This is a genomic window from Nostoc flagelliforme FACHB-838, assembly GCF_014698065.1.
Lineage (GTDB): Bacteria > Cyanobacteriota > Cyanobacteriia > Cyanobacteriales > Nostocaceae > Nostoc > Nostoc flagelliforme_B.
Window position 1 is genome coordinate 1 of the sequence record NZ_JACJSI010000051.1, and the last position, 48,881, is coordinate 48,881.

General features: G+C 40.2%; 36 protein-coding genes and 1 pseudogene. 16 read left to right on the plus strand and 21 right to left on the minus strand.

The features are described from left to right. Positions 1–326 precede the first annotated feature (326 nt). From rfbC to H6G97_RS22185, 13 genes are all read right to left on the minus strand, one after another. The gene (gene rfbC / locus H6G97_RS22125; RefSeq protein WP_190942824.1) at positions 327–896 is read right to left on the minus strand and encodes a dTDP-4-dehydrorhamnose 3,5-epimerase; all 570 of its coding nucleotides are present in this window, start codon (positions 894–896) and stop codon (positions 327–329) included. Positions 897–935: 39 nt separating this feature from the next. Beyond that, a complete protein-coding gene (locus tag H6G97_RS22130) occupies positions 936–1,589 on the minus strand; it encodes a PIG-L deacetylase family protein (RefSeq protein ID WP_190942825.1) in 654 nt (217 codons plus the stop codon). Further along, positions 1,586–2,383 (minus strand): sugar phosphate nucleotidyltransferase, encoded by a 798-nt coding sequence (locus H6G97_RS22135; RefSeq protein WP_190942826.1) that lies wholly within the window; start codon positions 2,381–2,383, stop codon positions 1,586–1,588. Before H6G97_RS22135 ends, H6G97_RS22130 begins: the two co-directional genes overlap by 4 nt. A 38-nt stretch (positions 2,384–2,421) precedes the next feature. Continuing rightward, complete coding sequence (locus H6G97_RS22140; protein ID WP_190942827.1) at positions 2,422–3,687, minus strand: class I SAM-dependent methyltransferase; 1,266 nt, start codon at positions 3,685–3,687, stop codon at positions 2,422–2,424. A gap of 35 nt (positions 3,688–3,722) precedes the next feature. Then, positions 3,723–4,751 carry an NAD-dependent epimerase/dehydratase family protein gene (locus H6G97_RS22145; protein ID WP_190942828.1) on the minus strand — a complete coding sequence of 343 codons (1,029 nt, stop codon included), beginning with the start codon at positions 4,749–4,751 and terminating at the stop codon, positions 3,723–3,725. 11 nt (positions 4,752–4,762) lie between these two features. Next, complete coding sequence (locus tag H6G97_RS22150; RefSeq protein WP_242055091.1) at positions 4,763–6,214, minus strand: glycosyltransferase family 2 protein; 1,452 nt, start codon at positions 6,212–6,214, stop codon at positions 4,763–4,765. Next, the gene (locus H6G97_RS22155; RefSeq protein ID WP_190942830.1) at positions 6,177–8,177 is read right to left on the minus strand and encodes a tetratricopeptide repeat protein; all 2,001 of its coding nucleotides are present in this window, start codon (positions 8,175–8,177) and stop codon (positions 6,177–6,179) included. Before H6G97_RS22155 ends, H6G97_RS22150 begins: the two co-directional genes overlap by 38 nt. A 529-nt stretch (positions 8,178–8,706) precedes the next feature. Then, positions 8,707–9,954: a calcium-binding protein gene (locus H6G97_RS22160; protein ID WP_190942831.1), complete on the minus strand. Its 1,248-nt coding sequence runs from the start codon at positions 9,952–9,954 to the stop codon at positions 8,707–8,709. A 515-nt stretch (positions 9,955–10,469) separates the two neighbouring features. Then, on the minus strand, positions 10,470–13,577 hold the full coding sequence (locus H6G97_RS22165; RefSeq protein ID WP_190942832.1) for a tetratricopeptide repeat protein: 3,108 nt from the start codon (positions 13,575–13,577) through the stop codon (positions 10,470–10,472). An 840-nt stretch (positions 13,578–14,417) separates the two neighbouring features. Then, positions 14,418–14,660 (minus strand): hypothetical protein, encoded by a 243-nt coding sequence (locus tag H6G97_RS22170; protein ID WP_190942833.1) that lies wholly within the window; start codon positions 14,658–14,660, stop codon positions 14,418–14,420. A gap of 433 nt (positions 14,661–15,093) precedes the next feature. Continuing rightward, a complete protein-coding gene (locus tag H6G97_RS22175; RefSeq protein WP_190942834.1) occupies positions 15,094–15,882 on the minus strand; it encodes a peptidylprolyl isomerase in 789 nt (262 codons plus the stop codon). A 93-nt stretch (positions 15,883–15,975) separates the two neighbouring features. Then, positions 15,976–17,523: a beta-barrel domain-containing protein gene (locus H6G97_RS22180; RefSeq protein WP_190942835.1), complete on the minus strand. Its 1,548-nt coding sequence runs from the start codon at positions 17,521–17,523 to the stop codon at positions 15,976–15,978. Between the two features lie 96 nt (positions 17,524–17,619). Further along, entirely contained in the window at positions 17,620–20,703 is a 3,084-nt protein-coding gene (locus H6G97_RS22185) for a peptidase domain-containing ABC transporter (RefSeq protein WP_190942836.1), read from the minus strand. Positions 20,704–21,118: 415 nt separating this feature from the next. Here H6G97_RS22185 and H6G97_RS54835 point away from each other — a divergent pair, with 415 nt between their 5' ends. Both H6G97_RS54835 and H6G97_RS22190 read left to right on the plus strand, forming a co-directional pair. Next, the gene (locus H6G97_RS54835) at positions 21,119–21,250 is read left to right on the plus strand and encodes a hypothetical protein (RefSeq protein ID WP_277883316.1); all 132 of its coding nucleotides are present in this window, start codon (positions 21,119–21,121) and stop codon (positions 21,248–21,250) included. Positions 21,251–22,893: 1,643 nt separating this feature from the next. After that, on the plus strand, positions 22,894–24,093 hold the full coding sequence (locus H6G97_RS22190; RefSeq protein ID WP_190942837.1) for an acyl-CoA dehydrogenase family protein: 1,200 nt from the start codon (positions 22,894–22,896) through the stop codon (positions 24,091–24,093). A gap of 200 nt (positions 24,094–24,293) precedes the next feature. Here the strand turns inward: H6G97_RS22190 and H6G97_RS52785 are convergent, their stop codons facing one another. Beyond that, positions 24,294–25,070 (minus strand): ABC transporter permease, encoded by a 777-nt coding sequence (locus H6G97_RS52785; RefSeq protein ID WP_242055089.1) that lies wholly within the window; start codon positions 25,068–25,070, stop codon positions 24,294–24,296. Positions 25,071–25,237: 167 nt separating this feature from the next. Then, positions 25,238–26,386, minus strand: a complete 1,149-nt coding sequence (ssuD, locus tag H6G97_RS22200; RefSeq protein WP_190942838.1) for an FMNH2-dependent alkanesulfonate monooxygenase — start codon at positions 26,384–26,386, stop codon at positions 25,238–25,240. 836 nt (positions 26,387–27,222) lie between these two features. Between ssuD and H6G97_RS22205 the strand changes: the two genes are divergently transcribed. The 5 genes from H6G97_RS22205 to H6G97_RS22225 all read left to right on the plus strand — a co-directional run bounded on the left by H6G97_RS22205 (position 27,223) and on the right by H6G97_RS22225 (position 32,904). Next, positions 27,223–28,791 (plus strand): glycosyltransferase family protein, encoded by a 1,569-nt coding sequence (locus H6G97_RS22205; protein WP_190942839.1) that lies wholly within the window; start codon positions 27,223–27,225, stop codon positions 28,789–28,791. Positions 28,792–29,017: 226 nt separating this feature from the next. After that, entirely contained in the window at positions 29,018–29,722 is a 705-nt protein-coding gene (locus H6G97_RS22210; RefSeq protein WP_190942840.1) for a VTT domain-containing protein, read from the plus strand. 78 nt (positions 29,723–29,800) lie between these two features. Next, positions 29,801–30,787, plus strand: a complete 987-nt coding sequence (locus H6G97_RS22215) for a glycosyltransferase family 2 protein (protein WP_190942841.1) — start codon at positions 29,801–29,803, stop codon at positions 30,785–30,787. 285 nt (positions 30,788–31,072) lie between these two features. After that, complete coding sequence (locus tag H6G97_RS22220) at positions 31,073–31,783, plus strand: VTT domain-containing protein (protein WP_190942842.1); 711 nt, start codon at positions 31,073–31,075, stop codon at positions 31,781–31,783. A 107-nt stretch (positions 31,784–31,890) separates the two neighbouring features. After that, on the plus strand, positions 31,891–32,904 hold the full coding sequence (locus tag H6G97_RS22225) for a glycosyltransferase family 2 protein (protein WP_190942843.1): 1,014 nt from the start codon (positions 31,891–31,893) through the stop codon (positions 32,902–32,904). Positions 32,905–32,939: 35 nt separating this feature from the next. Here H6G97_RS22225 and H6G97_RS22230 read toward each other — a convergent pair whose 3' ends face one another. Beyond that, positions 32,940–33,200: a carbohydrate porin gene (locus H6G97_RS22230; RefSeq protein ID WP_338421826.1), complete on the minus strand. Its 261-nt coding sequence runs from the start codon at positions 33,198–33,200 to the stop codon at positions 32,940–32,942. 44 nt (positions 33,201–33,244) lie between these two features. On the opposite strand from H6G97_RS22230, the pseudogene H6G97_RS22235 reads away from it, so the two are divergent. The 4 genes and pseudogenes from H6G97_RS22235 to H6G97_RS22245 form a co-directional block, all read left to right on the plus strand. After that, positions 33,245–33,950: pseudogene (locus tag H6G97_RS22235) on the plus strand (pyridine nucleotide-disulfide oxidoreductase); the annotation flags it as partial. A gap of 179 nt (positions 33,951–34,129) precedes the next feature. After that, positions 34,130–34,363, plus strand: a complete 234-nt coding sequence (locus tag H6G97_RS56035; protein WP_422394212.1) for a hypothetical protein — start codon at positions 34,130–34,132, stop codon at positions 34,361–34,363. Positions 34,364–34,379: 16 nt separating this feature from the next. Beyond that, complete coding sequence (locus H6G97_RS56040; protein WP_422394213.1) at positions 34,380–34,553, plus strand: hypothetical protein; 174 nt, start codon at positions 34,380–34,382, stop codon at positions 34,551–34,553. Beyond that, positions 34,523–34,849, plus strand: a complete 327-nt coding sequence (locus H6G97_RS22245; RefSeq protein ID WP_190942853.1) for a 4Fe-4S binding protein — start codon at positions 34,523–34,525, stop codon at positions 34,847–34,849. The genes H6G97_RS56040 and H6G97_RS22245 overlap by 31 nt, the downstream gene beginning before the upstream one ends. A gap of 22 nt (positions 34,850–34,871) precedes the next feature. Here H6G97_RS22245 and H6G97_RS22250 read toward each other — a convergent pair whose 3' ends face one another. Next, entirely contained in the window at positions 34,872–35,117 is a 246-nt protein-coding gene (locus H6G97_RS22250) for a hypothetical protein (RefSeq protein WP_190942844.1), read from the minus strand. 27 nt (positions 35,118–35,144) lie between these two features. Further along, on the minus strand, positions 35,145–38,987 hold the full coding sequence (locus H6G97_RS22255) for a hybrid sensor histidine kinase/response regulator (RefSeq protein WP_190942845.1): 3,843 nt from the start codon (positions 38,985–38,987) through the stop codon (positions 35,145–35,147). A 411-nt stretch (positions 38,988–39,398) separates the two neighbouring features. Here H6G97_RS22255 and H6G97_RS22260 point away from each other — a divergent pair, with 411 nt between their 5' ends. From H6G97_RS22260 to H6G97_RS22270, 3 genes are all read left to right on the plus strand, one after another. Beyond that, a complete protein-coding gene (locus H6G97_RS22260; RefSeq protein WP_190942846.1) occupies positions 39,399–39,683 on the plus strand; it encodes a hypothetical protein in 285 nt (94 codons plus the stop codon). Between the two features lie 249 nt (positions 39,684–39,932). Next, positions 39,933–42,131 (plus strand): CHASE2 domain-containing protein, encoded by a 2,199-nt coding sequence (locus tag H6G97_RS22265; RefSeq protein ID WP_190942847.1) that lies wholly within the window; start codon positions 39,933–39,935, stop codon positions 42,129–42,131. A gap of 307 nt (positions 42,132–42,438) precedes the next feature. Further along, complete coding sequence (locus H6G97_RS22270; protein ID WP_190942848.1) at positions 42,439–42,591, plus strand: hypothetical protein; 153 nt, start codon at positions 42,439–42,441, stop codon at positions 42,589–42,591. Between the two features lie 191 nt (positions 42,592–42,782). Here H6G97_RS22270 and H6G97_RS22275 read toward each other — a convergent pair whose 3' ends face one another. Continuing rightward, positions 42,783–43,766 (minus strand): RNA polymerase sigma factor, RpoD/SigA family, encoded by a 984-nt coding sequence (locus H6G97_RS22275; protein ID WP_190942849.1) that lies wholly within the window; start codon positions 43,764–43,766, stop codon positions 42,783–42,785. 479 nt (positions 43,767–44,245) lie between these two features. Here H6G97_RS22275 and H6G97_RS51805 point away from each other — a divergent pair, with 479 nt between their 5' ends. Continuing rightward, the gene (locus H6G97_RS51805; RefSeq protein WP_206759124.1) at positions 44,246–44,434 is read left to right on the plus strand and encodes a hypothetical protein; all 189 of its coding nucleotides are present in this window, start codon (positions 44,246–44,248) and stop codon (positions 44,432–44,434) included. 4 nt (positions 44,435–44,438) lie between these two features. Here the strand turns inward: H6G97_RS51805 and H6G97_RS22280 are convergent, their stop codons facing one another. After that, the gene (locus H6G97_RS22280) at positions 44,439–46,169 is read right to left on the minus strand and encodes a helicase HerA domain-containing protein (RefSeq protein WP_190942854.1); all 1,731 of its coding nucleotides are present in this window, start codon (positions 46,167–46,169) and stop codon (positions 44,439–44,441) included. Between the two features lie 109 nt (positions 46,170–46,278). Further along, a complete protein-coding gene (locus H6G97_RS22285; protein ID WP_190942850.1) occupies positions 46,279–47,073 on the minus strand; it encodes a glutathione S-transferase family protein in 795 nt (264 codons plus the stop codon). A gap of 753 nt (positions 47,074–47,826) precedes the next feature. Here H6G97_RS22285 and H6G97_RS22290 point away from each other — a divergent pair. Further along, entirely contained in the window at positions 47,827–48,660 is an 834-nt protein-coding gene (locus tag H6G97_RS22290) for a fasciclin domain-containing protein (RefSeq protein WP_190942851.1), read from the plus strand. Positions 48,661–48,881: the final 221 nt, after the last annotated feature.

The window sequence follows — 48,881 nt, forward strand, 5'->3', positions numbered from 1 at the left end:
GTCAGTATTTTGTATCTCAGGAGACACCAATGAAAAATCCCTCAGATGCACGACACTTAATTTCCATTCTTCGGAACAATGCCTAATTTACATGACTTTGAGCCTTAACTGAACCGTATTGACCCCCAAACCTCCTCCCCATTCTTCGAGTTACAGTGTATGCACAACTCGAAAAAAGCTTGATTTTCCATTTCTCTCGTTTCTCTAGTTCCCAGTCTCTGACCGGGAACTAGTCAAATTTTATCAAGCTAGATTTTTAGAGTTTGTGTGTACACCGTAGGCTCTTTGAGAGGGAACTATGATCTACCTTTTATGATTAGGAAACGCTATAAAAGCTTTACGTCATCCCAGGCGTTACAATTTTTTTTCGATTCAAATAAACTCCAAGCTCTATCTTTTTCCGAAATTTCAGTCACAGGTAGAGGCCATTCAATCCCAAAAGCTGGGTCATCATAGCGATAGCCATTGGCATATTCTGGGGCGTATAAGTCACCCATTTGATAATTCACTTCGGTTTCGTCGGTGAGCGTTTGGAACCCATGAGCACACGTCTCAGGGATATAGAGAGCAAGGCGATTTTCAGCAGTCAACTCTATACCAATATGAGATAAATAGCTAGAAGATTCTGGACGCAAATCGATTATTACATCATAAATACTCCCTCTAATACAACGCACCAATTTTGTTTCCTGAGAAGGAGGTGTTTGATAATGCATACCCCGCAACGTTCCTTTTTTATAGTTAAAAGATAAATTGGTTTGGGCAATAGTAGGTTTTAAACCACGATCTTTAAATTCCTGAATACAGAAACTCCGAGCAAAAAAGCCTCGGCTATCTCGCTGCAACTCTAAATCAACAATAAATGCCCCTTTTATTTTAGTTTCGGTAAATATCATGAATTTGCAAATTTGGGATAAAATTAAAAATCTGTTTTTTTAGAAGAATATTTTTCGACAGTAAAATGCCTCAGCATATTTACTCGCTGAATTAGATTCAATTCCGCGAATTCGGAGAATCGAGCGAAAAGTATCTTCTGTAAACCACTGCTTATGATTTTGGGTGGGAAATGCCTCTATAATATATTGAATTTTTCGGCGGCAAAATTCCTCATCTAAATGCACAAAGAAATTAGGAATACCCAAATCACCATCATATTTTGGTATCTCATATTCCAAAATTAAATGGTTTCTAAAGGTGTTCCAAGTCAAATCAGAAATTAAGCGGTGATCTTGGTGGCGATCGTCTCGATGATGAGTAAATATTATATCTGGTGAAAATTCCTGCTTCAACTGCTCAAAGCATTCCTTCACTTTTATCCCTTCAAAAGGTAAAAAGCCATCTCGAAAATTTTTAATGATAATTTTCTTGACCGGAATTTCTTTTAAAAAAAGATTGGCACTTGTAGTTGCTTCCTGCGCTCTTTGTTCGTTGGAACTAAAGACAACCCAATAGATAACAACATGTTGGTAATTCTCTATCAGTTTTAAGATTGTGCCCCCACAACCAATTTCTATATCATCGCAATGAGAACCTAAACAAAGGATTCTATACTCAGATTCTTCTGTTTTGTTGAAGCTAAGTTGGATCATACATCCGTTACTTCTAGTTGTTTATCTCTCCATACTTCCCAAGGTCTTTCGCCTTGAGCATACATATCATCCAACTGTTGCTTCTCTTTAAACGTATCCATTACCCCAAAAAAGCCAGTGTATCTATACGCAAAAAGTTCTTTTTTAGCAATCAGTCTTTGAAAAGGCTCAAGAACAAGTTCTTCGCCACGATTAATATAGTTAAAAATCTCTTTTTTAAAGATAAAATACCCTCCATTAATCCAAATATCACGTTGTTTGACATCTTGGATATCCTTCACCAAACCATCCTCATGCATATCAACTAGATGAAAACTTTGGCTTGGTCTGACGCACAAGAAACTACCAATTTTATCACGCTGATAAAAATGATTAATGTATGTTGGTAGATCCAAGTCTGTCAAACCATCGCTGTAGTTAGCTAAAAATACTTCTTCTCCTTCTAAATACTTTTGTACTGCCTTAAATCTTTGTCCAATATTGGCAGTTAAACCTGTATCTACAAATGTGATATTCCAATCTTGAATATCCCGATTAAACAACTCAATTTTGCTTCCATTGGAAAGGCTAAAATTATTAGAAAGCCATTCATTGTAATTCAAAAAATAGCTTTTAATTAGGTCAGCCTTGTAACCAAGACATAAGATAAAATCTTTATGCCCATAGTGAGCATAGTATTTCATTACGTGCCATAATATAGGTCTATAACCAATATTCACCATTGGCTTAGGAATACTTTCTGAATACTCCCTCATTCTGGCTCCTAAACCGCCACAAAATAAAACTACTTTCATTTCACTTTCCCTTTTTAATGATAAAAAATATCAAATTTTTAAGAGTAGACATTAACTTCAGGAATTGGAACAACAAATTGACCGCCCCAATCCCGAATGTAAGCTATTTGTTCCATAATTTCATTTTTTAAATTCCAGGGCAAAATTAGTACATAGTCAGGCTTTGTCTCTACAATTTTGTCTGGATGAAAAATCGGAATATGAGTACCTGGTAAAAATTGACCTTGTTTGTAAGGGTTACGGTCTACTGTATAATCAATAAAATCTGTTCGAATACCACAATAGTTTAAGAGAGTGTTTCCCTTACCCGGAGCGCCATACCCAACAATCATTTTTCCCTCTCGTTTAAGTTTGATTAAGAAATCTAATAACTTGCGTTTGGTTTCCTTGACTTGTTCACCAAATGAAAAATAGTATTCTAATTCCGTAAAGCCAGCCGCTTCTTCTCTATATTTAAGTTCTGATACTTGGTGGCTAACAGGTTTAGAAGAGTCTTCGTTGTGGCAAGCATAAATTCTTAAAGAACCACCATGAGTAGCTAATTCTTCTACATCAAAAATTGTCAAACCATGAGCAGCAAAAATCTTTTCTACGGTGATAAATGAAAAATAAGAGAAATGCTCATGGTAAATAGTATCAAACTGATTTTCCTCAATTAACTGCATCAGGTGGGGAAATTCCATAGTAATTACACCATGCGGCTTGAGGATAATTTTCATCCCTTTGATAAAATCATTGAGATAGGGTGTGTGGGCAAGGACATTATTTCCTAGTAATAAATCTGCTTGTTTGCCCTGAGCAACCTGTTCTTTGGCTGTCTCCTGTCCAAAAAATTTGACAACTGTAGGAACACCTTTGTTTATTGCTACCTCAGCAACATTTGCTGCTGGTTCTATTCCCAGCGCCGGGATGTCTTTAGCAACAAAGTATTGTAGTAAGTAGCCATCATTGCTGGCAATTTCTATTACCTGACTTTTGGAGTTTAATTGGAAGCGTTCTATTACTAAATCTACGTACTTCCTGGCGTGTTGCAACCAGCTATCAGAGTAAGAAGAGAAATAGGCGTAGTTACTAAAAATATTTTCTGGGCTAATATATTCTTGCAGTTGAACTAAAAAACACTCCTCGCAAACATATACATGTAGAGGATAAAAAGGCTCTACTTCATTAAGTTGTTTCAGGCTTCGATAGCTTTCACAGGGAGGAGACATACCTAAATCTACAAATGTATGCTGCAATCCTGTCCCACAGAACATACAGTTACCAGTTATTGGTTGATTATTTGTTAGTTTTAGTAAATTCATATTTTATGTTTTTTTGCCAAATGCAGGTTTTTAATTTAAACAATCCGCCAGAAGAAATCTTGATCGATTTGCTGAGTGCGAATAAGATATTCCAGTTGTTTCAGGCGAGTAAAGCGTCTAGATTCAAATGTTTCTCTGTCCATATCAATTTGCTGGAAGACATTATAAAGTTGTTGGGCACCGCTTTGGACATCCCACTCACATTTGAATTCTGGTAAATTTTGGTTAATTTTATCAAATGAAACCTGATAGCTGCGGTTATCAGGATCATGTTTACCAAAGCTTAATTGACAACCTGTAAAGACATCTGCAACTATTTGAGCAATTTGCTTGACTTGATAGTTGCTATTTGTATCACCCACATTAAAAATTTGGTTGTGAATTACATCACGCGGAGCTTCTAAGGTACAGATAATTGCTTTGCAGATATCTAACAGATGCACTAGAGGCCGCCAAGGTGTACCATCGCTGTTCATCTTGATTTCTTTAATTGTCCATGCCCAACCTGCTAGATTATTTAAGACAATATCAAAGCGCATTCTCGGCGAGGCTCCATAGGCTGTGGCATTTCGCAAAAAGGTGGGAGAAAAGCCATCATCAGCAAGGAGTTTCACATCCTGTTCGACAAGTGCTTTGCATTTGGCATAAGCTGTTTGGGGATTGATGGTAGACTCTTCGTGAACATAATCCTCACTGGCAAAACCATAGACACTGCATGATGAAGTATACACAAAGCGCTGGATTCCAGCTGCTTTGGCCAGCTTTGCCAAATGTACTGAACCTTTGTGGTTGATATCATAAGTGATATTAGGCGCTAACTGACCTAGAGGATCGTTGGAAAGTTCTGCCATGTGAACTACTGCTTCCACGCCTTCCAGGTCTTCTGTTGTGATGTGACGGATGTCTTTGTTGAGGGTTTTGGCAGTTACCTTAGTGCCGTTATATAGCCAACCTACTTTATAAAAGCCAGTATCCAAACCAATTACTTCATGACCTTGTTGGATCATCAGGGGAGCCAATAAGGAGCCGATATAACCTTCAGTTCCAGTTACAAGTACTTTCATATCCGATTATTTTATGGTGCGATCGCAGTTTGTGGGGGTTGTAATTCAGTCGGAATATTGTCTACAGGTACTGATAGCAACTTAGCAATAATTTCTTCTCTTACGGGAGCAACTTCATCTTGAGTCAACCAAGCGAATAACTTTGCTAACGCTTGCGGAGAGCGATCGAGTTTGAGAATTTCTTGGAGCATACGCAAAGCCCCTGCAACATTGCCACTTTTCAGAGGAATTGCCGCTCGTGTCAGACAATAATTGAAGTTATAGCTGCAAGCTTGGATTGTAATGTCTGCGCGATGTTCAACAGGAAGATAACTTTTAGAAATTTCTATACCCTGGCGGATGGATGTCGCCAGAATCCCAGATGATAAGTCATCATCTGTCAGTCTGTGGGAATGTATACGGTAACGAGCAAAACTTTCCGGTTCGTACCACCAATTATAAGAAACAGCAATGCGTTTGTAGAGTTCCCATTCAGAAGCGCAAACTAAATGCGGATAATAACCTCCTAGTTGTTCATGAGTAACGCGACGAATGACAACCGCAGGCACCTGTAATGGGCATGTCACACCAATCGCCTGCAAAAAATTCTGAGGGATACCTTTATCGTCTCCAAACCAAGAAATCACTTCCCCTTTTTCAACTACTGTTCCTTTTTCATTGAAATATTCAAAATTTCCGAAAGCGGCTCCTATGGAATCTGGACACCCTTGAAGACTTTGCTGGAGTCGGTTATAAAAACCTGGAAGCACACAGTCGTCATCATGCAGGATATGAATCCACTGACCGCGACTGAGGGAAATGCCTACATTGTGATTTGGCAGTACTCCAATATTTTCCTGATTGCGGTAGTAGCGGATTACTCCTCGTCCAATACTATTCACTAAATCGAATAACGGTGGTGTACTGGCATTATCTATCACCAAAATTTCCATCTGCTCTGCCCCAGGCCATTGCACCAAGACGCTAGCCAGACATTCAAGGAGATAATTGGTGCGGTTATATACCGGAATCACTACAGTCCAAAATGGTCGGGGTTTTTCTGATTCTGTTACGGGTGGAATTGCTGGAAACTCATAGTCGCCAACAGTAACCTCACCTTGGGGAATGGGGGGAGTAACGAGCATTTCTTGGGTGATGGCAGCGTTCTGGTAAGCGGCCACCGCTTTGGCGTAGTGGGGATTGAGTAAGGTCAACCCCTGACGATATACCGAAATCGTTTCTGTAATCTGGTTTTGAGCTTGGTAAACCTGACCTAAACGGTTGTAGATTTCCCAATTTTGGGGATTGAGTTTTAAGGCTTGGTAATAGGATGCGATCGCTTCTTCCCAATGACCTTCTTCTTGCAGGATGTTGCCTTCAACCTGATTAATTGCCATAGTTTTCAGTCCAAAACTAGAAAATTTTTGCTTTTTGCTAAATGAGCCTTCATAAAGGAAGTAAGATAAATCTTGAGGCAATTTCATCACGCAGAGGAGCTGCTTCTTCTCGTGTTAACCAACTAAATAACTTTGCCACTGCTTCAGGGCTACGATCTATTGTTAGAGCCTCTTCCAAGGCTTGCCAAACTCCTGTCAGATTCCTAGCCTGTAGAGGAATTAGAATCAATTCTAGACAATAAAGAAAATAATAACTCCGGGATTGGGCTGTAATTTGTGCCGAGTGTTCAGCAGGAAAATAACTCTCTGATATTTCAATTGCACGGCGGATGGATATCATCTGCTTCCCAGAGAGTAAAAGTTCGGTGGTAACATTGTTAGCATGTTGGCGGTAACGAGCTAAAATTTCTGGTTCATACCACCAATCGTAAACAGAGGCAATGCGTTTATAAATTTCCCAATCACTTGTATAAGTCAATTCAGGATGGTATACGCCCAACTTTTCGTGTGCTTCTCGACGAATCACCACCGCAGGCATATTCAATGAGTTACTAAGTCCAATATGTTGCAACCAATTTTGGACAATCCCTCGCTCTGGATAGATTTGTTGGCGGAAAATTACTTCTCCTTTCTCGTTAATATTTTGATAACCCGTAGAAGCTGCTCCTACAAAATCGGAACACCCTTCTAGACTTTCTTGTAGCCGGGAATAAAAACCAGGGAGAATATAATCATCGTCGTGCAGTAAATGAACCCAATGACCGCGAGTTAGAGCAACTCCGGCATTCCAATTTCCTGGCAGACCGAGATTTTGCGGATTACGATAGTAGTGGATTATTCCTTGTCCAATACTATTCACCACTTCAAATACTGGCGTTTTACTAGCATCGTCCATGACGATGATTTCCATCTGCTCTTCTCCTTGCCATTGTGCCAACACGCTTGCAAGGCACTCGAGGAGATAGTCTGTGCGGTTATATACAGTTATCACCACACTCCAAAAAGGCCGCTTACCTATATCATCTGCTACGGTCGGAATAGTCGGAAAGCTATATTGCCCTACAATTACCTCCCCTTGAGGAATTGAAGGTGTGACTGGTACTTGTTGAGGAATTTCAGCATCTTTACCAGCCGCTAATGCTTTGGCATAGTGGGGATTAATCAGCTTTAACCCTTGTTGATAGGCAGAAACTGCTTTTTGGAATTGGTTTTGCTGTTGGTAAACTTTGCCTATGTTGAGGTAAATTTTCCCATCGTTAGGATTAAGTTCCAAGAGTTTTTGATAGCATATTATCGCCTCTTCAAACTTACCTTGTTCTTGCAGCGCCAACCCCAGGTTATAATGAGCTTCTAGTAAATCTGGCTGTAGTGCGATCGCTTGCTTGTAACAAGTAACAGCATTTTTCAAATCCCCTGCTTTTTTCCGGGCAACACCCAATTTATTATTTAATTGTGCATAGTGTATTTGTTGATTGCTAGAGAGCTTACCTTGAGCGTGTAGTACATCGCCCAAATTAGTCTCTGCTTCTATAAAGTCTGGCTTTAACTCTAGAGCTTTTTGATAGTAGTTAATTGCTTCTTCAAATAATCCTTGTTGTTGCAGAGCATAGCCCAAGTTGTTGTAAATGGGCAGTGAGTTAGGTAATAAAACTAGAGCTTGGCGATAAGCTTTCTCTGCTTCCGAAAACTGTTCCTGAACTAAACGCAAATTACCTAAACTGAACCAAATCTTAACAGAATTTGCTTGAATTTGCGAAGCCGCACTTAGCCACTGTTCAGCAATTTCGGGTTGCCCCATCTGCTGCGCCAACATCCCTAAACTATATAAAGCTTCTGGGTGGTCAGGCTGTTTTTCCAGAACTTGAATATATAGCAGTTCTGCTTCCACTAAATGATTGCTTCGTTGCTGTTGAACCGCTAGTTCGAGAATTCCAGCTACTTCTGTTTTATCTAGCAATTCCGCTTCATACTTTTGACCGGACTGATGCTTCTGCACCGCAATTTGAATAAGAGATTTAACTTTAAATTCTGAAATACTTGTAGTATTCATAACTATGTATTATCCATAACTATATCTAAGTTGATATTAGATTGTTGCTGATTAGTATAGCTTCAAAAGATATATGATAACTATCAATAAAAAAATATTTTTATCTGTTTTTACCTGTTAAAAAACAGGTCTATTTCATTTGACAGGGGAGAGATTTTGTCAACAGTATGGGCAAGAAATAAGCGTTAAGTTATACCAAATTGGAAAAAGAATGCGACAGATAGGTAGGGGCATAACATTGTTGTGCCCTTACGAATAATTGATTTGTCGCAAACATTATTTGAATTAGTATTAGTAATCGAAAAATTACCAACTCAACGAGTAAATTTCAATGCGTACACCATAGGGGTTGCCGTTGGTAAAACCTCTCCCAAAAAAGGCATCAACATTTTCTTGTCTAATCAGATTTTTTACTCACCTGATTGTTTTGACTAAGATGCTTGTAAATCAGAGTCTTTTAGGGAATGAAACATCTCTGCTTTTTAAGGTGCGAATCATCCCGAATCAGAGTAGTAATGAAATCGGCTTGCTAGAATATTGATTTTAAGCTGATCTGACTGCTATCCAAGCCTGCAAATAGTATTGTTTGTGGATTAGAGGAAGAAAGAAGATTTGAATTTAAGGTGAGGAGAGCGCCATCGTTGGTATCTGTTATACTACCTTGGGTTCCCCAGCCGTTTAATACAATTTTATCAATACCAACCTGGAAATCTTGAATGACATCAAAGTCATTTTTCAACAAGACATCGCTACGTTGGAAAGTAAATCTGTCCTTACCATCGCCACCAACCAAGACATCATTACCACTACCACCAACCAAGACATCATTGCCTAAACCGCCATAGAGTGTATCATTGCCATCCCCACCATCTAGCGTATCATTACCTTGGCCTGCGTCGAGGACATCATTACCTTTCTTTCCAGATAGCTTATCATTCCCCAAGCTGGCATAAAGTTTGTCCGCCCCGTTGGTTCCTGTCAGATTATCCTTCCGAATCGTGCCATAGATAACATCTTTACCCAGGTTGCCGATTAAAGTATCTCCTGCCAATTCAGCAGAACTAGTATTAATTTCAACTATAGTTAAGTTGGTATTGCGATTAAAATTCCGCTGATAAGTCCCAACAGCACCACCATTCAAGAAGTCACTGCCATTGTCGCCATCAATATCAGAAGTTTTATTACGACTATCAATCTTCACATTGCTACTACTGCCAAAGGTTAAATTCCCAATTTGCCTAGAGGAGATTAATTTACCCTGAACACCAAAATAATCTATAACTTTGGCCTTGTTGGGATTTGTGGTATCTAACACTAAAAAAGTGCTTGTAGACTGAGCCTTGTTATATTCAACGTCAGAATTTTCAATTTCTTTAGCTTTCAGTGCTAAATCTGCTGAAAAATTAAAAGAGAAGTTTTCATTAGGGTCAACCGCAAAACTAGCAAGTACCTTTGCTTCGCTGTTGGAAGTACCTAGAAACTCACCTTCTAATCCAATGACAGCAGCCTGAGTGAAAAGTGATGAAAAAGTTGAGTCAAAACTTGCTTCAGCCTCAGCAATAGCAGCAATCACGCCACCTTTAACTAATGTGTCCGTCTGGGCAGCAGTTAAAACTTCTGAAGCACCTTGACTATAGTTGGAAAAAATAGTATCCCCTTGAGCGGTAGCAAAATTAGGACTAGGATCGGGCTTAGGCTCGGGCTTGTTATTGAGATTAGCTCTACCATTGAATTTAAGTAAGTCTGAAGCTGTAAGTTTTAGTGATACTTTTGCCATAAAAACCTCTGTTGATTTTGTTAGTTAACAAATTTGCGCGTAAATATTTGGGGAGTAATTCTCTCCTAATTTACGAACTAAGTCTCTCGATATCCCTATGAACCTGTCAGCTTTTATCCAGCACTTGCTCTTAACAGAACTTTTAAATAGCCTAATTGACTATTTCAAGCTGAATGTGGAAGCAGAGGGATTTTATCTCATTAATTGAGATGCTGATGACTCAATGTCAGTTTTTTCTCTGAAATTATGGTAATTTATGAATTTTTACCATAATTTATTATCTCATGAAAGAGTAATAAAATTCTGGTTTTTGCTGCCAACTTTCTAAGTAATGAACCTTATCAGCAAGGAAAATGTAATCGGTTGTTTGCTGGCAATAAAGTATCTATCAGATAGACAATTAGCTGAAAGCGATTGTATTTTTTTAATTTAGATTGATGGCAGTTGGTGATCGCATGAGATAACCGATTTAGGCAGAAATTTTTAGTGAGTCAAATTTGTGTAACTTCTTGGTACTAGGTTTGGTAAATCTTTTCTAATTTCATGTTGGCTTCTTGGTGTTGGGCATTGAATCCTAAAACTTTTTGATAGCAAGCAATCGCATGTTCTAACTCCCCTTGTTCTTGCAATATCACCCCCAAGTTATAATGAGCTTCTACCAAATCAGGCTGTAGTGCGATCGCAGCTCGATAGTAAATAACAGCAGTTTGCCAATCAGCTGCTTGTTGGCGGGCAATGCCCAGCTGATAATTCAATTCAGCATAATAGGCTTTTTTCTCTCTTGAGAGCTTCCCTTGGGCAAAAAGTGCATTCCCTAAATTGACTTCCGCTTCTATGCAGTTGGGCTGAAATTCCAGAGCTTTTTGATAGGATGCGATCGCTTCCTCCCATTTACCTTGTTGTTGCAAGGTGTAGCCCAAATTGTTGTAAATTGTCCCTGCATCTGGTCGCAAAGCAATAGCTCTTTGGTAAGCGTCTTCAGCCTCTGGTAACTGTCCTTGGGTTTGAAGCAAATTGCCTAAACTAAACCAAATTTTCACAGAGTTAGGCTGAACTTGCGAAGCTGCACTCAAATACTTCTGAGCTTTTGGCAACGCACCTTTCTGTTGTGCCAGCATCCCTAAATTGTATAATGCTTCTGAATAGCCTGGTTGTTCTTCTATCACCTGACGATATAGCTGTTCGGCTTCGTCTAGGCGATTAGCTCGATGATGTTGAACTGCAAGTTGAAAGAGTTCAGCAACTTCTTGGACGTTAAATTGTCTTGGTTTATTAACCAGCTGCAAAATAAAATCTTCCAGCGCTCTGACTGGCTTTAAATCGCCATATAATTTATGTTTATTTTCTGCAACTTGCTGGGAAATATGTTGCCGATATTTAGCATCTTTCCCCAGACGAATGGCGATTTGTACGTATTCTGATTTATTTGAAGCGATTGTCTCTTCCATACCCATCATCTTCAAAATTGCCAGAGAATGCCGTCCCCGCATCAGTTTTCCTGGTAAAGTGACAACCGGAATATTATGAGCAATAGATTCGAGGGTAGAGTTACATCCAGACCAACCAATACTATCTAAGAAAACATCTGCTAAGGCTGTAGTGCCAGCAAACTTCATGTGATTGAGGGAAGATAAAAATAAACAGTGATTTTGATAATCTAGCCCTAATGCTGCAAAAGCATGGTTTAAGCGCTGGCGAAATATTTCTGTAATCTCTTCACTTTCATTTTTAATAAATACAAATTTAGAGTTTCCTAACTCTTTAGCAATAGATGGAAAAACATCGTCATGATTGGGCAAATATTTATATAATGATTGACAACACCAGAAGAAAATATCATCCTCTTTTAAACCTATGTCTGGTTTTTTAATTTCTTCGGGTTTAATTGCTAAAGGTATGTAATGAATAGATAGATTGGGTAATCTAACTAATTTTTCTGTATAATGTTCTTGAGCATTTTCTGGTTCCATTAAGTCACTGCTCAAGTAATAGTCAATTGTTGGTAATCCACTAGTCTCAGGATGTCCCCAAGATGTCATTTGAATTGGTGCTAATCTCAGGCAACCCAGTTGGACTGTTATTGGATCCATCCCAAACTCAGGAAAAATCAAGATATGTAATTTATCTTTTGTTATTATTTCACACCATTGTTCAATTGAGTTAACACCTTGAACAAATTTATCACAAGCTTTGCTCGCACTAGTTGTTGAAGAATCTTTTTGAGTTCCAGTGTAATAACCAAATATTTCAAACTCACTTCGATCTATATTTTCTACCCAACCTTTAATAGGAATTTTCCAATTAGAATGAATAGAGAAAAATCCAGAGACAATACCGATACGAACCTTTTGAGTTTTATCTAAATTTGGCAGAACAAGCGGCTGGCTATATTGGGGATAGCGACTCGATATAATCTGGAAAATCATTTCCCCATAAATTCGCTGCAAATCTCGGTCATTTAAGCCTTGATACGCTAGATAGAAAGGCTGAAATATTCCCACAGCCTCAGATGCTTTTGCCCGTTCTTCTTGATTAGTTAATTCATAATATTTAGCTAAATTTTGCAAATGCTGTTGATATTGATTTCGTCTGAACGCTATTTCATCAACACTAGAATAGATAATTGGCAGTTGGCTGATACAAACACCAAATTTAGCCACATCATAGTTTGGTGTAATTTTGACCGCTTGTTCAAATGCCTGGACTGCTGCTTCTATTTTGTTATCATCTCTAAATGCTACTGCTAAGTTGCAATAGATATAATCAATATCAGGTTCAATTTTAATAGCTCGTTGATAATATTCTCTGGCGGCATCAAGTCTATTTTGTGCCTTGAAAATATTTCCTAAGTTGTTATAGGTAAGTGCAAAATTTGGTTGAATGCTTAAAGCTTTTTCGTAAGCTTCTATTGCTTCCTTAAATTGTTTTTTTTCCTCAAAAACACATCCTAAGTTGTGGTAGGCGTAATGAGAATCTGGTTTAATTTTTATTGCTTGTTGGTAAGAATTGATGGCATCATTTAATCGCCCTTGGTTTAGGAGTAGCTCTCCTAAATTATAATGAGATAATACCAAATCTGGCTGCAATGCAATAGCTTGGCGATAATATAACTCTGCCATATTTAAATCGCCTGCCTGTTGCCTACCTAAAGCAAACTGCTGATTCAATTCTGCGTAATAGACTTGTTCTTCTGGTGAGAGCTTTCCTTGAATGTAGAGAATATGACTGATATTAATTTGCACCTCTATGCAGTCAGGGAGAATTTTTAGCGCTTTTTCATAACAGGCGATCGCTTCTTCTAGTTTACCCTGTTGTTGCAGAGTAAACCCCAAGCTGTTGTGTATTGCCGCAGCTTCTGGCTGCAATTGCAGGGCTGCTTGAAAAAATTGTTCTGCATTTTGATATTGTTCCCGCTGCTGCGCCAGCAGACCTAATCCATATAATGCCTCTAACTGGTTGGAATCTACGTCTATAATTTGACGATAAATCTCTTCGGCTTGGGTGAAGCGCTTGGCTTGGTGATATTGACCTGCGAGTTGGAGAGCATCAGGAATTGTGGTCACGTCGGTTTGCTCCAAATTCAAAATTAACAATCCCCATACTTCGACAAGCTCAGTAACCATAAATAAACTTAGGAGCTTGTATCCTTTGATTTATGGGTCATAATTTATCCAACAGAATTCTGTACGGCTGGCGGATAGCGTAGCGTAAGAGGTTCTTTGAAAAATCCTCTTGTTGGTAGCAAAACGTTCTAGATCCCCCTAAATCCCCCGATAAATTGGGGGACTTTGACTCCGGTTCCCCCCTTTTGAAGGGGGGTTAGGGGGGATCTAAGAGTGCCTAAAGTCAAAGCGAAATACTTTTCAAACAACCTGTAAAGCCTTTTCTACGAGACGCTGCGCGAAATTTATGAATTCTTCTTCAAACAATCATTTTTATTAGACATCTCCAGAAATTAAATATGCGTTAACTAGAACCCTTGTAGAGACGTAGCAGTGCTACGTCTCTACATTCTTTTTTGGAGATGTCTGATATATCTTTTGTTCCTATATCTGCAAGGAACTTAAGCTTTTGAAACTTATAACTGAATTTGCTGAAAATCGATTGACATCATGTCTGCTTGATTACTTAACCAAACTTAATTAAAAAGAATTCTGCCCTTCTCTACCTTTCGGGGGCTTACGAGAGGATTAAGGCTACGGTAAAGCGCTTCACTTATAATTATTAGCCCAGAGTTTTAATTCAGGGCGGGCAAACAGCAAAGACTTTAAACTAGCTTGAGCAATAAACTTTGTAAAAATTTATTGCGAAAACAGTTATTTGGGATCAAAGAATGTATTTTGGGTAAAAGCCGAAGGCTCAAATGAGCAAAGAACCTTCGGCAATTTATCAATATACTAGGCTTTCGAGCCTAACTCTACTTGCAAAAGTTAGTACTTTTTGTGAGTAGAGTTTAATTATTACTAGTTACTAGAGCTAGATTGGGATGCTGAAGCAGATTCAGCAAAACCTTCTCCGGTAGCGGTGGCAGTAGCGGTTAGAGCTTCAGTCTTTAGTCCTAATGCACTAGCGAGTGCTTGTGCTGATGCAAAGGATTTAAATTTTACAGTCTTAGGCGCATTGTTTGGTTTTGCTGGTGTATTACCACCACCAACAATAATTTCTTCAGAGGTATTTTCTAAGTAGTTAAGATCAGAAATAATCATTTGAGTTCTCCTAAAGTTTGTAACTGTTGTTGGGGATTTTTGGTGTAACCAACTTGTTTTCGTCGGCTATATACTTAATATACTTTATTGCTCAGAAAAGTCAATGCTTTTTTTACTATTTTCTGATTAAAAAAACTGATGTATTTAAGTTTGTATTTATCATACTATAGCCTTAATTTAAGTTAAATAAAATTATGTTGCAAAATAAAGCAATAACTTTAATTATTACTGCCTAGCAAGAGTTTTAGCGATTTAGTTTAATTTTTTATAACGCCAAAATAGCATTTTGTAGATATATTCACAAAACACTAAAAAAGAAAGACTATTAAATTTTTAAGTAAAAAATCTCCATCTAAAACATTTTTCAATGCTAGAGATATCTACCCTAAGCCAGGGAGGGTAGTTAGCGAAAAAACACTTCAAATTTCATAAATTATTTAGTCTTGGGCAATAAGATATCTAGTAATTCCTCCTGCGCTTCGTCTGAGTCTAGTTGAACAACTATTTTCATCGTGTTGATTTCTTGCTTTAACCAATCAGAAAAGGATTCTGTAATGATTTTTTGGCGCAACTGTTCATCTAATTGGGGTTGAATGACTTCTTCCACCCAAATTAAATGCACTCCCTTGGGAGTCGTAATCGGTTTGAGAGCTTGTGGTGGTGCAGCAGCAAATACAGCAGCGGCAATCTCTGGACGAAAATCTTTGCGGTATCGAAGTCCTTGGTATCCATAAGCGCGTCTGGCTTCTGGTTCTGAAATATACAGACGAGCAATGTCTGGAAAATTGATTTCGCCTTCTTCTAGGGCATAAAAAAACTCTAAAGCCAAGTCTCGCTCCTCGAAGATGACTTCGTAGGTAACAGCAGCGACATAATGTAGCTGGTGTTCATAAAAGTGTTTTTCGAGTTGATTGGAAAACAGATGATTGGCTAACTTCCGCGCAAGGATGTTGTTGTAAGCTAATTCTTCAAACTGATCCACAGACAAATGGTGTTTTTCTAGCCATGCCCAGGTGTCTTTAGCTTTAACAAGCTTCTTGGCAAACCGTAAGTCATCTCCTTCTTGCTGTAGTTCTTCTGGTGTGACTGTAATTCCTGCCGCTTTAGCTGCTTCGGTAATAATGCTTTGCGATGCGATCGCTTTGACCACATCAGGTATCTGACAGGAGAGTTTAAGACTGTGAATGATATCTGAAGTGGAAATGGTCAGATTATGGGGCATAACACGATATCTCCAATAATTAAGGGAATTGGGAATTGGGTATAGGGCATTGATTATTCCTCTTCTCTTCCTTGTTTTATTTCCTCGCTTTCACTACATCTCTAAACCGCCTTTTTGCAGTTTCTTAAACGGATCTAAAACAAAGTCAATTACCCGCCGTTGACGAATGATGACTTCAGCATTTGCTGTCTGTCCGGCACCTAATAAAATACGTTTGTTGCCACTTTGCACATACTGCTGGTCTAAGGTGATTTCTAATTCATAGTTTTCGATGTTGCCTTGGGATGTTTGGGTAATTTTCGAGTCAGGAGAGATCCAAGCAACTTTACCTTGCACAATGCCATACTCTTGGAAAGGATAGGCATCAAACTTGACTTTTACTGGCATTCCTACCTTCAAGAAACCGCTATCTTGATTAGGCATATTTGCTCTAAGTACAAACTCTGCTTGCTTCGGTGCGATTTGGGCAATCCTTTGACCGACTTGTACCACTGCTCCTGGCTTAGTGGTGGGTAATTCAAAAATCACTCCATTAATTGGCGATCGCACCACTCGTTGCTGAATTTGCAACCTTGTAGATATAAGCTGGCTTTTAGTCTGAGCGATTTCTGATTGTGTTGCTGTTATTTGTGCCTGTATGTCTTTTAGCTGCTCCTGATTTTTCATGACACCCAGTTTTCCGGCTTGCATGACACTTTTATAGCTACTTTGTTCTTCTTGGAGTCGGAGTTTTGCTTGTTTGATATCAGACTCCAACGTTTTGATAGTTACTTGGTAACGATTTATCTCTTCCGCCAAGCGCAATTGAGCTTGTTTAATATCTGATACAGACTTGTTATAGAGTCGTTTGCTTTCTTGCTCTTCTTTTTTGAGTTGATCAACTTGGGTTGCAGAAACCGCGCCATCGTTAACCAGCTTGCTAAAGCGTTCAACTTGCTTAGAATCTATACTCAAACGGGCTTTAGCCGATTCCTGATCTTCACGACTGGTGTCAATCTGCTGCTCTGCTTGCTTAACTAATGATTGCTTTTCTAACTTTTGGAGGTTATAGCTACTCAGTTTCGCATCCAGGTCTTGCTGCACCTGGTTAACTTGAGCCATTTTTTCTAATTCTTGGGATTTATTTTGTTGCTCTAACAAGCTAGTTGACATTAAGAGTTGATTTTTCAGCAATTCCAGTTGAGATTGCCGATTTTGTAGCCCTTGCAATTTGCTCTGGACTTGTTGCAATTCCGTTTGCAGCAGTTCAGAATCCAGTTCCAGTAAAACTTGGCCGGCTCTAACTGTATCTCCTTCTCTGACCGTAACTGCTTTGACACTCCCACCAGCTTGAGCGTCTAATTTTTGAGTTGCACCTTTAGGTTCTATACGTCCTCTGGCGCTACCAGTTTCATCTACTTTCGAGAGTGTTGCCCAAGGCAAGAATAGACCAGTAAAGCCAATGAGCACATACAACAAACCACGAGTCCAAATTTGAGGTAAGGCATTGAGCAATCCTTCTGTACCGTAGTACAAATCTTGACTGTCATTTTCTGCCTCTGTCTGCTCGTCAAATTCTACTGATTCCTCTTGCTGTGTGTAACCTTGATACTTATCTTGCTCATCTTGGGGAAGTGGCGATGATCTATTGGGATTTGGCATGGTTTTATTTCCGATAATCACTGGGGACTGGGAACTGGGGAATGGGGGCTGAAGATAAGGGAGAAATAATCAATGCCCAATGCCCCATGCCCAACCTCAACTAACTTGAGCCAGTTGTTGTTGATTCAGATAGTAATAATGACCTTTTTTAGCGATTAATTCGTCATGAGTACCGCTTTCTACTAAAACGCCTTGGTCTAAAACCAGGATTAAGTCAGCGTTGCGGACTGTAGAGAGGCGATGGGCAATAATTACACTTGTGCGTCCTTTAAGAATTGTTTTGAGGTTGTTTTGAATAATTCGTTCTGATTCCGAATCTAGGTGACTAGTGGCTTCATCAAACAGTAATAACCGAGGATTTCCGAGCAAAGCACGAGCAATAGCTAGGCGTTGGCGTTGTCCACCAGAGAGCATACCACCGCTTTCACCAATTTCGGATTCGTAACCCATCGGTAGTTTTTGAATAAATTCATCGGCTCCAGCATATTTTGCTGCTTGGATAATTTCTTCTGAAGAAGCATTTGGATAAGCGATCGTAATGTTTTCCCGAATAGTCCCACCAAACAGAAAAGTATCTTGGTCGACAACGCCGACTTGAGAACGGAGCGATCGCAAGGAAAGAGTAGTTATATCAGAACTATCAATAAGTACTTTGCCATCTGTCGGCGGGTATAAACCCAAAATCAACTTACTCAGGGTTGTTTTTCCAGAACCGCTGCGCCCCACCACTGCAACCATCTGTTCTGGCTTAATTTCAAAGTTGAGATTTTCTAATACGTTAGTCTCACTTTCTGAGTGATAACGAAAGGTAACATTCTGGAAACAAATGTTACCGCGAAGCTTACCCAACGGCTTGCGAGGTTTAGTTTCTAGGTCTTCTTCTGGTTTTGCTTCCAACACATCATTAATGCGTTCGGTAGAAATCACAATTTCCTGTAATTCATTCCACAGCAGAGCCAGTCGCTGAAAAGGATCTAAGACGTTACCCACCAACATATTGAAAGCAACTAATTGTCCAATAGTCAGTTCGCCATTAATTACCTGGGTTGCTCCATACCACAGCAATGAAGTATTCACAAAAGTTTGGATGACACCACTGATAATTTGCAGGCGGTTGCCAATTATTTGAGCATTAAATTCTTTTTTGATTACATCATTCAGCAGTTCCTCCCAATGCCAACGCACTGTCTGTTCAATTGCTAATGAGCGGACAGTACGAATTCCATTTAAGGATTCTATGAGATAGCTATTTTCTTTAGCACCTGCATTAAAAATCTCTCTAGAGATACGGCGCAAAATACTTGTGCTAGCCAGCGCCAAGATAAAAAATGGCGGTACAGTACACAGCACGAATAATGCCATCCGCCAGCTATAGGAGAACATCAAGGCTAGATAAACTACTAATGTCAGCATATCCAACACTATGGATAGTGTTTGACCAGTAAGGAATTGTTGAATTTTCTGGTTTTCTTGGATGCGAGAGACTATATCCCCAACGTAACGCGACTCAAAATAAGCAAGGGGTAAACGGAAGGTATGTTTGATAAAGCCTACGAGTAAGGCAATGCTAATGCGGTTAGCAGTATGAAATAATAGATATTGCCTTACACCATTTACAGCAACACCAAACAACCCAAAAACAATCATTCCCAAACCAATAGCGTTTAAGGTTGGAACACTACGTTGCACAAGTACTCTGTCGAGCAACAACTGGGTAAATATTGGCGTTACCAGCCCAAATAATTGAATTACCACCGAAGCTATAAAAATTTCTAGCAGTGTTCGATAGTGAGGTTTGATTAACTCAAAAAATTTCCAAAAGCTTCTACTTTCGTCTTTAGCATTTTTGAGTAGGGCTGTAGGTTCCAGTAACAATGCATAACCACTCCAACCGGCTTGAAATTCAGCTCTTGTCAGGTTGCGTTGGCCAATCTCTGGGTCACATACAATCACCCGCTTTTTGGTGATTTCATAGACAACAATAAAATGTTTACCATCCCAGTGGACAATTGCAGGTAAAGGTTGTTCTGCTAATTTATCAAGACTGGCTTTCACTGGACGGCTGGCAAAACCCAGGTTTTCTGCTGTTGCTGCCATCGCCTTCAGAGATGCACCGTTGCGGCTGACATTGGTCATATCCCGCAGGCGATTGATATTAAAATGTTTGCCCCAATAGTTACCAATCATCACCAAGCAAGCAGAGCCACAATCGGCTGTACTTTGTTGGGCATAGAAGGGATAGGTTTTGGTGATGCGTTTCCACCAATGCCCTATTTGAACTTTCGGGCTGGGAAAGTACAAACGCGACTTTTTTGGCTGTTGTTGTGACTGCTTCTCTCTTTGCGGAAAAGGAATAATTTTAGATTTTGGAGATGGGAAAGTTTTTTCTCTAGTCCCCACTCCCCAGTCCTCAGTCTCTAATCCCGTTTCGCTGACGTTCATGGCCAAAGCCCACTCCCCCAATTCTGGGAAGTATTCTAGTGCTGTTTGCATCTGATCGTTTTTCAGAATGTAAGCAATCGTTGGTTGTGTTGCTTGCCAATCTCCTTGTTTTGGTTGGGCAAAAATTGTGCCTGTTGTCAAAGAATGGCCTTGAGAATGCCGCAGATGTCCTTTGTACAATAGCCATAATTGTGAATCTTGAGATATTTTTGGACTTACAGAGCCAGTGTCTAACTCGTGTCGCTCAAACAGAGATAAAGCTTTGAGCATTCCTGGAACTTGTGATGTGTGGCACGGAAATTGTGAGATTTGGCGACATAACAACAACAAATCCCAAAGTTCTGCACGGGCAAAAAGGCGATCGCGAATGTTAGGATACTTGTCTATCAACGTCTGCAATGCTTCTTGCCTGAAATAGCCAAGTTTTAAGCTTGTCGAAGCTCTGACTACATAAGGACTAAAGTTAGCTTCGGGAAACAGAGTCAATTCGCCGAAAAAAGACCATGCACCAAAGGTAGTAATTAAATTTTCAGAGCTATCCAACAGTCGGACTTTACCTGTAAGAATAATATAGATACCAGGACTAGTCTGTGCAGATTGCCAGAACTCCTTTGCTACTGGTGGCTCTACAATCTCCATTTGTGCCAAAAAGTTTTGTAATTCTTTTTCTGAAAGCTTTACACCTAAGGTGTACAACAGTCTTTCACTTACATTTCGTTCAAAAAGCACTGGTGGCATTTTCTCAGCTCCACAACAAAATTTAGTTATTAGCCTGAATCAGATTCAAAAATTAATTAAAAATATTATTGAATACCGTATTTTCACCGGAGAAACTATAAACTTCTTTGAAGTATTGTTGTGAGGAAAGAACATTGTAGTTACTATCTCTCTTTTACATACAAGGTATTTTTTATTTGGTGGACAGCCCTACTAGTTCTACCAAGTTTTTGATTGTGACAATCACTAATGTGAATGTCAAGATATTGAGCTAGACCTTTGCTTGGCTAGAATTTAAGTTAAACATCAACTAATTACATCAACAGACTCGGCACGAATATGTATGGCTGGCACATTTCGATAATCAGCAGTGTCCGTAATTGATGATTAAGAAAAATTATTATCAAATCCAAATTGTCTAGGTGCAGTAATAGTTATGGGAATTATTTGGGTTGTCAATCACCAACTATTGAAAATTTTTCCAGAATTATTGATTCGGAAAGAATATATCCTAGCTGAAAATTGGCTTTCAGATTTTAAAGAAGACCTGACTTGGAAAAAAACATAATAGAATGATTTAATACATTCAAAACTTTATTAATAGCCTTGTCTTCACTAAAATGGTGTGACATAATTGTATAAATTGCATTGAGTTGTAAATGATGATTAAACGCAGTCTATTGTAGTTGTGTGACCAAAGCCTGACAGCAAAAAGAACATAACTACACTTATGATTAACCTTGTTGGTTAATCATAGACTTACACAATGTGCAATTAACGCCCGGTGTTATTCCCCTAGGGTTTTGCGAGTCTAGGGGAGAGTTGCCGGGATAGCCTCAGTCGCAAGAAAAGCAACCTCTATCACTAAAAACCTAGCTTTGGTTAGGCTACAGGAAGGATAGGGCTATAAAAACTATAAAAGCACATCATAATTTTTGGATATTTTGCTAATAAAGCAAAATTTTACTTAGACAAAGACTGCCTAAGAGGAGTTGGAAGATTCGAGAGCGAATCCTTCCCAGTGGTGTGTATCCATTATTTTTAATGGAACATCTAGCAACTCATTTAACGTTTGTATTATACCTCCTATCGTGTAATAAATGCAAGTGATTAAAATAGGCTCGACTAACAGCATATTTACCTCATTAGGTTACAATTAGCTTACACTGCTTAAGTCGAAATTTGAAGAATTTAGGACTTTCTTAATGTAAATTGTTTAAAAAATCGCCTACTAGATAACTTTTAACAAAAAAATATATTTAAACCCCATTTATACATTAAATCTTTAAACAGCTAGGCGACATACCATGATGGTAATTATGAAGACGCACATTGTTTCTTTAAGCAGTATACTAAGTTATTTGAATTAGCAGTGACATCAAACACGTTAACACTGTGATCGACAACACATCTGATTAAATTACCGCAACCATAGGATTTTCACCATGCAAGGGTATGGCAACGATACGTATTACAGCTTGGTTAAGTTGAGAAATATTCGTCGTGCTCAAATGAGTCTCTAGTTCAAAAATGACAATAAATTGCAAGTTAGTCTTTGAAAACTTTAAAATTGCGATGCTATTAAGTAAAATATTAAATGTATAAATTTAGTAATGATTCTAGAGCCATTGCCCTGACCAAAGTGTGAAATTATAAATTTAGTTAAACGTAGGAAATTCTCTAAAAACAAACAGCGTTACCTTTCTTCAAATCAGTAATGCTGTTGCTGCATATTAGTCTACTAGAACATCTATAATTGAGGCGAATTTAGCGATTCGTTAAACTGTGGAGCGATCGCTAAATCCTCTGGTTGGCTTGCTCTTGAAAGCTGTTTGTGTCATACTTGCACAAATAACTTATTTACTAAATTTCGACCGATTTTAAGTAGTATATTTGACGTTTATTAAAAGCAATACAGTTCACCAAAAGAAATTATCTGTTGACAGAGGCAGAGGCAGATGAGGAAGTGGGGAATCAAGACCTCTACAGGTTATCAGAGTGAGGCAAGACTTCCGTCATGCAAAAAATTGATGTTCTTTGCAAACTTGAGATGCTTTTATAGCGGCTTCCATTCAGATGCAGTACAAAATTATATCGCAAGGTGTAGGGAGCATGCCGTGCCCCTACGGGTTTACCTCACATAAGCGAGAAACGCTATATATTGAAAAACATCTTTGATTAAGTAGTCAAGTGAGTTGTGAAGGAATATTTATGTCACAGTTGGAGCAAGCAGTGCCAGACACCTTTGTAGCCAAAGGCTTAGAAACTCTACCCAATATTTACGACCGGGTTGAGGCTTTGGCCAAGGACTTTGCCACCCGTGCAGGGGGGCACGACAAAGATGGTTCCTTTCCCTTCGAGAATTTTACAGCCTTGCATGACGCAGAATTGCTCAACCTCACCATCCCGCGTGAATTCGGTGGCCAGTGTTTGGGGCTGTCAACAATCTGTCAGGTGATTGAAGGGATAGCGCGTGGCGATGCTTCAACCGCGTTAGTATTAACAATGCACTATCTTCAACATGCTCATGCGGCTCGTAGCCGTCACTGGCATCCAGAAGTATATAAGCGGCTGTGTCGTGAATCAATCGAAGGCATATCTTTGCTAAATGCTGCCCGTGTTGAACCAGAGTTAGGAACGCCAGCTAGAGGCGGATTACCTGCTACAATTGCCGAACGAACAACAGAAGGCTGGCGTTTAACAGGACATAAGCAGTACACCACGGGCAGTCCTATCCTCAGCTACTTTGTTGTATGGGCACGGACAACTGAGGATGAACCACAAGTTGGAAGTTTTTTGGTTCCGCGCGATCTGCCAGGTTTGCGAATTGTCGAAACTTGGGATCACTTGGGAATGAGAGCTACGGGCAGCCATGATTTAATTTTAGAGAATGTATTCATTCCCTCAGAGTATGCTCTAAATATCAGCCCCATATCTGCTGCGCCATCCTTTGATCCGTTGATTTCTACTTGGGGCAGTTTGACAGTCAGTGCTTTATATCTTGGTGTTGCTACTAGTGCGCGAGACTGGCTTGCTAAATATCTTTGGGAGCGATCGCCTTCTAATCTCAAAGAACCACTGGCAACTCTGCCACGCTTCCAAACTGCTGTGGGTGAGATAGAAGCACTGCTGTTCGCTAACAATAGATTAATTTACAGCTTAGCTCAAGATATTGACAAGGGCAAGTATGAACCTAACGTAGGATTACAGGCACAAGCTGTTAAATATCTCACCACAACTAATTCAATTCGTGCTGTGGAGATTGCCTTAGAACTAATAGGTAATCCTGGTTTATCAAAAAAGAATCCTTTAGAGCGACACTACCGTGACGTTCTGTGTAGCCGTATCCATACACCGCAAAATGATGTTATTTGCCAGTCATTGGGGAAGTCGGTGCTGAATGTCAAGTAGTTGGAGATTGGGGAAAAAGAAGGGCAGCAGGGGGCAGGAGGAATATTCCTCTTCTCTGCATCCTTCCCTCTCCCTCTTTTCAATGCCCAATACTTCTCTACGAGATGCTGTTCGCGTTTGCTCAGTACAAGTGCCCAATATTTTAGTATCCAGCTTGCTTGTCTACGACATTCCGCAAGGGCTGATCGGTTTGGTAGCGTTTAAGATTGTCGATAAAGAGTTGTGCTATGCGCTCTTTCAGCCGTGGCTACAAGGCGGAACAATGGGGTGTGATAAAGGCGTTCGGTAACGACCATAAAAGACTTTCCGGTGGTAGAGGTTTTCAGGTAAAATCCGTTGACATAAACTTCTGCATCACTAGCATCACCATCGAGATTCCCTTCACTATCCACTTCTACAACATCTATATTAGATGGTAGGTGTGGCTCAATATCTGCAATGAGATGATCGAGTAAGATTAATTTCACTATTGGGGCAACACTGCGAATGCCATGAAATGTATTAAGATATATCGAAAAAAATACACTCATAGACACTAGAAATAACCTAGCTTGATCGCCAATACCAAACAAGAGAATAATTAGCAGAATTAATGCCAAATTGGGTATAGTGCGGAGCATTTGCAGAGAACCATCCAATAACTTTTCTGCTATACGAGAAAAGCCATTGAGTAATCCTAAATCGAAGCCAATACTACCACCAACTATAAAACCAGATATTCCCCGCCCAGCACTAATTCCTACATGTTGAAAAAGTTCTCCGGTGGAGGCTAGTTCAATCGCTGTAGCGATGATGCCACTAGTGGCTGGTAAAATTCTGGTTGAGAGCAAACCAGTTCTGGAAGAAAGTTCCCAAAGTACTAGTACTAAAACAGGAACAATTAAAGGAACTATTTTCTCGATTTGTGGGTTTTCTAACACCTCGCTCAAAGATATATTATTGTTGTTGCGTTTGGTGTGTTTAAAAGTAATAGTCATTGAATTCTGGTTTTTAGATTGTTCCAAAGGATAAGTCTAGAAGCTTCGTCAACATAATTTGTAATTTTCTCTTTAATTACAAATTACGTTAGCGAACGCGAACAGCGTCTCGTAGAGAAGCGGTAGCGTTAGCGAGCGATCAAGCGTCATTACGAATTATCAATTAGTCATGAGGCACTTGTTAGTTGTTTAGCAAGTTTCTCATTAGTGACGATTTCGCTAACAGTACTCAAGGCTGGTGGGGTTAAAGGTGCAGGTTCACTCTGCAAAGGTAGGCGTGGAAATAATAATTCAGCAGTGCGATATGCTTCTTCTAAATGAGGATATCCAGAAAACACGAAGGTTTCTATGCCCAAATTGCAATATTCCAGCATCCTAGCAACAATGGTGTCGGGATCTCCAACTAGGGCTGTACCAGCACCACCTCGCACCAATCCAATTCCTGTCCAGAGGTTGGGGCTAATTTCTAAGGTTTTTCGACTACCACTATGTAATTGACTCATGCGTCGCTGTCCTTCAGAATCAGAACTAGCCAAGTCTTTCTGAGCTTTTGCGATCGCATCCTCATCCACATACTTAATTAGCTCATTGGCAGCATCCCAAGCAGCTGACTCTGTTTCTCGCACAATTACGTGCAAGCGAATCCCAAAACGCACTGTTCTACCTTGTTCAGCCGCCAGTCGCCTAACTTCGGCAATCTTTTGGGCTACTTGCTGTGGAGGTTCGCCCCAAGTCAGGTAAACATCTATATGTTTAGCAGCAACCCGCTTGGCAGCAGCAGATGAACCACCAAACCACAAAGGTGGATAGGGTTTTTGAACTGGTGGAAATAGGAGTTTACTACCTTTGATATCCAGGTAGTTTCCTTTAAAATCGACTGTTCCCCCACTGACGATACCCCGCCAAACTGTGAGAAATTCATCGGTTAAATCATAGCGATCGTCATGATTAAGATGCAAGCCATCCCCAGCAAGTTGCACAGGATCTCCACCTGTCACCACATTAATTAACAATCTTCCTTTAGAAATCCGGTCAAACGTTGCTGCCATCCGGGCAGCAGCACCTGGGGAAGTAATTCCTGGACGAATTGCTACGAGAAATTTCATCTGCTTAGTGACAGAGATGAAAGCGGCGGCAGTTATCCAAGCATCTTCACAAGAACTCCCTGTGGGTAACAATGCGCCCGTGTAGCCTAAATTATCCACAGCTTGGGCAATTTGCTGCAAATAATCAGGTGTGGCAACACGAGAGCCAATATCTGTGCCTAAATAGCGTCCGTCATGAGAACCAGTAGGAATAAACCAGAGAATTTGCATGTTAATCAGAGTAGAAGAGTATTTTGTACGGTAGCTTGACCAGATTACCGTAGTTTGTAGCCAGCATTTTACAGTAAATTATTTAAAAAGCTAGTAGAGATTAACAATTCATAAAGAATAACTGCCCACAAAACTTGCTCTTTCGTGGATAATCTTGGTAATCATGACACTTTTGTTGCGACAATGGCTGTCGTCGAAAATACAAGTTTTGTCTAGAAGCTTAGATTTTTATTGCAGAACGACCTTCATCCTCAAAGTCCCCTCTACAACGTTACCCACAAGTTCGTGACCTAGCAGTAGAGTCTGAATACACTGTTCATATCCAGACGCGAATGTTTAAGGGAAAAATCAAGCAATACATCATGTACTAATTTATACAATATTATTAAAAGTATCACCTTAAAAAATAGATGTTTTATTTTATCGAAAACAATCAAACATCCTCTTAGCCAAATTAGGTTGAAAGCTTTTTGTCATCATTCATCAGATCCAAGAAAGCGCAGCCAAAACATACCTAACTTAAAATTAACCCCCATATTTCTAAGATTTTAGCTCAGAGGATGTTTATAAAGTCTTAATCCATAATATTCCTGGCGACTAAAAGTTGCAGCTATACAGATTAAAAGCCTTGATTTTCTCTGAGTCCACGGAGGCAGTCTTGGCTTTAAAGTAATAAATTATACTAAAACCTCTAAAATATCCTTTCAGAAACTAAAGATGTAGATTCAGACATCTTGAAAGGACTGGTAATTTGACATTACTCAATTTTACTTAAAAAGATTTTGAAATTTAACTCTCTATGGTAGAGTTACACTGAGGCTTTCTAGTGAACAGTTATGAAACAACAAAACAATAAAATTGTATTAATTATACTTGTATTGTTAGGATTAGCTAGTACTTTTTACTTATCAATCGTATACAAAGATACTTTCGGAGAGAGAGATAGCTTTCGTATGGCAATGGGTATTATTGACTCGATCATATCTAATAAACCATTAGGAAGTAGTATGCTTTATGGTCGTGATATCTCTTTTGCATACTTTGGATTGTTAAATTTTTTTACACCAATTTTTAAAACAAATTTGGCTTTGATAATTCCTTTTATGAACTATATAAATGCCTTAAGTGCTATTTGTATGGTTATACCTTTATTCTTTTTAGTTAAGAGATATTGGGGAACATCTATAGCCATCTTAGCAAACATATTACTAATGTTGCTCCCCGCTTGGAGAGCAACTAGCCAATATGCACATCCTATGACTGAAGCTATATTATTCATGTTCATAGGATTAGCTTTGATTAGTTATCGTTCTTTCATAAGCTCATTGAGATTAGGATGGAATAGATTAATTTTATTGGATGTACTAATTATTGCTGCTTTGGCTTTATGTTTAATGTTCAGGCTCGATGCAATACTAATGTTTCCTTTGATTCCTGCCTGTCTTCTTCTCGAAAATTATTCTTTTAAAAAGATTGTTTCTTCTTCAATTTTATATAGCTTTTTTCCAATAATTATTTTTAAAGTTATGCAATCTCAACTTCCAAAAATTATTGGTCACAAAAGTGATGGAATATTTGAGCAACTTTTATTATGGAATAATCCTGCTAGATACGTTGATAAATTTGTTTATGGAAACTTACTTTTTATTTGGGGCTTGAATCCTTTACTTTGTTTGATATTTTTAATATCCTGCATTTATTTAGTATATAAACGTAATTATTTATCTCTATTTTTCATATTACCAACAGTCTTATTAAATTATATATTTTGGCTACCAAATCCTGCTCCAGCGCGTCATTTTATCTATTTATGTCCTGTTGTAGCAATTAGTATTGCAATTTTCTTAGCTGATATTTTTCCAATAGTAAAATCTTTTGTAAAAAATAATAGGAACATAGGAGTAACACTCGCAGTAATTTTAATAGTTTCTCTTTCCATAAGCTATAAATTTTCTTATCCTGTACCAATGTCAGAGAAATACTCTCACACCACAAGACAATTAGGTAAAGAACTACAACAGTTAGAGCCGAAAGGCCAGCAAATTTTTGTAGTTGGCGATACGATTCCGGCAGTAGTTCAAATGCAACTTATGTCAAAAGATACAAAAGTTGAGTATAAAAGAACAAATATTCTTACAGACGATGATATTAAAGCTCAAGAGAAATCTGCTTTAAAACCTAAACCTATATATATATCTGTAATAGTTGTAGAAAATCAAAAAAATAAGTTTATATGTTATTTCCAAGGTTGGAAATCAAAAATAAACGAAATCAAGAGATTTTTAGGAGAATCAGATGAATATAATCAAGGTTATATTGTATTAAATATGATAGATAAATATACTAATAAGATTGATGTGGAAGCATCTACCTTGTCTAAGAAGCTTGAGGTTTTAAAATTTTAATTAATTATATATATTGCCACCTGAGAAAATAAATAAAAAAGGTTTTGACAATTAGCTTAAAAGCTGTGTTATTTAACTGGCTAAGGTAGCAAATAACTTCACTTATTTTTTAAGTCATTAATTTACTCTGATTTCCAAAATCAGAATTTTTAAAAATAATGAACAATGAAAGAGCAAATCGAAAAAAGTTAAGTTGCGTTAGAAAAAAATAGGAGTATGAGTTATAGTGTGGAACTTTAAATCTGGTATTTTACTAATCACACTAATTTGCATTATTGCGACTGCCATAACAGTATATATTCTTGGCGGCATTGATCCAGCACAAATTCAAGCTTGGCTTAAGTCTGCTGGGATATGGGCACCGATTATTTATATTCTTCTGTATGTTGTAGCAACTGTACTTATTCTGCCCTCAACAGCACTTAACTTGACTGGTGGTGCAATTTTTGGCCCAGTATTAGGGACTCTTTGGACTAGTTTAGCGGCAATTATTGCTGCAATTGTTTCTTTTACTTTTACTCGGACTATTGGGCGTAAAGCAGTAGCCAAAAGACTAGCCGGAAAATGGCAAGCGATGGATGCTGAGGTGCGTCGGGCAGGATTATTCTATATGTTTGCTATTCGTTTGGTAGCAGTTATGCCCTATGGTTTAGTGAACTTCACTGCGGGGTTAACTTCGGTCAGTTTTAAAGATTATGTTTTGGGTACAAGCCTGGGTACGGTTCCTGGAGTCCTACCTTTTGTATTGCTAGGCAGTTATGGTCTAAAGGCTTTTAGTACAGGAGATTTCTTACCAGTAATTGGAGCTTTAACACTAACTGGAATGCTAGTGGCAGTAGCAACATGGTATCGTCGTCGTCGCACATTTCCTTCAAAGGACATTGAGACTGTTAAATCATCAGAAGCTAATAGGGATTCTCAAGATAACTAAACTGGATTCTTCCCATAACATAAAAGTTGATTTTATATCTGCTTTTTTTAACGTCAAGCGAAGTATGAGGTTTTCTAGATGCTTTTAAACAATGACAATGTAGAAATTTCTGTGGTAGTTCCTATGTACAATGAGGAACCTAATATAGACTACTTATTGGAACGATTAGTGTCAGTATTAGTTAGTTTAAAGATCAAATATGAGATTGTTTGTGTAAATGATGGTAGCAAAGATAATACTCTTAAATGTTTGGTTGAACATCATTACCGTAACTCTGCAATTAAGGTGGTTAACTTGTCCCGTAACTTTGGCAAAGAAATTGCTTTAACGGCTGGTATTGACTATACAGCAGGTGCAGCAGTAGTCCCAATTGATGCGGATCTTCAAGATCCACCGGAATTAATTGAGGAGCTAATTGTCAAATGGCGTGAAGGTTATGATGTGGTTTGTGCGACTCGTCGCTCACGTCAAGGAGAAAGCTGGATTAAGCGCTTTACTGCTGCTGCTTTCTACCAAACGATTGGTAAATTGAGTAATGTGCCGATCCCTCCGAACACTGGGGATTTTCGTTTGCTAGATCGGCGCGTAGTGGATGCTCTCAAAGAAATGCCAGAACGGAATCGTTTTATGAAAGGTTTGTTTGCTTGGGTTGGTTTTCAGCAAACTTCAATAATATATGATCGCCCTGAACGTTATCAGGGAACTACTAAATGGAATTATTGGAGACTTTGGAACTTTGCTATTGATGGGATTGCTGGGTTTAGCTTAGTTCCCTTAAAGGTTTGGAGTTACCTTGGCCTTGTTATATCTTTAATTTCATTTTTATACGCTAGTTTTTTAGTAATTCGGACTTTACTCTTCGGAGCTGATATTCCTGGATATGCTTCTTTAATGGTAGCAATGCTCTTTTTAGGGGGAGTTCAACTACTTAGCCTTGGGATAATAGGTGAATATCTTGGACGTGTCTATGATGAAGTAAAAGGACGCCCACTTTATTTAGTTAGGGATTGTTACGGTTTTACACCTGAATCTATCAATCAAAAATCTCTTTCTTATCGTCCGTGAGCAATTAAGAGGGCCTTCTAGAATAATTATTTTTATTGCATTAACGGCTAGAAGCTGCAGGCCATTTTGACAGTTTCTCAAAACCTGGTTTTCCTGTTAGCTATTATCATTAGCTTAGAGCTTGGTGACAATTGTGAAAGCGACAGCAATTATCTAAGCATCCTTACAAGAACTTCCTGTGGGTAACAATGCGCCCGTAGTTTCTTGGTCTGTGCTTCAATATAAGGTTATGATTGCTGATGACTAAACTATTTGGGTTACAAAAAAAGTAGGAGTATAGTTCTAGTGTGGAACTTGAAAGCTGGTGTTGTGCTACTCACACTGAGTTGCATAATTGCAACTGGTATAGCAGTATATTTTCTTGGCGGCATTGACCCAGCACAAATTAAAGCATTGCTGAAATATTCTGGTATCTGGGCACCTATTATTTATATTGCTTTGTACATTGTGGCAACTATGTTAGTTTTGCCCTCAACAGTACTGAATTTGACAGGAGGTGCAATTTTTGGCCCTTGGCTGGGTACGGTTTGGACTAGTGTTGGAGCTATTATTGCGGCAATAATGGCCTTTGCTTTTACTCGTACTATTGGACGGCAAACAGTTGCTAAACGACTAGCAGGACGCTGGCAAGCTATGGATGCTGAGGTACGCCGTGGAGGGCTTTTTTATATGTTTGCCATCCGACTAGTGCCGATTATGCCTTATGGCTTGGTCAACTTTGTCGCTGGACTAACTTCGATCAGCTTTAAAGATTATGTTCTAGGTACAACACTTGGTACTGTTCCTAGTGTTTTACCCTTTGTATTACTAGGGAGTTCTGGTCTAAAGGCAGTCAATACAGGCGATTTTTTGCCGCTAGTACTTGCTTTAGGCTTAACTGGAATGCTGGTAGCAGGGTCTACTTGGTATCGCCATCGCCGGAGTTTTCCTAAAAAAGCTGTAGAAAGTTTTAAAGAATCAAATTCTTTAGATGACATTAACCCGAAGAATAAATAAACTATAGCAATCTGACTTGACTATTGCTAAGTATACTGAGAACAAAACCTTGATGATTACAAGCAGTCTGTCAGTTTGGCTGTTCAAAAATTAAACAAGATTTTTAGATGCTACCAAAATATTCATTTATTGTTCCAATTTATAACGAAGAAGAAATTATTCCTGAACTTTACCGCAGACTAAGTGCAGTAATGAATCGGATGGATGGTCTTGTCGAATTAATTTTAATCAATGATGGTAGCCGCGATCGCTCCTTACAATTAGTACGAGAACTCCATCAAAAAGACCCGCGCATTTGCTATCTTAGCTTTGCTCGTAACTTTGGTCATCAAATTGCAGTTACTGCTGGTCTTAATTTTGTTCGGGGTCAAGTTATCGTCATCCTTGATGCTGACTTACAAGATCCACCAGAACTAATCCCCGACATGGTTGAAAAATGGCGACAGGGCTATCAAGTTGTTTACGCTCAACGCACTCAACGCCTTAAGGAAGGATGGTTTAAGCGTTTTACTGCCTACTCTTTTTATCGCATCCTTAAGAAGCTTGCAGATGTAGAAATTCCTACTGATACTGGTGATTTTTGTTTAATGGATCGGCAGATCGTAGATATTCTCAATTCTATGCCAGAACGCACCCGTTACATTCGTGGTCTGCGTTCTTGGGTTGGCTTTCAGCAAACAGCAATTCGGTTTGAGCGCGACCCCCGCTTTGCTGGGGAAGTTAAATACACTTTCAGCAAATCCTTGGCGCTTGCCATCAATGGTCTAGTGTCTTTTTCAATAGTGCCACTGCGGTTATCAACCTACTTAGGGTTAGTAGCAGCGGCGGCGGCTATCTTGATGGTTTTATTAGTCTTGTATTGGCGGCTTTTTGTTCCCCATTCGCCTTTAACTGGGTTTACGATTATTTTGATGGCAATCTTCTTTCTCGGATCTGTGCAGTTAGTCAGTGTTGGCATCTTAGGCGAATATATAGGGCGCATCTATGAAGAAGTTAAAGCCAGACCCCTCTATACTTTGGCAGAAGTAGGTGGTTTCTATGACAAATCTACCAAGTCAACGAACAATTCTGATCAACTAGATAATTTTGAGGATGCTACCAAAAATCTGGACAAGTATTGACCAAATAATTCATAGCTTAAAAAAAAGTCTGTGGGCTAGAAAGCAAAAGTAGTGCGGAGCGCACCTACCCAAATCGGGTCGTTGTTATCGTTATGTTCTGGTTTGGTAATCACATAAAAATCTGGAGTAACAGTGATGTTGTCATTCACCCGATAAGTGTAGAAAGCCTCGATGTGTCCAGCAACTGCACTATTTTCAGAAAGTTGTGATACAGATGTAACTTGTTCTAGGCTGCGATCGCGAGGAACGGCTAAAACTGGCACTTGCACTCTACTATCCAAGGGTTCTGCATTCACAGATGCTGGAGATAATTTAGATGAAGCCTTCTGAGTAATCCTAGGTAGATGACGATGGTGCTGTTGCTGGTGCAACAGGTGTGAACCGTCAAACTGGTAGTAAATGGGTAGTGTGATCGCAATCCACAATTATCGCAACAGGCGGCTGTGTGTTTCTCAGTAAAGGGTTAGGATGCAACGTCCTGACAGGGGATGGTTATTTAATGGCTGCTGAAGGTGGTGCCGAGATGTCAAGTATGGAATTTTCTAATGCTTATGGCATCTCTCCCGCCTTTTCTTCAGTTACCAAAACCCTGTTCTATAATTGGGCAACCTTTACCTACGAAGATGGTAGTATAATTCCGGGTGCAAGTTCTCATAGACGTTCAGTAATTGCCCAGACATTGTTGCAACAGCCAGTTTACGCCATCATAGACAAAGTGGCTAAATCGATGCGGGCATCTATGCGTTTAGCACAGCCCAACTTCTTTTTACCCTTTGACCGTGCAGGTATTGATCCATTTACTCAACGTTTCTCTGTGACTCTGTGCCTAGAAGGAACTGTGTACGGGAGGAATTCGGATTGTAGATGAGAGTTGTGCCAGTTCTGTGCGGGAACTCTACGCGGCTGGAGATGCTGCTACACGCGAACTGATTTGTGGCGGATTCACTGGCGGTGGTAGTCACAATTGGGCAATATCTTCTGGCTATTGGTCGGGGAAATCGGCTGCTGAATATAGTCGCAATTTGGGAAAACACAAAACTCAACGACGAGTTATATTATGTTCGACAAATCACTTATAATATGTCATTGCGAATGCAACGAAGTGGAATGAAGCAATCGCAAAGGTTTGGGATTACCGCGCTACGCTCGCAATGACAGAAGTATTAAGTCGAACATGATATTAAGGGTGTTGGAGAGGTAGTGTGGGAGCGATCGCTCTCAAACCTTGGCAACTGATGAAGTAATTCAGGCAGTCCAAGCTGAAGTATTCCTTTACGAAAAGAACTATTTCCGTACAGAACAAGGCTTAACCGAGTCTTTGGGTAAGCTAAATCATCTTTGGCAAGAAATCCGCAGTAGCCAGGTAAGGTTAGATAAAGAGCTGATCCGGGCGCGAGAAGCTGCGGCAATGGTAGCCACAGCCCGGTGGATGTACAGCAACGCTATTGAACGTAAATAAACTCGTGGTACGTGGTATGCACAAACATTTAAATTATCCAGAACTTGATGCTAACCAACAACATCACCTGATTAGCGGTGGATTAGATCAAGTCTGGGTAAAGGTTCGGTCTTTAGAGAGTACAGACAAGTCTTTATCTAAAATAGGAGCAGCAGTGTCATTGAATTGGTCAGCGAGTCGCGGTGCATAAAATGTAATATCTGCGTGAACATTTGTCCAACCAACGTGTTTGAGCGTGTACCTGATGCGCCGCCAACCATTGCTCGACAGAGTGACTGCCAAACTTGTTATATGTGCGAATTGTATTGTCCAGTTGATGCTCTTTATGTTGCACCAGAAAGCGATATGCAGACTTCAGTCAACGAGGCAGAATTGGCAGAAGTTGGGCTACTGGGTAGTTACCGTGAAAATATTGGTTGGGGACATAAACGCGCTTCAACAGCAAAAGCCGATCAAACATTCCAAATTCTGAAGCAGATGAAATAGTAACACGATGTGCAACTTATCCTTAGAACCCCGCTTCCATTCCTCTTCCCCACAGGGAGAGAGGCTTTGATTCCTGCTCCCCTTCCTTACAAGGGAAGGGGTTGGGGGTTAGGTCTGAGAGAAAGTTGCACACGGCGTATAGTACGGCAAAGAAAAGAGTCATGCTAACGATCGCAGTAGGAACAGGTTCTATCAGTAAAAATAAACTTCCTTCAAGATTATCAACATCATGGGCTGGATCAATCGGCGTTCCATTAGCAATTACCAATACAACAACAGCTACAGACAGGTTTATTCAGCTATATAAGTTAGCGATCGCATCTATTAATTCGGCTGGCTCTACTGGTTTGGCAAGATGCTTGTTAAATCCGGCTGCAAGTACTTGCTTGGCGTTCATTTCTCCAGCATAGGCGGTGAGTGCGATCGCTTGAATTTGCCCTCCTTGCTCTGCTGGCAGCGTTCTCACCTGTCGCATGAACATACAGCCATCCACTTCTGGCATCCCAATGTCGCTCAAAAGTATATCTGGCAGAGATTGGCTTAAAGCGGCTAGTGCCTCATTTGCTGATGCCACTGCTGTTACACTTGCCCCATATTGCTCTAGTAAGAAGGCAATAAATTCTCGCGTATCTACATCATCATCCACTACTAAAATATTGATACCATTTAAATTTGAGGATGTCTCTGAGTTGCTAATGTCCTGTTTAATCTCTAATTGATTTTGAATCAGTGGGAGTCTCACAGTAAAAGTTGCGCCCTGATCTTCGCCCTCGCTTTCTACCTGGACTGTCCCACCATGCAGTTCGACTAAGTGACGAACGATCGCTAACCCTAATCCCAATCCACCAAATTTTCTGGTGGTGCTGCTGTTCTCTTGGCGAAAATATTCAAACACGTAAGGCAGAAAATTGGGATCGATGCCTTTGCCAGTGTCGCTGACTTGAATTAGTGCTGAGTTGGAATTGGAATTAACACATGATGATAGTCGGATATCAACCCGTCCCCCCGCAGGTGTAAACTTAACTGCGTTTGAGAGCAAGTTCCAGACGACTTGCTGCAATCGACCAGAATCGCCCAAAACTTGTCCCAAATTTGGTTCCAGGCTGATATGCATCTCAATTGATTTCGCTTCTGCTGACAACCGCACTGTCTCCATTGCTGCCGAAATTACAGATGTCAAATCAACCGGGTAGATATTCAGGCTAAGTTTACCTTGTAAAATCCGGGAGATATCCAGCAAGTCTTCAATCAGTTGAGCCTGTAACCTAGCATTTCGCTCAATAGTCTTCAGCGCTTGAGGAACTGTCTTTTCATCAAGTTTTTTAGTTTGGAGTAGCTTAGACCATCCTAAAATTGGGTTGAGTGGCGATCGCAATTCATGAGAAAGGACTGCTAGAAACTCGTCTTTAATCCGGTTAGCGTTTTCTGCTGCTTCCCGTGCCGTTTGCTCTGCCTCGTATAGGCGGGCCCGTTCCATCGCTTGAGCGCACTGCTGTGCTAGTGCCAGAATGAAGGGTCGATCATCCTGACTAAACTCCTGAAGTTCGGCAAAAGCTAGAGACATTCCACCTATGGCTCGTCCCTCGATGATCAATGGAATTGAAATCCAAGCACCGTAGTCAACCTGGGCGTATTCCTTAGCAAGATGTGAGTAACGAGCAATTCTCGCTGTTGTTGACTCTTGCCAGATAGGCTGTTTGGTTCTCACTGCTTCTGCCAGTGGTACGGATGCATTAATAGAGAATCGACGCCATGAATCTACTGCTTCTTGTTCATAACCAACTGCACGGACAATTTCTAGTTCAGTGCCGCTATTAGTCACTAGTGCTACTAAAGCAGAACTAGCTCCCAAAGCTGCCATACCTTGCTCTACCATTACTTCAGCAACCTGTGCCGGAGTCAGAGATTCAGAAAGTGCAGCGGTAATGCCTTGCAGACGCGCAGTGCGAGATGCTGCCCGTAAAGCCGCCTGTTGAGATTGCTGTGTTTCTGTATATAGTCGGGCATTATCAACGGCTACGGCAGCCCGGCGAGCTAACTCTTCTGATAACATTAGGCTTTTGGTATCGTAGCGACGGCCTGAAGAAGATACCAAAGTCATAGCTCCCAGCACCCGTCCCCGAACTATGAGCGGTACACTAATACCAGATGTAGGATTTAGTTCTTGCAAGATTTTTAGATGACTGGTATTGCGGCTTATCGCTTGTATCTGTTCATCAGAAATAAACTGAGTAATTTGTGATTTGCCTGTCCGTATTACCTCAGCAATACCTTTTTTTAGTGTCAAATCAGGCGGATAATTTTGTAACTGTTCTACCAATTCTTGTTTTTTTGGATCGGCATGGGTTGCTGCAACCCGGCGGACTAATTGATTGTCACAAATAATATCAACTAAGCACCAATCAGCTATTTCAGGCACTACCAAACGCGCTAAACTGGCTAAAGTTGTCTCGTAGTCTAATGATGCAGCCAAAATTTCACTAGCGTCAGCTAGAAAACGCTGCTCCACCTCCACCTGTTTGCGCTCTGTAATATCCCGCGAAGACGCTTGCATCTCCAAAATTTCTTTAGTTTGGCGATCGCGGATAGCTCGAATAGTTGCTTCCAACCAAATATAATGTCCGTCTTTGTGACGAGCGCGATGAGTAACAGTATAAATATCTGGTAAATCGGCATTGACTGGATAATTCCTGGCAATCTCTGCTAAATCATCAGGGTGAACTAACTTCTGGCTGTGATTACCTACTAATTCCTCTGGTTGATACCCCAATACTGGGTAGCAAGCTGGTGAAATGTACAGAAGAGTTCCATCTACTGTATGGCGTGAAATAATATCAGTTGAATTTTCAGCCATCAGCCGAAAACACGCTTCACTCTCGCGCAGTTTTGCCTCTGCCTGCTTGCGTACATTAATGTTACGGAAATAAAGTGATAACCCTGTGGGTGAAGGATAGGCGCGAACCGCAAACCATGCATCAAAAGGTGGGTAATAATCTTCAATCTCAAGGGGCATTCCTAGAGCAACTGCCCTTTGATAAAGTTGACCAAAGCTAGTATCAGCCAGTTCTGGGAACTCTGACCACAAATTTTTTCCGAGCAAATCCTCGCAGGAACGCCCCAGAGTTCTGCTTCCCTGATGATTGAGGTAGGTGAACCGCCACTCACTGTCAAAGGCAATAAAGCCATCAGTGATACTTTCTAAAATCTTGGTAACTTGCTCTTTGGCAGCTTCAGCCTCAACACGAGCCGCTTGCTCCCGCTCAAATAGCTGTTGACGCTCGACTTCTGCTTGCTTGCGTAAGCGAAGCTCGTCGTAGACATCGGTGATTTCTTGACAGATTGCACCCACCCAGGTGGTATCATTTGGTAGTTGAATCGGATAGTAATTCACCGACCAATGCCGCTGCTTTCCTGGCGCAGCGGGTGTCTCTCCACTGGCCTCTTGGGCAATAGATTCTCCAGTCTCGATTACATGGTGGAAAGCTTCCATCACCGCAGAATCTACCCCCGGTAGCACTTGGGCGACAGTCTTACCGATATGCGCTTCTCGGGGAAAACCGTTAATTTCAGCTAAAGCGTCATTCAATCGAACGTATCTTAATTTCTCATCCCATAGACCAATACCTATAGGTGCGTTATTGAAAAGGGTATCAAGCAGAACGTTAGCTTCAACCAAGCGAGTCTGTTCTGTTTTCAGTAACGCCAGTAATTGCTCACGTTCTGCCTCAGCTTGCTTGCTATCGCTGATATCTACGCACATTCCTACCCATTCCTCGATTTCGCTCGTTTCATTGAGTATAGGCACACCGCGTATCTTCATATAACGGTATTCGCCATCATGCCGCAGAACACGATACTCGGCAACTGCAACACTGCGTCCAAAAAAAGCCTGTCTCCAAATAGCAGTTACAGATGTACGGTCATCTGGGTGCAGTGCGTCAATCCAACCCCATCCTTTGTATTGTTCGGGACTTTGCCCAGTGAACGCCTCCCAAGTCGGAATCTCCTCAACAACGTTGCCCCAAGGCCCCGCGCTCCAGACAATGGATGCGCTTGCTTCTGCCAGTGAGCGGTAGCGTGCTTCACTATGACGCAGATTTTCTTCTACTTGCTCCTGTTCGCCCAAATATTGCCGCAAATCTGTAACCTCTTGAGCTTTTAGATAATCAATTAAATCTTTAACAAGGGGAAAATTTTCTTTCTCAATCGAGACACCTGAGGTTTTAAAAATCCGGCGACGTGTCTATCGGTTTTTCCATCGGTTTATACTGTGGAACGAAACCCCTAATATTGTTCCCAGTTTTACCTGTGAAAGTTTGAGGTACTACCGAGTCTATCGAACTATGCAATCCTTAGCTGTTCGATTGCAGGCATAAGCTAAATATATTTTTATTTTTCTGGTAGATATTGGAATATAGCAGATGCTATAACTCTCACTACATCTATCTAAAGTTATAGAGGTTGTAAGTTGGTGATTATGTACTACATCAACTATCATGCAAGCTATTTAAGCTAGTAATAGAGTTGTTTCAATCCAGGAGATGAGAATATGAGAGTTTGGCTTGCCTGCTTTTTAGTGCTGTTTGCCTTGGCGGAACTGTTTGACTGGTTGCAAGAATTTAATCTGCCATTACCTATCTATATTTTAGGTGGCGCTTTTTTAGCTGTTGCTTCTAACTATGAGAGGATATTTGGCTCTTATTTTGCTGATTCGAGCATTGAAGCATCACTTGAACAAACCCAGTTAGATTCATTAACTCTATCTACTAATCCTATTTCTTTCCCAATTGCCAGTCCTGTTGAAGATGCTCAAACACCTCAAACAGATGATTAGCAAGCAGTGGGCAAAACTGGACAACCAGTATAAATCCTAAAGGTATAGTCCTGATGGATCGCTTGTTTTATTTTATAGTTGATGCTGCACCAAGCTAGCTTTAAAAATAGGAGTACGCCAAGACTTCTGACCAGCAAGTAAATTGCTACATTAATAGAAGCTTCAGGTTAACTAACTTTTAACCTAGAGTGCGAAAATTAATTTCTGCGCCTGCAACATCTACCCAATTCAGGCTACCGCCACAACACCGTGATTAGTGGACTTTTAAAAAAACTCCGTGTCCTTTTTGTCAAAGTTCAGGATTCCCGTGAAACTTTCAAGAGCAAAAGCTGGCTGCAAATTATTTTTGTTACCAGTGTAGGAGTTACTGCCTTCATCTGGGGAATTCGAGAACTCAAATGGTTACAGCCTTGGGAGTTAAGAGTTTATGACCAGATGTTGCGATCGCGTCCTGTACAAGCACCCGATCGGCGAATTTTGCTCGTAAAAATCACTGAAGAGGATCTCAAACGAGAGAAATGGACTCTATCAAATCGTACAATCAATCAACTGTTAAAGAAAATAGAGTCTTATCAACCGCGAATTGTTGGTTTATATCTTTTTCAACCAGAAAACAATAATTTGGCGGCTAATTTCCCAAATCAAGATAACATTATCAACACTTGTTTTTTCAGCAGCTTGGGTAGAGATGAAATACCACCACCACCCAATTTTCCTATAGAGAATGTTGGATTTAGCGATGTGACTGCTGATAATGAAAACGACCAAATTCTTCGCCGCAGTCTGTTATTCGCTTACTCTACAGACAAAAAATGTACAACACCATTTGCATTTGGCGCTCTAGTTGCAATTAATTATCTTGGAAAACAAGGGATTGAATACCAGTTCACTAATAAAGGAGATTTTCAGTTAGGTAAAACCCTGTTTCCGCGTTTACAAGCTAATTCTGGTGGCTACCAACATCTGGATGCAGATGGCTATCAAATATTATTAAATTATCGTCACCCTGACAGCCTTGCCAACCAAGTAACTCTTACAGAAGTCCTAAGTGGACAAGTCAACCCTAATTTATTTAAAGACCGTCTGGTAATTATTGGCACTACAGCAGCTAATCTCCCTCCAGGTGGCTTTTATACGCCTTACAGCGCTTTGCCAGATCAACCAGCTAAAATGCCTGCTTTATTTATTCATGCACAGATAGCAAGCCAACTGATCAGTACAGTGTTGGATGGGCGATCGCTAATTTGGTATTGGCCAGATTGGGCGGAACTTATTTGGATATGGGGCTGGTCGCTTTTAGGTACTGTTTTGGCATGGCGCTGGCAAAATCCGCTGCTGTTGTTAGTGGTGGTAACGATAACTCTACTTTGCTTAGTAGTAATCTGCGTTGCTTTATTTTTGCAAGCCGGATGGGTGCCGTTAATCCCTTCTGCGCTAGCTTTGGTGTTTAGTAGTATCTCTGTAATTGCTTATACTAGCTACCAAAATCAGCGACAAACTCAGGTGATTATTTTGCAAGTTGAAAAACAACAAGAAGCGATCGCCCAATTAAATGTACTCTTAGAAGATAAAACAGCAATTCCTGACTCGTCTGTTGATTTTCTTCCCCCAATTGATTCACGAGAAACAAAATCAGGTGATTTGCTTTTGGGTGGACGCTACAAAATCTCTCAAGTTCTCGGTGCTGGTGGATTTGGTCGTACTTATTTAGCAGAGGATACTCAACGACCGGGTAATCCTACTTGTGTTGTTAAAAAGTTAATGCCAGCTCGTCAAGATACGCGATTTTTGCAAGTTGCTCGCAGGTTGTTTAATAGTGAAGCTGAAATTTTAGAATCTTTGGGTAAACATCATCAGATTCCTGAACTGCTTGCTTATTTTGAACATGACCAAGAATTTTATTTAATTCAACAATATATTGAGGGACATACCCTCAGTGAAGAATTACCACCTGTACAGAATGTACAGAATGAATCATTTGTAATTGAAATGCTCAAACAAGTTTTAGAAGTTCTCGAATTTGTTCACCAGCATCGAGTGATTCATCGTGATATCAAACCGACTAATATTATTAGATGCGCTCAAGATAATCGGCTGGTGTTGATTGACTTTGGGGCTGTGAAATTGATGCAACCGCCAAGTAGTGAGCAAACAGAATTAGCCACAGTAGCTATCGGGACGCGGGGTTATGCACCTCCAGAACAATTTGCCGGTCATCCCCGTTTATGCAGTGACATTTACGCTTTAGGAATGATTGCTATTCAAGCCATAACTGGGATACCACCGCAAGAACTTCACCCAGATCCAGAAACGGGTAATATTATGTGGCGGCAATCGGTGCAAGTGAGTGAAGAATTAGCGGCAATTTTAGATAAGATGGTTTGTTATCATTTTAGCGATCGCTATCAATCAGCCACCGCAGTTTTACAAGATTTGAAACGGATGTAGACTTGGTGATTAGAAATCGTGGCTATACAAACGTAGTCGGAATGCGCGGACTAATGGACAATTAATGCTTGCCATTTAGAGCGATTTTAAGAAGCGATCGTATCTTTTGACAAAGCCTTAAAATTTAAGCCAGACAATCCAATTAAACTTAGAAAATTATAAATCTCATTTAGCAAACATCCAGCAAAAATACCCAAGTAGCGACTTAAAATTTCTCCAAGAGTTTAGCGAAAGTGGATTTTATGGCAAAAAATATCAGCGACAAGTAGAAGCAGATTATGTAATTCTCAGTCGTGGATTAACGTTATTGCAAAATATCAATAATAACACTCAAGGTATTATCGACATAGAGCAAACTAAAAGCGATCGCACTCTCAATACAATTATAGCGATCGCAGGTGTTGGACTCGCAACCAGCCAAATAGCCTCCGCCGTCATTCTCGCCCAGCCCAATCAATGATTATCAACAACATCTCCGCTTTCGGGCTGAAGTTTTTGGGTGGAGTGTAGGCATCGGTGTTTTCTTTGCTGTGCTAATCTTTATTGACCTCCGCTTTCGCCGCTAAGTTTTCAGCAAAAAAAATCGCCCCCTAAATGTAGGAGGCGCATCACCAAGGTGGTGTAGAGACGCGGAATTTCGCGTCTCTCGTTTTAGCTAGCAATGTACTCTTTGACATTGGCACGACGGCGACGCAGATGAGCCAAAGCTTGATGCTCTAACTGACGGACGCGTTCACGGCTGAGATTCAATCTCTCACCAACTTTCGCCAATGACATTTCATTACCATCTTCTAAACCAAAGCGTAACGCTACAACTTCTCGCTGTTGCGGCGTTAGTTCTGCTAATAGGTTGTTCAAGTCTTGGCGTAAGAATTCCTGGTTGGTGTAATACTCTGGTGATGGGCCATCATCTTCGAGCATTTCTTGCAACTCAGTATCCTGGTTCTCACCAACTCGCACATCCAAAGACACTGGTTGACGAGCCATATTCAGATACTCGCGGATCTGAGCCGGTTCTATTTCCAGTTCTTTCGCAATTTCCGCTGGAGTCGGCGATCGCCCCAAGGTTTGAGCCAACTCGCGCTGCACTTTTTTGATTTTGTTCAGTTTTTCAGTAATGTGAATTGGTAAGCGGATGGTACGACCTTGTTGAGCGATCGCCCGGGTAATTGCTTGGCGAATCCACCAGTAAGCATAGGTTGAGAATTTATAACCCCTCATTGGGTCAAATTTCTCCACACCCCGCTCTAATCCTAGTGTTCCTTCCTGGATTAAATCCAGAAACTCCATATTCCGCTTTTGATATTTTTTAGCAATAGCAACCACTAAGCGCAAATTCGCTTCGATCATTTTTTGCTTTGCCCGCTTACCTTGCGCCACCGTTTGTTTCACCTCGGTTTCCGATTGGTGAACGTGGTCAGCCCACTCTTGTGAACTCGGTTCGCGTTGTAGCTTCTTTGTCAAAGCTTCTTTGGCATCAATGAGCGTCATCATTTGCTGCACCTGCTTCCCAAAGACAATTTCTTGTTCACGGGTTAGCAGTGGTACACGACCAATTTCTCGCAGATAGGTTCGCACCATATCAGCCGTGAATTTGGTGTTGAGGTTTTCAGTTTGGGTATTGACAGTAGGCATTGGTGCGATGTCCTCTACTTCCTAAGCAAAATGTATATTTTCTTACTAAGAATGGATTGAAAAAGGTAGTACATCTATCACAAAATATCGGGAGCTAACAGAAGTAATTATCAATTGATATAGCCGTTTTTAATACGGTAACCGCCAAATGATAGGTTCCCTACTTCCCTGAATTTTCAATCTCTTATAAGCACGCTGGTTGTTTTTGATAATTATTTATTTTTTAAACCGTTACTGACAGCAGATGACAAATCCGAAGTCGGTATGAGTTCTACTTAGTTTTATATTACGATAAATCAGGTAAATAGTAAACTATCTTAAGATAAAACTTTTAATTATAGTTCAAAAGCGGTTGTTAGAGAAAAAAATTTAAATTTCCTTGAAATTACTGACTACATCTATAGTGACGCGAAAAACTCCTCTTCTGTTGCCAAAAATTAGCCGGATAACCGAACTTAATTTGCTCTGATAATGGAGGGATGTTACGAATTAGTCATTGGTCATTTGTTACTTGTACTGAGCGACTCGTGCCTAGTGGAGCCGAGGTAAGCCGTTGGCGCAATCTCTGTCTCCGACAGGCTGTTCGCCTTCATAGAGAAGTATTGGTCATTCGCAAAGGACATAGACGCACCAGCGGCTTCCCGGAGGGTAGGACAACTGACAACTGACAATCTAAAATCCCAGGTCAGCTTTAGCTAGTTCAGCAGCAGCGAATACTTCTGCGTCAGGTTTTTCTTCCCAGGCTGGCTCACCAATTTCTTCGTAAAAAGTTGCGTCATAAGGTCGGGTACGTACTACTACTGGCATCGGAACAGCGTGACCCAATATTAAAGCTTGTTGCTTCGAGTCTAGCTTTGCCAACACCGATCGCAGTCCACCACCACCAGATACACCCGTAAAAATTGCGTCGATGTCTTTTTCATCATTGAGCAAAGCGGTAATGCGAGTCCCAATCTGGGACATAACTTCATTATCTATCCCTGACGGGCGTTGATCAACTACCAAAAGTGTGACAAAATACTTCCGCAGTTCGCGGGCGATAGTCCCAAAGATAGTACTTTGGACGATAGCCGGGTCAAGGAAACGATGCGCCTCTTCAATGGTAATCATCAATGGCGTGGGGCGATCGTTAGGATTTTTGCTTTGCAAGAATTTATCTGCTTTTTTGACATAATGCTCGTGAATGCGTCGGGTGATCATATTCGTCACCAACATATAAGAGAGCATATTAGACTGGGAACCAAATTCTATCACAACATTCTTCCCAGATTCCAGGCATTGCACAATTTTACTAATGTAATTCTGGGGGCAAACTGCTCGCATATACTTCAAACTATCCATCCGCAATAGTTTGCGCTGCAACGCCATAATCGAGCCTTTGTGTCCGCGCTTCTCGTCGCAGAACATCTCGATTTCTTCGTTAGTCATATTCAACAACTGGACAATCCAAGACTTGCCAAACTCGCTAAAGAGGATATTAGCGTTATCCAAGGCTGCATCAGAGAGTCCTAAATCTCGGCTACATAACTTAATATCTTCAACTTCTATTTGCTCATAGCTCAAATAAAGTTCTTGAGCATCACGCACACCACGACGCTTTGTCGATTCCGGGTCGAGGGTGTAAACTTCGACTTTACTGGGAAAAAGTTGTTTTAATCCCTTAACTGTATTTACGTTCTTCCCTTCTGCAACGGCTTCCCAGCCATATTCAGAGTGCATATCAAAAATCAAGTTGACTGCCGCATTTTTACGGATAACGCCAGCTAAAAGTAACCTTGTTAGAAAGGATTTTCCAGTACCAGATTTACCAAAGACTCCATTACTCCGTTCCACAAAGCGGTTTAAATCGATGCAAACGGGCACATCCATATCCAAAGGTTTGCCGATGGAAAAATTGCGCCTTTGGGGGTCATCTTCCCAACCAAATACCCGGCGAAAATCGTCAACACTTGCATCGTAAACTTGGCTAAAGTGGCTAGGAATAGTTTTAACAGGCAACAATTCCATCGTCGTGCTGGTTTGCGGCACAAATGAAGCCAAACCTGTCACCGATGGGAGAAAGGGGTTTACCGATTTGCCATTTGTTGGGGAGAAAGATTCTTCAGTTTCGGGAGTGAACATCAACATCGGCGCGAGGTTGATAGTACCATAAGTACCACTTCCGGCTAAAACATCTCGTAAAAAAGTGTCTTCCCAATTGGGGGGATTAGCAATAATTCGGGCATTAGCAGCTCCCAATGCTACATCTGTCAGCATACAAAAAAAACGCGATCGCATCCCTTGGACAACAAGAAACTTGCCCACCCGCATATCTTCCACAGAAATGTCAGGATGCAATCGTACTTCTAAACCTTCAGTTAAAGAACCTTGAATGACCGAACCTAATGGCTGTGCCGAATTCATTTGATTAGTCATTTGTCATTTGTCATTTGTCATTGGTCATTGGTCATTGGTCATTTGTTTTTCTTCTCCATCCCCTATGCCCTATGCCCAATTTCCCATGCCCAATTATCTAATCAATCTGAATCGAGGTTGGGGCACTTCCCGTTGATGAAGTACTAGTAATTAATGGTTTGCGGAATTGGGCGTAAAGGCGATCGCGCCAGGTAAAGAATGGTTCATAATTTATATTCTCGGCAAAGATTGGCAATCCTTTACCTCTAATAGAAGCTGGTAAATCTAAATAGGGGCCAGGGGGGAACTTGAGCAATATCGATAAGCCAGCCACAGACAAGTCAGCTAAAGTCGGCTCATCTCCTGTTAAATAAGGACTATCTGCCAATAATAACGTTAAGGCTTCCAAGTCTTGTTTTAGGGATGCGATCGCAGACTGTATCACATCTGGGCTGTAACCAACGCCAAAACCGAACAGTGCCAGGAAATCACTGGGTACTCCTCCAACCAGACTTTTAAATATATCAGGTGTTGAGGTGGGTAATAAAGACTTACGAAAATTTTGATCTTGACTTATGGCAGCAAATAGTGCTTTGCGACCTTTAATGCCTATAGACTCATCCGCCCATTCTTCTATTAATAAAGTTAAACCCCGTTGTTTGGGATCTTGCGGTATTATTGGGCGATCGGGATATTCTAAGTCTAAATACTTAGCTATCTCCGTAGAATCCACAATATATTTATTCCGATCCTTTAATACCGGGACTTGTCTTTGACCAGTCAGCCGGAACAGTTCTACTTGTCCAATCCCAGGCGTGACTTCTATTTTGCGGTAATCTAGTCCTTTAAAATCTAGAATTAGGCGCACTTTCTCTGAGTATTGAGAGAGTTCCCATTGGTATAATTCCAGCATTTATCTGTATACCTTGTAACTAGTCAACGTCTTAACTTTACAATTGTATCTTTAGTTTAAGTAATTTTTATTGTCATTAGTTGCTTAATTGTCTATTTAATTAAGATTAGAGTTTAACAGATGCCTGATTTTAGGCAAAATTATCGATTTTAAAAAATATTATTTTCTGATTGATTAAAATATCAAATAACTAAATAATTTAATTTGGCGTATATTAAATAAACCGAACCGCTCTGTCGTGACTCTTCAGCTCTTGCTTTAAGTTCTGTCACCCTTAACCTATGTTGATATATTTAGTTAACTAAATTTATGTCTATGCTTTGATTGAGTAATCAATGGTTAATTTAGAGATTTAGCCTTTTCCTCTACGGGATTCAAGATTTTTAAATCAATTATTATTTTACGTACAAACTTGTATACAAATTGGGTTTTAAGTATAATATTTCTCCAGGCTGATTGAAAATCACAACTTGTAGATGTAATATTTTCCCACTTTTATTAGAGTTGACGCTATACAAAGTGAGGCTTTTTAATTATTTTTGGTGTGATAGAGGAAATTTGCTCAATTTAAATAAGATATATGCTAAATATATCTCATACTTATCACCGGGATCTGAGGTTGGATATCTTAGCCTTATTAGCACAAATTCTTCTAGTGAAAAATCTTACTTCCTTATTTCGTTAGATTTTGTGCATTACAAAATGTTATAAATCTTTATGTAGTGTGTGGAAAATTAAAGACAAACAAAATTTATGAAGACAAATTACAGCAAATTGCTGACCACATTGGCAGGCATAGCAGGGTTTACTAGTTTCAGCCTGCTCATTACTTTACCATCTGATGCAAAATCTGCACTAAATCCTAGCCCCAGTGTTTTCAACGAAGCTCCTTATAACAAGGGTCAACGTGTTCAAGCAAATGCTCAATATATACCTGCCGAGGCCCCTTCCGAAACAGAAAAGGGCAATACCAAACGCCAACCAGTGGCACAAAACAGTGGTGGAAAGGTAAATCCCAGACCAAGTATTTTCAATGAGCCTCCCTATAACCGTGGTGGTAGTGCTACACCTAGTGAGCCTGTACCCGCTAGCCCAAGTACTACCCCAGAAACTCAACCTACCACACCACCTATTACGACTCCCCCACAACCAGGGGCAAGAGACAATCAAGGCAAAAACTTGTTAGCGTTGGCAGAGTCAAACCCTTCCTTTACCACCTTAACCAAAGCTTTGAAAGCAGCAGGCTTGACCGGAGCTTTGCAAGGCAAAGATAACTTAACTATTTTTGCACCCACTGATGCAGCTTTTGCAAAGTTGCCAGCTGATGCTTTGCAAGAATTGTTAAAACCAGACAACAAAGAAGTATTGCTCAAGATTTTAACTTACCACGTCGTATCTGGTAAGGTATTATCCACTGATTTGAAATCTGGCGAAGTTAAAAGTCTTGAAGGCGGCGCAATTAACGTTAAAGTTGATCCTGCTACTGGTGTAACTATCAATGATGCTAAAGTGACACAGGCAGATATCACAGGCAGCAATGGTGTAATCCACGCAATTGATCAGGTGATTTTACCTCCTGACTTGTAGTTTTTCAGCATCAGTACAACCTATAGCAGATTAGGTTGGCATAAAATATTAATAGGAAAAAACTCCGTTCAGATATTATTTTGGACGGTTTTTTTGTAATAAAGTGAGTTATAGCAACAGACAAGGCGGTTAGGACGCTAGGCGAAGTACATATTCCATAGCATCCCTGATACAGTCAAATTGAATAAGTTGTTGACGAATTCGACTCTTCAACCATGACC

Coding starts and splice junctions, on each gene's coding strand:
- H6G97_RS22135 (WP_190942826.1), bottom strand. CDS start 2,383: ATGAAAGTAGTTTTATTTTGTGGCGGTTTAGGAGCCAGAATGAGGGAG.
- H6G97_RS22145 (WP_190942828.1), bottom strand. CDS start 4,751: ATGAAAGTACTTGTAACTGGAACTGAAGGTTATATCGGCTCCTTATTG.
- H6G97_RS52785 (WP_242055089.1), bottom strand. CDS start 25,070: ATGACTATTACTTTTAAACACACCAAACGCAACAACAATAATATATCT.
- H6G97_RS22205 (WP_190942839.1), top strand. CDS start 27,223: ATGAAACAACAAAACAATAAAATTGTATTAATTATACTTGTATTGTTA.
- H6G97_RS22260 (WP_190942846.1), top strand. CDS start 39,399: ATGAGAGTTTGGCTTGCCTGCTTTTTAGTGCTGTTTGCCTTGGCGGAA.
- H6G97_RS54835 (WP_277883316.1), top strand. CDS start 21,119: ATGGGAATTATTTGGGTTGTCAATCACCAACTATTGAAAATTTTTCCA.
- H6G97_RS56040 (WP_422394213.1), top strand. CDS start 34,380: ATGCACAAACATTTAAATTATCCAGAACTTGATGCTAACCAACAACAT.
- H6G97_RS22175 (WP_190942834.1), bottom strand. CDS start 15,882: ATGCCCCATAATCTGACCATTTCCACTTCAGATATCATTCACAGTCTT.
- H6G97_RS51805 (WP_206759124.1), top strand. CDS start 44,246: ATGTTACGAATTAGTCATTGGTCATTTGTTACTTGTACTGAGCGACTC.
- H6G97_RS22165 (WP_190942832.1), bottom strand. CDS start 13,577: ATGGTTACTGAGCTTGTCGAAGTATGGGGATTGTTAATTTTGAATTTG.
- H6G97_RS22140 (WP_190942827.1), bottom strand. CDS start 3,687: ATGAATTTACTAAAACTAACAAATAATCAACCAATAACTGGTAACTGT.
- H6G97_RS22155 (WP_190942830.1), bottom strand. CDS start 8,177: ATGAATACTACAAGTATTTCAGAATTTAAAGTTAAATCTCTTATTCAA.
- H6G97_RS22150 (WP_242055091.1), bottom strand. CDS start 6,214: ATGAAATTGCCTCAAGATTTATCTTACTTCCTTTATGAAGGCTCATTT.
- H6G97_RS22170 (WP_190942833.1), bottom strand. CDS start 14,660: ATGATTATTTCTGATCTTAACTACTTAGAAAATACCTCTGAAGAAATT.
- H6G97_RS22280 (WP_190942854.1), bottom strand. CDS start 46,169: ATGAATTCGGCACAGCCATTAGGTTCGGTCATTCAAGGTTCTTTAACT.
- H6G97_RS22225 (WP_190942843.1), top strand. CDS start 31,891: ATGCTACCAAAATATTCATTTATTGTTCCAATTTATAACGAAGAAGAA.
- ssuD (WP_190942838.1), bottom strand. CDS start 26,386: ATGCAAATTCTCTGGTTTATTCCTACTGGTTCTCATGACGGACGCTAT.
- H6G97_RS22190 (WP_190942837.1), top strand. CDS start 22,894: ATGTCACAGTTGGAGCAAGCAGTGCCAGACACCTTTGTAGCCAAAGGC.
- H6G97_RS22160 (WP_190942831.1), bottom strand. CDS start 9,954: ATGGCAAAAGTATCACTAAAACTTACAGCTTCAGACTTACTTAAATTC.
- H6G97_RS22215 (WP_190942841.1), top strand. CDS start 29,801: ATGCTTTTAAACAATGACAATGTAGAAATTTCTGTGGTAGTTCCTATG.
- H6G97_RS22185 (WP_190942836.1), bottom strand. CDS start 20,703: ATGCCACCAGTGCTTTTTGAACGAAATGTAAGTGAAAGACTGTTGTAC.
- H6G97_RS22290 (WP_190942851.1), top strand. CDS start 47,827: ATGAAGACAAATTACAGCAAATTGCTGACCACATTGGCAGGCATAGCA.
- H6G97_RS22180 (WP_190942835.1), bottom strand. CDS start 17,523: ATGCCAAATCCCAATAGATCATCGCCACTTCCCCAAGATGAGCAAGAT.
- rfbC (WP_190942824.1), bottom strand. CDS start 896: ATGATATTTACCGAAACTAAAATAAAAGGGGCATTTATTGTTGATTTA.
- H6G97_RS22285 (WP_190942850.1), bottom strand. CDS start 47,073: ATGCTGGAATTATACCAATGGGAACTCTCTCAATACTCAGAGAAAGTG.
- H6G97_RS22130 (WP_190942825.1), bottom strand. CDS start 1,589: ATGATCCAACTTAGCTTCAACAAAACAGAAGAATCTGAGTATAGAATC.
- H6G97_RS22275 (WP_190942849.1), bottom strand. CDS start 43,766: ATGCCTACTGTCAATACCCAAACTGAAAACCTCAACACCAAATTCACG.